Annotated in this window: 42 protein-coding genes and 1 pseudogene; 13 read left to right on the top strand and 30 right to left on the bottom strand. The window is 70.0% G+C overall.

Annotation, left to right across the window (positions count from 1 at the left end):
• The first annotated feature begins 176 nt into the window (after positions 1–176).
• A complete protein-coding gene (locus tag ABZS42_RS28060) occupies positions 177–698 on the top strand; it encodes a hypothetical protein (protein WP_355150276.1) in 522 nt (173 codons plus the stop codon).
• 245 nt (positions 699–943) lie between these two features.
• Here ABZS42_RS28060 and ABZS42_RS28065 read toward each other — a convergent pair whose 3' ends face one another.
• Entirely contained in the window at positions 944–1,921 is a 978-nt protein-coding gene (locus ABZS42_RS28065; RefSeq protein WP_355150277.1) for a hypothetical protein, read from the bottom strand.
• A gap of 205 nt (positions 1,922–2,126) precedes the next feature.
• On the bottom strand, positions 2,127–2,645 hold the full coding sequence (locus ABZS42_RS28070; RefSeq protein WP_355150278.1) for a hypothetical protein: 519 nt from the start codon (positions 2,643–2,645) through the stop codon (positions 2,127–2,129).
• Between the two features lie 162 nt (positions 2,646–2,807).
• Here ABZS42_RS28070 and ABZS42_RS28075 point away from each other — a divergent pair, with 162 nt between their 5' ends.
• Positions 2,808–3,203 carry a hypothetical protein gene (locus tag ABZS42_RS28075; protein ID WP_355150280.1) on the top strand — a complete coding sequence of 132 codons (396 nt, stop codon included), beginning with the start codon at positions 2,808–2,810 and terminating at the stop codon, positions 3,201–3,203.
• Between the two features lie 140 nt (positions 3,204–3,343).
• On the opposite strand, the gene ABZS42_RS28080 is transcribed toward ABZS42_RS28075, so the two are convergent.
• Positions 3,344–4,045 (bottom strand): helix-turn-helix domain-containing protein, encoded by a 702-nt coding sequence (locus ABZS42_RS28080; protein WP_355150282.1) that lies wholly within the window; start codon positions 4,043–4,045, stop codon positions 3,344–3,346.
• A gap of 130 nt (positions 4,046–4,175) precedes the next feature.
• On the opposite strand from ABZS42_RS28080, the gene ABZS42_RS28085 reads away from it, so the two are divergent.
• The 5 genes and pseudogenes from ABZS42_RS28085 to ABZS42_RS28105 all read left to right on the top strand — a co-directional run bounded on the left by ABZS42_RS28085 (position 4,176) and on the right by ABZS42_RS28105 (position 7,262).
• Entirely contained in the window at positions 4,176–4,934 is a 759-nt protein-coding gene (locus ABZS42_RS28085) for a DUF899 family protein (protein WP_355150284.1), read from the top strand.
• Between the two features lie 43 nt (positions 4,935–4,977).
• A pseudogene (locus tag ABZS42_RS28090) lies at positions 4,978–5,289 on the top strand (DUF5134 domain-containing protein); the annotation flags it as partial.
• Positions 5,290–5,351: 62 nt separating this feature from the next.
• Positions 5,352–5,576, top strand: coding sequence for a hypothetical protein (locus tag ABZS42_RS28095; protein WP_355150352.1), 225 nt, complete (start codon positions 5,352–5,354; stop codon positions 5,574–5,576).
• A 68-nt stretch (positions 5,577–5,644) separates the two neighbouring features.
• On the top strand, positions 5,645–6,148 hold the full coding sequence (locus ABZS42_RS28100) for a DinB family protein (RefSeq protein ID WP_355150286.1): 504 nt from the start codon (positions 5,645–5,647) through the stop codon (positions 6,146–6,148).
• A 550-nt stretch (positions 6,149–6,698) separates the two neighbouring features.
• Entirely contained in the window at positions 6,699–7,262 is a 564-nt protein-coding gene (locus tag ABZS42_RS28105; RefSeq protein ID WP_355150288.1) for a YcxB family protein, read from the top strand.
• Between the two features lie 2 nt (positions 7,263–7,264).
• Here the strand turns inward: ABZS42_RS28105 and ABZS42_RS28110 are convergent, their stop codons facing one another.
• The 3 genes from ABZS42_RS28110 to ABZS42_RS28120 all read right to left on the bottom strand — a co-directional run bounded on the left by ABZS42_RS28110 (position 7,265) and on the right by ABZS42_RS28120 (position 9,150).
• Positions 7,265–7,819, bottom strand: coding sequence for a hypothetical protein (locus ABZS42_RS28110; protein ID WP_355150290.1), 555 nt, complete (start codon positions 7,817–7,819; stop codon positions 7,265–7,267).
• A 451-nt stretch (positions 7,820–8,270) separates the two neighbouring features.
• Positions 8,271–8,627 (bottom strand): YrhB domain-containing protein, encoded by a 357-nt coding sequence (locus ABZS42_RS28115; RefSeq protein WP_355150292.1) that lies wholly within the window; start codon positions 8,625–8,627, stop codon positions 8,271–8,273.
• Entirely contained in the window at positions 8,563–9,150 is a 588-nt protein-coding gene (locus ABZS42_RS28120; RefSeq protein ID WP_355150294.1) for a DinB family protein, read from the bottom strand. The genes ABZS42_RS28115 and ABZS42_RS28120 overlap by 65 nt, the downstream gene beginning before the upstream one ends.
• 5 nt (positions 9,151–9,155) lie before the next feature.
• Between ABZS42_RS28120 and ABZS42_RS28125 the strand changes: the two genes are divergently transcribed.
• Positions 9,156–9,284 (top strand): hypothetical protein, encoded by a 129-nt coding sequence (locus tag ABZS42_RS28125; RefSeq protein WP_281066960.1) that lies wholly within the window; start codon positions 9,156–9,158, stop codon positions 9,282–9,284.
• A gap of 764 nt (positions 9,285–10,048) precedes the next feature.
• A complete protein-coding gene (locus ABZS42_RS28130) occupies positions 10,049–10,513 on the top strand; it encodes a hypothetical protein (RefSeq protein WP_355150296.1) in 465 nt (154 codons plus the stop codon).
• A gap of 140 nt (positions 10,514–10,653) precedes the next feature.
• On the opposite strand, the gene ABZS42_RS28135 is transcribed toward ABZS42_RS28130, so the two are convergent.
• Positions 10,654–11,229, bottom strand: coding sequence for a TetR/AcrR family transcriptional regulator (locus ABZS42_RS28135; RefSeq protein ID WP_355150298.1), 576 nt, complete (start codon positions 11,227–11,229; stop codon positions 10,654–10,656).
• 90 nt (positions 11,230–11,319) lie between these two features.
• Here ABZS42_RS28135 and ABZS42_RS28140 point away from each other — a divergent pair, with 90 nt between their 5' ends.
• The 4 genes from ABZS42_RS28140 (at position 11,320) to ABZS42_RS28155 (ending at position 15,540) form a co-directional block, all read left to right on the top strand.
• The gene (locus ABZS42_RS28140) at positions 11,320–11,952 is read left to right on the top strand and encodes an NAD(P)-binding oxidoreductase (protein ID WP_355150300.1); all 633 of its coding nucleotides are present in this window, start codon (positions 11,320–11,322) and stop codon (positions 11,950–11,952) included.
• Positions 11,953–11,954: 2 nt separating this feature from the next.
• A complete protein-coding gene (locus tag ABZS42_RS28145; protein WP_355150302.1) occupies positions 11,955–12,752 on the top strand; it encodes an SGNH/GDSL hydrolase family protein in 798 nt (265 codons plus the stop codon).
• Positions 12,753–13,543: 791 nt separating this feature from the next.
• The gene (locus ABZS42_RS28150) at positions 13,544–15,151 is read left to right on the top strand and encodes an alpha/beta hydrolase fold domain-containing protein (RefSeq protein WP_355150304.1); all 1,608 of its coding nucleotides are present in this window, start codon (positions 13,544–13,546) and stop codon (positions 15,149–15,151) included.
• 11 nt (positions 15,152–15,162) lie between these two features.
• A complete protein-coding gene (locus ABZS42_RS28155; RefSeq protein ID WP_355150348.1) occupies positions 15,163–15,540 on the top strand; it encodes a hypothetical protein in 378 nt (125 codons plus the stop codon).
• Positions 15,541–16,022: 482 nt separating this feature from the next.
• Here the strand turns inward: ABZS42_RS28155 and ABZS42_RS28160 are convergent, their stop codons facing one another.
• The 23 genes from ABZS42_RS28160 to ABZS42_RS28270 form a co-directional block, all read right to left on the bottom strand.
• On the bottom strand, positions 16,023–16,403 hold the full coding sequence (locus tag ABZS42_RS28160; RefSeq protein ID WP_355150305.1) for a hypothetical protein: 381 nt from the start codon (positions 16,401–16,403) through the stop codon (positions 16,023–16,025).
• A 578-nt stretch (positions 16,404–16,981) separates the two neighbouring features.
• A complete protein-coding gene (locus ABZS42_RS28165) occupies positions 16,982–17,512 on the bottom strand; it encodes a hypothetical protein (protein ID WP_355150307.1) in 531 nt (176 codons plus the stop codon).
• A gap of 343 nt (positions 17,513–17,855) precedes the next feature.
• Positions 17,856–18,845 carry a DUF4192 domain-containing protein gene (locus tag ABZS42_RS28170; protein WP_355150309.1) on the bottom strand — a complete coding sequence of 330 codons (990 nt, stop codon included), beginning with the start codon at positions 18,843–18,845 and terminating at the stop codon, positions 17,856–17,858.
• Positions 18,846–19,161: 316 nt separating this feature from the next.
• Positions 19,162–20,760 carry a VWA domain-containing protein gene (locus ABZS42_RS28175; RefSeq protein WP_355150311.1) on the bottom strand — a complete coding sequence of 533 codons (1,599 nt, stop codon included), beginning with the start codon at positions 20,758–20,760 and terminating at the stop codon, positions 19,162–19,164.
• Between the two features lie 27 nt (positions 20,761–20,787).
• Entirely contained in the window at positions 20,788–21,897 is a 1,110-nt protein-coding gene (locus ABZS42_RS28180; protein ID WP_355150312.1) for an AAA family ATPase, read from the bottom strand.
• Positions 21,898–22,039: 142 nt separating this feature from the next.
• The gene (locus ABZS42_RS28185; RefSeq protein ID WP_355150314.1) at positions 22,040–22,432 is read right to left on the bottom strand and encodes a hypothetical protein; all 393 of its coding nucleotides are present in this window, start codon (positions 22,430–22,432) and stop codon (positions 22,040–22,042) included.
• Positions 22,419–23,087, bottom strand: a complete 669-nt coding sequence (locus ABZS42_RS28190; protein WP_355150316.1) for a hypothetical protein — start codon at positions 23,085–23,087, stop codon at positions 22,419–22,421. The genes ABZS42_RS28185 and ABZS42_RS28190 overlap by 14 nt, the downstream gene beginning before the upstream one ends.
• The gene (locus tag ABZS42_RS28195; protein ID WP_355150318.1) at positions 23,087–23,455 is read right to left on the bottom strand and encodes an Lsr2 family protein; all 369 of its coding nucleotides are present in this window, start codon (positions 23,453–23,455) and stop codon (positions 23,087–23,089) included. The genes ABZS42_RS28190 and ABZS42_RS28195 overlap by 1 nt, the downstream gene beginning before the upstream one ends.
• A gap of 106 nt (positions 23,456–23,561) precedes the next feature.
• The gene (locus ABZS42_RS28200) at positions 23,562–24,731 is read right to left on the bottom strand and encodes a DUF4314 domain-containing protein (RefSeq protein ID WP_355150320.1); all 1,170 of its coding nucleotides are present in this window, start codon (positions 24,729–24,731) and stop codon (positions 23,562–23,564) included.
• Positions 24,728–25,855, bottom strand: coding sequence for a C40 family peptidase (locus ABZS42_RS28205; RefSeq protein ID WP_355150322.1), 1,128 nt, complete (start codon positions 25,853–25,855; stop codon positions 24,728–24,730). The genes ABZS42_RS28200 and ABZS42_RS28205 overlap by 4 nt, the downstream gene beginning before the upstream one ends.
• A complete protein-coding gene (locus tag ABZS42_RS28210) occupies positions 25,852–26,349 on the bottom strand; it encodes a hypothetical protein (protein ID WP_355150324.1) in 498 nt (165 codons plus the stop codon). Before ABZS42_RS28210 ends, ABZS42_RS28205 begins: the two co-directional genes overlap by 4 nt.
• Positions 26,350–26,390: 41 nt before the next feature.
• Entirely contained in the window at positions 26,391–27,224 is an 834-nt protein-coding gene (locus ABZS42_RS28215) for a hypothetical protein (RefSeq protein ID WP_355150326.1), read from the bottom strand.
• Positions 27,225–27,305: 81 nt separating this feature from the next.
• Positions 27,306–27,938, bottom strand: coding sequence for a GGDEF domain-containing protein (locus ABZS42_RS28220; protein WP_355150328.1), 633 nt, complete (start codon positions 27,936–27,938; stop codon positions 27,306–27,308).
• 96 nt (positions 27,939–28,034) lie between these two features.
• A complete protein-coding gene (locus tag ABZS42_RS28225) occupies positions 28,035–28,823 on the bottom strand; it encodes a MarR family winged helix-turn-helix transcriptional regulator (protein ID WP_355150330.1) in 789 nt (262 codons plus the stop codon).
• Between the two features lie 127 nt (positions 28,824–28,950).
• Positions 28,951–29,871 carry a hypothetical protein gene (locus tag ABZS42_RS28230; RefSeq protein WP_355150332.1) on the bottom strand — a complete coding sequence of 307 codons (921 nt, stop codon included), beginning with the start codon at positions 29,869–29,871 and terminating at the stop codon, positions 28,951–28,953.
• A 364-nt stretch (positions 29,872–30,235) separates the two neighbouring features.
• The gene (locus ABZS42_RS28235) at positions 30,236–31,042 is read right to left on the bottom strand and encodes a hypothetical protein (RefSeq protein WP_355150334.1); all 807 of its coding nucleotides are present in this window, start codon (positions 31,040–31,042) and stop codon (positions 30,236–30,238) included.
• Positions 31,043–31,609: 567 nt separating this feature from the next.
• Complete coding sequence (locus ABZS42_RS28240; protein WP_355150336.1) at positions 31,610–32,536, bottom strand: replication-relaxation family protein; 927 nt, start codon at positions 32,534–32,536, stop codon at positions 31,610–31,612.
• 240 nt (positions 32,537–32,776) lie between these two features.
• Positions 32,777–35,278: a DUF87 domain-containing protein gene (locus ABZS42_RS28245; RefSeq protein ID WP_355150350.1), complete on the bottom strand. Its 2,502-nt coding sequence runs from the start codon at positions 35,276–35,278 to the stop codon at positions 32,777–32,779.
• 32 nt (positions 35,279–35,310) lie between these two features.
• On the bottom strand, positions 35,311–37,098 hold the full coding sequence (locus ABZS42_RS28250) for a DUF87 domain-containing protein (protein WP_355150338.1): 1,788 nt from the start codon (positions 37,096–37,098) through the stop codon (positions 35,311–35,313).
• Positions 37,095–38,063: a PrgI family protein gene (locus ABZS42_RS28255; protein ID WP_355150340.1), complete on the bottom strand. Its 969-nt coding sequence runs from the start codon at positions 38,061–38,063 to the stop codon at positions 37,095–37,097. The genes ABZS42_RS28250 and ABZS42_RS28255 overlap by 4 nt, the downstream gene beginning before the upstream one ends.
• Positions 38,060–38,980 carry a hypothetical protein gene (locus ABZS42_RS28260; RefSeq protein WP_355150342.1) on the bottom strand — a complete coding sequence of 307 codons (921 nt, stop codon included), beginning with the start codon at positions 38,978–38,980 and terminating at the stop codon, positions 38,060–38,062. Before ABZS42_RS28260 ends, ABZS42_RS28255 begins: the two co-directional genes overlap by 4 nt.
• On the bottom strand, positions 38,980–39,366 hold the full coding sequence (locus tag ABZS42_RS28265) for a pilin (protein ID WP_355150344.1): 387 nt from the start codon (positions 39,364–39,366) through the stop codon (positions 38,980–38,982). Before ABZS42_RS28265 ends, ABZS42_RS28260 begins: the two co-directional genes overlap by 1 nt.
• 419 nt (positions 39,367–39,785) lie before the next feature.
• The gene (locus ABZS42_RS28270) at positions 39,786–40,784 is read right to left on the bottom strand and encodes an ATP-dependent DNA ligase (RefSeq protein WP_355150346.1); all 999 of its coding nucleotides are present in this window, start codon (positions 40,782–40,784) and stop codon (positions 39,786–39,788) included.
• Positions 40,785–41,087: the final 303 nt, after the last annotated feature.

Here is a 41,087-nt window from a genome sequence, read left to right on the forward strand (position 1 = left end):
TCGACAAAGATCGGCAAACCGAGCCGGTCCGAGCTAGCGCTCACCGGCATGTGCGTATGCCGGCCGAGTCGGCACTTCATGACGCCGCGTAGCGCGGGGATCGCGGCATGAGCGGACGGGCAGCGACTGGTCGCCCCAGTCGGTGATATGGAGCGCTTGCCAGGCATGCTGATGTGATGCCGATGCAGCGGTACCTCGTTCTTCACGACTACGGGATGGGCGGCCTGTGGTGGTGGATTCGCGCTAGGTCGGTCCGCGAGGTGCAGGAAACCTTCGCCGCGGTCGAGGTCGTCGACGACCCCGCCACCGTCGCGCGAGCCGAGGGCTGGCAGCTCGACGAGGTAAACATCGGTGCGGCGATTCTTCCCGCTGGTCTGGACGAGCTACGCGCCGAGCGCGACCGGCAGCGCGCGCTGCCTGGTTTCGGTGCGCTCGCCGACAGGCAGGTCCTGTTCCTGCGTCAGGTGTGGGACGGCGACGAGCCGGCGACGTACCTGATGGAGATCGGGCCTGACGGTCGCCGTATCCGGCAGGTGGAGATAGCCGAGGACCACACCGGGATCAAGACCGACGCGGAGGACTGGCTCTTCAATCCGCCGCAAGTAGATCTCTTCGACCCGCAGCTGCCGGACCAGGAGATCGATCGCAAGGAGTTCGAACGGGCGTGGGCGGCCGCACGGTGGGAAGACGATCGGTAGTCGCCATCGATGACGGCCCGCAGCAGCGACGTAGCCCGATCAGCGGCAGATCCGGATGCCGTCGCCCAGAGATCTCGGACGTCGTCCGACACGAGGTCGATGGCCGTCACTCAACAGGCAGAGCACCGGCGTTCGACGGAGGTTGAGGGTTCGAGACCCCCGGCCACCCGGCGCCTCAGGGCTGCCGGCCGACATGGCGGCAGCAGCGGGTGGCTGGCGCCGGCGATGGTGTGGCAACGGTCCGGCTACCCGGCTGCGGCCGGTGCCCGTGCGGCCGTGTTCTCGGCTGCCGCGGCTCTACGTTCGACCAGCAGGAATAGCGCCACGAGGCTGATTAGCCCCCCGGCTACGCAGGTGAGGAACGTGCCGGTTGCGTGGGCCGCGAAGGTTTGGCCGGTGGGCGCCCACTGATCGCCGGACAGGATGGTGGGCATGCTGAGGAAACCGGTGCCGACCATGCCGCCGGCACCGAGCCACGTCGCGATCAGGGGCAGCGTGAACCGCCGCTCCTTGCCCCATCTGTGGACGAGCACGAGTACGCCCAGGACAGCGCACAAGATCTGCATCGCCGCCACTACGTCGCCGAGTCGCAGCCAGACGTCCCGCGGCCCGGGGTGCAGCCCGACGGTAGCGCCGAACGCCCAGGACAGCCGCAGGCCGGCCAGGCCGGCGGCCAATACTGCGGCTGCCCACGCCAACGGAACCTGCGCCAGGTGCGTTGAACCCGCCGGCACCTGCCCCAGGGTGCCCAGCAGTGCAGTGCGGAACCGGGCCCACGCGTAGACCGGGAAGGCGACCGCGAGTCCGGCGCCCAGCACGATGAAGCTGCCGTAGACGATGACGAAGGTCCACGGCTCGAGTGTCGGTTCAGTGCCATCTGCAGCCGTGGCCGGGGGTGCCCACCAACCGGCAGCCACGAATACCGCAGCAGCCGGCATGAGGACGATGAACGGAGCGAGCAGCCCGGCGCCGACCCACATCGGCACAGCGATCAGCCAAAGTGGGATACGCATTCCCCAGGAACGTACGGTGGCCAGCGCCACGATCGCCCCCACGATGCCGAGGCCGGCGGTACTGATGTTGCCGGCCATCCAGTCAGCACGGGGGATCCCGTGCATCTCCCTGATGCCGACCGAACTTCCGGCGATCCAGGCAACCTTCAGCAACGTGTAGGTCAACGCCGCACCGAACGCCGCATTACCAGCGATTCGTCCCGCCTTCACCGCACCCCCCGGATGGTCGACGCTGCGGATCCGCAGACTTCAGTGATTGCGATAAGCATTGCTGGGCAACAGTGTGAGAGCGCTGAGTGAGACTGAGACCGATTACGGCCGAGGACAATCGCCGTCCCGGGCCGAAACTTGTCAAGGCCGGTGGGACCAGTGGGTGTTACGCCGCTGGCGGGACGCGACCGGTGGCGACGGGCGATCATCGGGCCAGCGTGCGCCGGCGCCAGTAGTTGGCCGCGACCGCGAGAACGAGCGGCCCCCACGCCAGCAGCGGGACGTAGAGTGACACGATCCCCGGCCCGGGCGGGGTCCGCTCGACATCGTGCTGCCCGACCAACACCGGTCCCCGATCGACAAAGTGAAAAGTCATGTTGAGCACGGCGTACAGGCACAGTCCGATGACCAACGAAGCCCCGACCAGTGCGGGGACCGCGGCCGCCCGGGCTGGAATGGTCCGACCACCGACGCCGGGCACCCAGCCGGGGATTCGCTCACCCCAGTGGTGGACGAGGCCGAGGGTGAGCAGCGCGAGCCCCATGGACAGGCCGGAGAGCAGGAGGAGGTACCAGCCCCCGTTCGCCATGCTGACCCTGCCGTCAATTGCGGCGGTAGCGCGCCAGATCGTCGATGGCAACACGCAGAGCGGCACGGCATAGGCCGCCCACACCGCCCAGCGCGGCGCGGCCGTCGAGTCCCGACTTGTCGTTGACTTCTGCATGGCTCTCCCTCGTTCTGGGCCTGAAGCCATGCTCGTAGACCGGACCTGACCCGGAATCCACCACGGGAGCTAACACCGTCCCCCGGCGGAGGGAGAACGAGCCGCGCTTCTGGGTCAGCCCCGCGCACTTCGCAGCGTGACCGGTCCTCAGCGAGTCGTGGTATGCGTCGACGATCCGGGCCACGCGTCGCGCGTGCATGCCGGCCGGGCGCGGGAGAGCTGGTCGCCTGCCGGTACGCCGACGTTACGTTCATCGACCAGGGCGCCAACTTCGAGGCAATCGGCTGCCCGGTCTGCACGGCTCCGCTGGATGCCGACTGGTGGCAGGAGCGCATGGACGATGCCTATGCCACTCGCTTTGCAACATTGGCCACGGTGACACCGTGCTGCAGCGCCACCGTCTCGCTCAACGACCTGGAGTACTACTGGCCAGCCGCCTTTGCGCGATCCGAACTTCAGGTTCGCGAGCCAGGCCGCGGCTGGTTGTCGCCCGACGAGGCAGCGCAAGTGTCAACCGTGCTCGGCATCACGGTTCGCCAGGTCTTCGGTCACTACTGACGGAGCACCGCAGGCAACGCCGCCCGCTCGGCGGCAGATCAGTGCACGTGACCTTGGTCGACGCCGGACCGGAGTGTCGACCAGAGCAGGGTGGACCCGACCTGACGCGGCATTAGGTCACCTCGGACAGTCTCTGGTAGCTATCCGCCCGCCCCACTCTTGACCGGGGCGCCGTCTGAGTGCTGATCTGTGGAGTCCGGCACGCGGACGCCCGCGACGAGACGGCGTACGACCTCGGGATCACCGGTGATGACGGCGCCGGCAGCTACGAGCCCGGCCAAATCGTCGCCGCCGAAGGCGGCGAGGAGGGCATCCGTCGTGGTGATCAGGACGGCGTGCGGCTCTTCGGGCGGCTCGTGGGTGACCTCGGCGCCGGCCGGCGTGAGGCGGACGCCGAACACTCCGGCAGGACCGTGGTCGCGTAGTTCGATCCGGAGCTTCGCCTCGGGCCGCTCCGTCGGCACGAAGTAGGTGCGGATGGTCAGCATGGCGCTGTCCGCACTCACGAACAGCTGTTCCGCGGTCGGCGGGGCGGCCAGCGCCCATGTGCCCAGCGCGACGACGATCGGTTCGAGGCCGCGACCCCACGCGGTCAGCTCGTAGACCCTCACATTGCCCGGCGGAGGCAGCTGCCGACGGCGTACGACGCCCGCGTCGGCCAGCTCGCGCAGCCGGTCGGACAGCGCGTTCGGGCTGGCGGTCGGGAGCGCCTGCTGGAGGTCGGTGAACCGTTTCGGCCCGAGCAGCAGCTCGCGCACCACGAGCAGCGACCACCGCTCTCCCACGATGTCGAGGCCGCGCGCGACACCGCATGCCTGCCGATAACCCCGCTGAGTCGGCACCGAAAACCTCCCTACGCCTTGTCCGGAACCGCGCCGCCCGTTCGTCACACTGGCGAGTTCCAGAATCTCATACTTGCTCGATCCTAGCAGTCACTATTAGCCTCATAGCTCACGACCTGAGGAGGAACCCGTGACCACACCACAAGCGCCCCCGCACACCGACCGCGAGACCTGGCAGAAGCAACTCGACGAGCTGCGGCTCCGCGAGAAGGCGCACACCCGTGAGGGCGACGCCATCGCCGCGGCCCGCCGGCGGCTGCCGATGGTCGAGGTCGACCCGACCACCCGTCTGGTCGGTGCCGACGGCTCGGTGCCCCTGCTCGACGTCTTCGAGGGGAGGACCCAGCTGTTCGCGTCGTACCACATGTGGCACACGGGCAGGCCGGCCGCCGACCAGTGCGAGGGCTGCACGTTCTTCACCGGCCAGGTGCTCGAGCTGTCCTACCTGCACTCGCGCGACGTCACGTTTGCGGTCTTCTGTCAGGGGCCGTTCGAGGAGAGCTCGCGCTACCGCGACTTCATGGGCTGGCAGGCGCCCTGGTACTCGGTGCCCGCGGAGTCGCTCGACTCCCTCGTCGCTGGGCGCGCGTTCGGGATGAAGGCGTGCTACCTGCGCCAGGGCGAACGGGTGTTCGAGACCTACTGGACCACCGGGCGGGGCGTCGAGGCGATGGCGCCGTCCTACGGCCTGGTCGACATGACCGTCTACGGTCGTCAGGAGGACTGGGAGGACTCGCCGGAAGGTTGGCCGCAGGGCTTCCGGACCGACGGCGACCAGTTCCGGCTCGACGGGCGGCCCACCTCGCAGTGGTCGCGCCTCGCCGCTGGCCGTGACGACGACCTGGGCGCCACCGGACCCGCCGGCAGCGCGCACCATTGCTGCCACTGAGGTTTGGCGCCTGCCGAGTGCTCCGCCACCGTTCGTGGGGCCAATGATCGACATTTCCTCCCTTCGATGGCTGTTGACGGTGGCGTTCGGAGGGGCAGCCGCCTTTCACCTGCTCCGGTGCCTTCGCCCACCCGCTGCGTGGCTCTGTCCGGTGGCGGAGCATCGACTCTCCGAGATGTTGCATCTGGTCATGGGCCTATCGATGATCGCGATGATCTGGCTGTGGGGCGCGGCGGTCCCGGCACTTGCCTGGATTGCCGTTTCCATGATGTCGACGGGGTGGTTCGTGGTGCGGGTGGTGCGGACGTCGCGACGTCGTGCGGTCCCGGTGTTCTTCGCCACCGCGACGGGAACCATGGTGTGGAGGGTGCCTCGGCACCGGGGGACGCCTCCGCCGTCGGTCACAGTGGTACGGACATGGCCGAGATGGCTCATGCGCCGGTCGGGTGTGCCGGATGGGCCAGTGCGTTGCTCGGCGGCTACCTGGTACTCGCCGCATTCTGGTGGGTTGGCCGCGGGATGCGCATCGGTGGACTGTCCACGGCGACGACGGACGCGGTGGCGTGTCCGCTGGACTGGTCGGCACTGTGCCACGGCGTGATGAGCGCGGGTATGGGCATCGCCCTGCTCGCGATGGCGTAACGATGGGCGCCAGGCGGGATGCTCGTCGCCGGGTGAACTTCGGTTGAGATCAACAGGAAGGTTTAGAAATGACGGTGGCAGTCGACGCCGAGATCACCGCGTTGATGCAGTGCCTCCAGAGGCAGCGAAACCACGTGCTGGGTGCCGTGGAAGGGCTGAGCGATGAGGCGCTGCGGCGCCCCGTGCTGCCCTCGGGGTGGAGCTGCCTGGGGATGGTGCAGCACCTCGCGCTGTCGGTGGAGCGTTTGTGGTTCCGCGCTGTTGTGGCCGGCGACCCGGAGGTCATCGACCTGGTCGGCAGCCAAGACAGCCCATGGCAGGTAGCTCCGGGACTACCCGCCGGCGATGTCCTTGACTGCTATCGCCATGAGGCTTCCTTGGCGGATGCCGTCATCGCCGCCTCATCTGCCGATGCCGACTTGGCCTGGTGGCCCTTTCCCGAGGGTGAATGGCGCCTGCACAATCTCCGGGATGTCCTGCTCCATGTGATCACTGAGACCGCCTGCCACGCCGGACACCTCGACGCGGTTCGCGAGCTCATCGACGGGCAACAGTGGCTGGTGAACACCTAACCAGTAGCCCTGGCTCCGTGCGTCGACTCCCGTGCGGCCACCCTGGTTGCGCCAATCCGATCCCCCATGTCAGACCTGGCGACCACTGTGACGGCCAACCGGATCTGCCGCGATCAGCGCGCGGAGGTGTCGCAGATCAGTTGGCGGACGAGTGTCGGGCATCAGTCGACGGAGGACACACCGGCTGTCGGCGATGCCGGGCTCCACTTGATCCGTTACACATCGACTTCACTTGAAGGGTGACAGTTGGCCGACTCTCTCCGGGCTCGACTGTCACGGTGCGTAACTGGCGTGTCGCCTATCGCTGAGGCATGCCGATCCTCGACGCCGGTCAAGACGCGCGATCAGCGGCAGATCCGGATACTGAGTCGCCGCAGCAGGGACAGATGATCCGTCTGGCGGGCGGAGGGCCTCATGGGCGCGATGCCGGATAGCTGTCTGACGTGGTGAACCATGGTCTTCACTCGGCAGGTTCCCGACGCTTCGGGCGGCTATCGCTGTCACTTGGGCGACGCGCGACTTGCGGCGATGCCGTGCCATACTGCGGCGCGTGCACGTGACCGGGGAAGTGCAGATGACGTACGGCCTGCTGCGGCGGATGAGCCAAGACGCACAGGGCCGCTGGCAACGCGTCATGCGGGCGCTCCTGCTCGCCCTCACGGCGCTGGCTGTGCTGCTGGCCACGCTGCTCGCGACACTGACCGGGTTCAACGGCCGGCTGCTCTATCTAGTGCTGCTGTTGTGCGCCGCGTTCGCCGTGACAGAACTCCTTCCGGCACTGGGTTGGTTGTTGCAGCGCCGCCTCTTCGTCGAGCCGTTCCGGTACGAGGTGAGCACGTCGGGCGTCGACATCCAGACCGCGAGCAGCCGGACCCAGATCGACTGGTCCGGCATCACCCGGATTCGGCGGCGACGCCACACCTGGCTGCTGAAGTACGGCATGAGCCAGATCCCGGTGCCGCGGGCGGCGTTCTCGCCTGAGGATCAACGGATCGTGGACGACTTCATCGTCAGGCGCCCCGAGTTCGCCGGTGACCGTCCCCGACGCGACCAGCCCGAGAAGCGCGGGCCGGGTGCCTCGGCCGGCTCTCAGCCGCAGGTGCTGGAACGGTAAGGTCACGGAGTCCAAGTGATTGGTTCGGGAGCCCCTGCCGGCGTATATTCCACCGCAGTCGGCTTTCCGTCCTTGGGTACCTTGAACTCAAGCCAACCACGAACGCAGGTCCCGACCTTGATTTCCTTCCGGTCGGGATACTCGGGCTTCATGCCGTTGCCGCCAGCGTGGCCAGTGCTCTTGAATGAAGCGTCCCCGAATTTCAATACCCAGTTTGAGGTGCCAATCGAGACAGCGGAGTATCCCTTGGGCAGTTTTTTGAGGCAGTATTTGAGGTCGATCGCGCCATAGACATAGGCACTGTCTGATGGTTTTCCGAATTGCGTGGCGTTGTGCTTGTAACCGTAGAACGTGATGGTCGAGGTGTTCTCGTCGAAGGGAATCGCTTCGCCAAGCTTGTTCCCTGCGGGTGCCGAGGGCGGCGGGGTCGATGGGACCGCGCTGGCGCTTTGGCTCGGAGCGCTCGCCGCACCGGACTCGGTGGCTTCTCCGCATCCCGCCACTGTCATGGCCACCGCGACCGCGATAGACGGGATCATGGTCTGCCTCAAGTGCACCCTCTTGCTCCTATGCTCAGCTTGACGATCTATGTACTGCCGATCGGCCGCGCCTCGACGCCCAGCCAAGGACGACCTTCGGGGACATCTACCGACGGCCGGGAGGGCCGGCGGATTGCGGCTAGCTAGGGAAGCTAACCCATCGACTATCTTCCCTAGGGGTCGAGGCAGGCCGTCAGGGTCTTGCGAGGCGGACCAGGAAGACCGTGGCGGCGATGAGGATTAACAGGGTCGGCCGCGTATGTCGCATGCACAACCTCGCCCATGCTGGTCAAAGGCGGAGGGCCCGGAAGTAAACAAGTTGTCCGCAATAGGTTGATTGTGTCACTGCCGGTATCGACGAAGCATCCGCTCATCGGCAAAGCAGGGCGTTCCCATCAGCGCGGGCCGGAGACAGGCGGTGACGCGTTGCCCACGGTCGGCGCGCACGACCGGCGGCATGTCAGTGCGTTCAGCCGAGGGTGGGTCGCCCCTCGGCGATCTGTTCTTCCACCGGCCGACCGGACCAGGCCAGCCATGGATCCGCGCCGAACTTGGGCACGACCACAGGTCCGTTGCCTACCAACGAATCGTGTATGTCGCCTGACTCGATGAAGGCGCGGGACTGGTAGCCCACGGACCATGCGGGCTCGTGCTCCCACGCACCGATGATCACCCATTCACCGGTGCGAACCTTGTCAATGCGGTCAGCAAGGAAGGCAAATGCGACCTCGCGAGCCTCTTCATCGGTCGTGCTCGTGTCCCTAATCAGCCTTGATTGGTGCGGCCGACCTGGCGGCCCGCTCGATCTTCGCGCAGTAGGCTGCACGGGCTTCCTCGTCGATCTGCTTCTCGTGTTCGGCGCGCAACCCGGTCCGGCCGTCGAGGCCCTCGCGCAGGATATCGGCGTGCCCGGCATGCCGGATGGACTCGCCGAGGACATGGACCATGATGGCGAACAGGTTCGTGTCGGCATAAGGCTCCGGCCACCACGGCACGTGGCCGGGGGCGTCGAGGGGAAGCTCGTTGATCGTTACGTCCGAGTGTTCCCACGTGCGCCGGTAGAACCCGATGATCTGATCGCGGGTCTCATCCTCAGTCGCCCACAGATCGCTGCCGTTGGAGTCCTGCCACCGGGGCAGCGGTTCCGGGGAAGGGCGGTCGAAGACCTCGCCGAAGTACCTGGCCTCGACGGTGGCCACGTGTTTGACCAGGCCGAGGAGATTGGTCCCGGTCGCTGTCAAAGGTCGGCGGGCGTCGTATTCGGACAAGCCGTCGAGTTTCCAGAGCAGCGCCTTGCGGTCCCGCCGCAGTCGCCCGTGCAGGTTGGCTTTCGCGAAATCATCGATCATGCGGCATGAGCCTGCCATGGGCTGCTCGTGGTCTCAAGATCCCGTATGTGGTCCGCAACGACCGGCAGAGCCGAGGCCTGGCCATGGCCGCCGCCCTGACCTGCTACAAGAAGCTCGCGAAACTTGCCACGTGAGACAACCTCTAACGCTGAGACGACATGCAGGACCGAGCCAACGCGCTGCCATCGGCACGTCCGGACGGCAACCAGGCCAGCTCGGCGTGACGCCCCGTAGCACTCGGATCGCGGCAGATCCGGATACCGGCCGCCTTCCCGGCGGTGAGTGAGATGCCGGCCGAAGGCGGTGGCTACGGTGATGACGTGGACGAAGGATGGGAAGCGCGGATGGCGGCCCGCGCTCGCGGTCGGGCAAACGAGCGGATCGCCCGGAGGGACCAGTCACTCGAGCGCGACCGTCCCGGGCATGCCGGCCACCACCTGCACCGGACGCCGCTTGGCACGGAGTGCTCATGCGGCAGCGATTTCCAAGAGGCGTGCTACGTCGGAAAGGGCGAAGACCAGGCGTGGTGGGCGCGCCAGCGATGCGCGGAGTGTGATCGGCAGGGCATCCTGCTTGAGGGTGCGGCGCCCTGACATCGGCTGAGTCAGGTGTTCGCCCGCGCGGCCCCTCGTGACGCAGGTGACGCTCGTTCGGCGGCATGAGCGCACATCCAGTAGCTCGATACCATGCGCATGTGTTGGGGTTGCGTCAGCCGCCGACGGGTTTGAGCAGACGGGCCCGCTCGTTCGTCAGCGTTCACGGAGTTTGGCTCGACGTACCGCCGGTGAGTCAGTTTCGAGGCGCGTGGCAGGAGGCGCGGATTCCTGACGAGGTCATCAACCGAGCCGAGGCGTATCGGGCCCAGTGGGGTGGCCTTGTCCTGCCGTCCGCGCCGGGCATGCCCGAGGACGCCGCGGGCCCGCGGATGCTCAGCGTGGACACGCCGGAGTGGGAAGACACGTTTGCTCCCCAGGGGTGGTTTTTCGAGGCCGGGCCGCAACGCACCGCTGTGCCGTATGCATTCCTGATCGGTCCGGACGGCACGTTCGGTATCGCCGGTGGCGACGATGGGCAGTGGGTACCGTTGCATCGCAGCATCGACGGCTGGGTTGAAGCCCTGGCTCTGGCGTATGCGGCGATGGACGTCGCGGACACGGTCACCAGGCTGACCGGTTCGGCTGTCGACCAGCTCGACCTGACCGCCATGCAACCGGTCGCAGAGGTTGGTGGCATCACGAACGGCTGGTGGTACCGGCCGGGCCTGCTCGCTGCCGTTTACTCGGGTGAGTCGGAGCTGTTCGCGCGGCCGGCCTACCGCACCGCCTACCTGTACGCCGGCGACATCGATGAGCAGTGGTTGTAACGCCGCTACCACGTCGGCACATGGGTGGGGATCGGGTGAGCACCATCAGCGGCAGATGCGGATACCACGTAGGCCTGTTGTGACGGTGATTTGCTACGAATGGCTGACGGCGGCAACGGTGGGTGCCTGCGGCGGCGGGGTTACACCAGTGGGCGGACAACGGCCCGGGCCAACGCCTCGGCGGCTGCGCGTGGGGCGGCGGCTGCGGCCGGTCCTTGGGAGTAGTAGCGCAGGAACGCCTCGTGGAAGCATGCGCCGATCAGTAAGGACGCGGTTGCGTCTGGGTCTGCGTCGGGGTTGATGCGTTCGATGGCCTGCTCGGCCCGAAGGTAATTGGCGAAGATGGCGACCGCCTTGTCAGGGCCACCGCCGTGCCGGTTCATCGCCACCCGGTGCGCTGCCATGCGCTGCGGGTCGGCGAGGAGCGCGCCCAGCATGGGAATCGATTGCTGGTAGAAGTCCAAGACTGCGTGCGCGAGTTCGGCGAGGTTGTCCTCGACGTCGCCCTCGCCTGGCCGGACCGAGATCCGGGACAGGCCGGGCAGTCTCTCCTGCAGGACGGCGAGTAGCAGTCGCTCCTTGTCGTCGAAGTACTTGTAGAGCGTGGGCTCCGAGACCTTCGACGCCTGCGCGATCTCCTTCGTCGTGGCCAGCGCAACTCCGCGTGTCCGCAGAATCTGCTCGGCCGCGTCGAGGATCCGTTCCCGCGTGCTCATGTCGCCCTCGTCCCATCGGTTGACAGGTTAGTGATTACTAGCCCAGTATGGGGGTTAGTAATCACTAACCCCTTGCTTTGGAGGGCATGCATGCGCCTCACCGTCTTCGGCGCCACCGGCGGCACCGGGCAACACGTCGTGCTTCAGGCGCTCACCGCCGGGCATCACGTCACCGCTGTTGTGCGCGACCCGGCCCGTCTGCCTCAGATTGACCACCCGCGACTCGAGCCGGTGATCGCCGACGCCATGAACCCCGACGCGATCCGGCCAGCCGTGACCGGCCAGGACGCGGTCGTGTCAGCGCTGGGCCCGCACACCAGGACGGACGCCTCGGTGTGCGCCGACGGCGCCTCAGCGATCATCACCGCGATGCGCGCCGAGGGCACCCGGCGCCTGATCGTCGTCACCGCGAGCGGACACATCGTCGACGCCGGCGACGGCCCGTTCACCCGCACCGTGGTCAAGCCAATGCTGCGGCGCTACCTCCGGGAGGGATTCGCCGACTTCGCCCGCACCGAGCAGGCCGTCCGCGACAGCGACCTGGACTGGACGATCATGCGACCGCCGCGGCTCACCGACGGCAAGCACCGCCCCTATCGCACCGCCATCGACCGCAACGTCCGCGGCGGCATCACCATCGCCCGCGTCGATCTCGCCCACGCCATCCTCGCCGCACTGGACACCCCGACCACGGCCGGCCACACCATCTCGCTGGGCTACTGACCATGAAGAAGCGAATCATCATCGCCGCGTGCCTGCTGCTCGTCGCCGTACTCGGCGCCGCAGGCACCGTCGGATACCTCACCTTCGTCCGGCCGCCCGCCAACCCACCAGCCGAAGCCTGCGCCGACGGCCGCAAGCCAGAGGCTCGTCCCACCGTCGTCGCGGCCGGCTCCAGCTCAACCCAGGGCACGCTCGGCGCCGACTGGGTGGGCGCACTTCGCGAACGGCCCGAATACCGCGAGTACGAGTTCGTCAACGCCGGCAGAAACGGCAACACCAGCGCCGACCTACGCCAGCGGGTCGATACCGACATCATCGCGTGCCGCCCCATCGCGGTCATGATCCTGATCGGCGGCAACGACGTACGCGATGGCGTGCCGCTGGATCAGTACCGGGACAACCTCGGCGCGATCGTCGACCGTGTCAAGTCCCGCACCACCGCCCGGATCGCGCTGCTGTCCCTGCCGCCGCTCGGCGAGGATTTAGACGCCGACCTCAACCAGAAACTCACCGCATACAACACCGTGATCAAAGAGACCGCGACCCGCTACCAGGTCGATTACCTGCCCGTACACGAGCAGCTAACCGACCTCCTCCGGCAGCGCGGCGGCGACCCCGCACCATACGACTTCAGCTTCCTGCTGTCCTTCGGCGCAGCGACCCAGCACTACCTGTTCGGCCAAAGCTGGGACGAGGTCGCCCGCAACGGCGGACGCGAACTGCACGTCGACCACATCCACCTCAACGACCGAGGCGGCGCAATCATCACCGAACTCACTGCTCAATGGCTGACCAACTAAGAACCGAAGAGGATCCATGTACGGTGCATGCCGAGGTAGACGTCCCATCCTCGCGAGCCCATCACCGTCGGCCAGGCGTCAACACCCGCACACCGAGCCAGCCAACAATCTCAAGATCACGTGCACGCTCATCGGCAGATCCGGATACTCGATCACCCGCCCGCTGAGGCCTACGAGCCCAACCCATCCAGCGCCACTCCTGCCCGACCGGGGTCAGCCCGGTCCGGTTTCTGAGCCGCGAATGCCTGCTCAAGCGTCCCCCACTCGAACTTCTGGATCACCTCAGCTTCACCCGTGGTGATCGGAACCAACCACGTGAAGACCACCGGCTCGGGTTCGGTGTGGCAGACGGCAAGGACTCCGGCAAGTATCTCGGGCCGATCGCCACGATGGCTGTGGTCTGGCCGCCCGGGAAGAGAGACCCGCGCGGACCAATCAGCTGCCATGCGACAGGCCGGCCCCGCGGCGCACCGTCTCACCGGCCACCTGAAACAACAGCGCGGCCGCCCAGGCCGGATAGTCATCGGTTGGAACGTGCATCACCAACTCTTGGTGCAAGCTCCCCCTTGGAGGGCGCATGCGCCGCATGATCACGCAGGCTCTGCTGACGGGAAGGCAGGCGTGAGTGTACGCGGCCGACCCATGTTCACTGCGGGTGGAGCTGGGTGCCAACGCCTGGCCGGGACGTGCGCTGACCAGCGTCGAGCCGCCCGTTCGGGTTCTTGGCGACATGCCAAGTTATGCCGCGAAGGCGGTGCCGGTTGCGGTAAGTGTGGAGGAGGAGGTGTCCGATGACGCTGCCGTACGCGACCTTGCCGGGCGACCTCGACCACCTGATCGCCGACGAGCACGTGGTGGCGAACCGCCTCTTCGAGCACCTCGAGGCCGGACGCGGTGACCGGCGCATGCTGGTCGACCAGGTGAGTTACGGCCGCGCCCTGCACGCCCACGCCGAGGAGGAGGTGTTGTATCCGGCGCTGGCCGAGATCGGCGCCGCCGCGGACGCCGAGGAGGGGCTGGACGAGCACCAGGCCCTCAAGAGGCTGCTCGTCCTGCTTGACCATGCGGATCCCGGCAGCCACAAATTCGAGCGGGCGCTGAACAAGCTGATTGGCGGTATCCGGCACCATATCGAGAAGGAGGAACGGGAGTTCCTGCCGGCGCTGCGCCAGGCGGTGGGCGCGGAGGAGATGGGTCGGCTCGGCGAGCGGTACCTCGCCGCCAAGCGGTCGGCTCCGGCCCGCTCGCATCCCACCGTCCCGCCCACCGGACGCCGTCGCAGGCTCATGCACGTGGCCGCCGGGTTCATGGACAAGGTCCGCGACCGGGTATCCGGCCGCAGCAACGTCCTGTCGACCGACGCCTCCTGGCTGCTCGACACCCAGGCGCAGCGGATCCTCGACACCTGGTCCCGACTGGTACTGGCCCCGTACGAGCTCCTCACCCTCGAGCAGGCCCGCCAGCAGCCGAGCCTCGCCGACGCGGCGATGGAGATCCTGCAGCAGGACGGGCGGCCGACAGACCCCGAGGAGGTCGGATCGGCAGCGGACTTCACCGTGCCCGGCCCGGGTGGTGATCTGGTCGTACGCGTCTACAAGCCGCTCGGCCAGACCTCCGATCCGGTGCCCGTCGTGATGTGGGTGCACGGTGGCGGTTGGATCCTGTTCACGAACGACGACTATGACGCGTCCTGCCGCGCCCTGGTCAACCGGACGGGCGCGATCGTGGTGTCGCCGGAGTATCGCAAGGCTCCCGAGCACGTGTTCCCGGCCGCCCACGAGGACGTGCTGACCACCTACCGGTGGCTCCGGACCAACGCCGCCGGGCTCGGCGGCGATCCGTCACGCATCGCTATCGGTGGCGAGGGCGTCGGGGCGAACATGGCGGCTGCGACCTGCAGCCAGCTCAAGCAGGCAGGTGAGCCACTGCCCGTGGCGCAGGTGCTCGTCTGCCCGCTGACCACCACCGCCCAGTACGGCGCGTCCATGCGGGACGCCGCAGACGCCAGGCCGCTGAATCGTCCACTGCTGTCCTGGATGATGATGCACGCCTTCCGTGGCGTGACCGACAGCCTGAAAGACCCCAGGGTCGATCTGCTCCCGCTCTCCGCGCAGGGCCTCGCCGGTCTGCCGCCGACACTGATCGTCACCACCGACCGCGACGTGCTGCAGAGCCAGGGCGACGAGTGGTGCGCCCGCTTGGAGGCCGCCAGCGTGCGGACCACGTCGGTCCGTTACGGGGGAGTGATGCACGACTTCTTCGGCCTTGCCGCGGTGCTGGACAAGGCCGCGCACGCCCAAGAGGAGGTCGCCCTGCACCTGCGCCAGGCGTTCGGGGAGGCCCCGGCCGCACATCCGCTGGATGGTGCGCCAATGCGAAGGCCCAAGGTCATCGGGTGACGCTGGCTGCCATGTCGCGGATCGTCCAGCTGCTGGCCTCGCCCGTACATCGGTATGTGGCCCGGCCCTCGGACGAACCGGCGCCGGCGACGTCGGGCGAACTGGCCGAGGGAGGTCCGGATCCGGCGGGCCTGGGCATCGTCGGCGACCGGTACTTCGGCAAGCAGGCGCATCGCGACGCGAGCGTGATCGCGCAGGAGTCCTTGCCGCTCGGCGTCGATCTGGTGAGGAGGCAGAATTCGTTGCCTTCCGGGCCAGGTCCCGGGTGGCGGTCCAGCCGGACCTCGCGTGGCCGGCCATCGACGATTTTCGGCGGTTCGTCGGGACCCCGCCCGTCGAGCGCGAGCCTTAAACCGCCTTTGGCCGGCGCGCGGGTCCGGCGGCGGTAGCGCGCGGCGGATGGCCAGGACGATCGCGGCCAAGGCGGCGGCGGTGGCTGAGCCGGCCAGCACGCCGCTCTTGGCGTCGCGTCATCGAGTGCGGTGTTCTCGGCAGAAGCGGATGCACTACACGATTGACGACGGATCGTCGTAACGGAACGTCACGACGCCCCCCCCAAACCGGTCTTGCGGGTTTCGCTGAGTCCGCTGGTCGACTCGCGGACGGTTGAAACGTCGGACGTGCCTCGCTCGTCTCATCGCCCGTCTGCACAACGCTGTGCACGTTGACCCGTACACCGACACGTGCCCTTAACGTGGAAGAGGGGCCGAGGTAGGACGGTGGGCTGGACAGCGATCTGTCCAGCCCACCGTCATCACCGACGCAGCGCGTGCCTGGCGGGGCCCGCAGGTTGTGCCCTACCTCCGCTGCGCGCAGGGCGTCAGGGAGGGCCGGTGACCGCCTGGTGGCGCATCGGTTCCTCGGTGCCCTCTCACTGGTCAGCCTTGCGCCGGCTGTCGTGCTGCGCGGACGGCTGCGGTGGGTCGACCTCGACGAATCCCCAAAGCCGCTCGATGAGTTGCAGGGCTCGCGTGCGGTAACGGTCGGCGAAACCGCGACAGATCGCGGGTTTCACCTGCGGGTACAAATAGTGCGGCAGGGTGTCGTGGCAAACGATGTAGGAGCCTTGCTCGCGGGCCTGCGTGACGAGGGCACGCAGTCGTCCCGGACCGAGGTTCATCCGGTTGCCGGGAGCGAAGATGCAGGTGTCGCACTGCCGCGACATCAGCCGTGACTTCCCGAGGACCGGATCTCCGACGTTGAGTTCCTCCTGCCGGCCGACGTCATCGGTGGAGTGGGGCGCGGGTTCCATGATGTCTTCCTCCTGAAATAGCTCAGGGCGCCGCCGTTGGGCGACGCCCTGTTCGTGGGCATGGCTGGTGACGCTCGCGGCGTCACGCTGCGTGGGGATGGGTGCGGGCGGGCTGGAACCAGCCGGTGACCTGGTAGGCGGGCGTACTCAGCCGCGCGCGGCCTCGCGGTCGCGGTTGGGGGCGGGTGGCGGCCTGGTGAGCGCGGTGGGCGTCGCGTGCGGGTGGGCATGGGTATGCCTGACCGGCGCAGCGCAGGTTGCCGCAGCGGTCGGGCCTGTGAAGCTGGGGTTGGTGGGCGGCGGCGACGTCGCTGGCGAGCAGCCACAACAAGACGTCGGTGACGGTGCGCGGTATCGCGCGCCGGTGCGGCGAGACCATGACTGGTGTCCTTCCGGTACGAGTTCGGCCGATCCCAATCGCTGTCCCCGCGGGCAGCGGCATGGGCTGACGAGGCCGGGCTCGCCGTAGGGAGGGCGAGCCGAGATGCAGTGACGCTCGACTCTGCGGATTGATCAAGTCGTCGACGCGCGGTGCGGGGCGCGGGCGGCATGGCCGGGCCGCCACGGCGGCGGCGAAGCTAGCTGGCGGAGACGCCGTGGCCCGGCTCCGGGACTGCGATGGCGGAACGAAGATCCGCAGGCGTGTCGGTGGTGGTGTCGACGGCACCGGCGGTGGCGTCATCCCGGGTGGCATGGTGCCAGTCGAGGTACGTGTCGTGACCGGTGCTGGTGAGAGCGGCGTCGATGGCTTCTTCAGCGGCCTCGAGGGCCTCATCGCGGCTCGTGGCGGTGACCTCGATCGTCACGGGCAGCGTGAGACGGACCTGCCATCGGCGTGCCAGAGTGGGCAAATCGAGGGTCTGCAGGATGTGGTCGGCGACGTCCGGGTCGACACCGTCGGCGGCGGCGTCGCGCAGCGTCTGCCACACCCGCCGCCGAAGCGCGGCGAATTGCCCGTCGACGGTGGGAAACGCCGCGGCCGCAGGCCGGACGAGCTGATGAGTGTGGAAATGGTCGTGGAGACGGGCGACGGTGTGGGTGAGCCAGCCCAACGGTGCTGGGTGGCCGGGGTGAAAGGCGTCCCACGCATCGCGCAGGACGGCCTCCATGCTCGCCGAACCCGGCAGGTGATTTTCCGGTGTGGACATGAAATCTCCGAATCGGTGAGCCGCCGCCGGCCCCACCTCCCAGGGACGGGGCGAGGCCGGCGGGCGGGGTGGTCAGTCGTGACAGCGGGTGCGCGCTCCCCGCGCTCGTAGGTGTCGGCGCTGGCGGTCATGTGCGGCCACCGGTAGCCGGCCATGTGGGCGGCGCGCAGCGTGTCGATCAGCGGTGCGGGCCGCTCGGTGAGATGCAGGTGCTCGAAGACTTTCGGTGTGGCTGATCGACAACCAGCCCGCCGGGCGGTTGGTGGCCGGATGTCCGGGGCGGGCTTGTGTGGGGTGCGGGCGGTTATCGGCCGGAGTTGCCGTAGGTGGGCCCCTCGAGGGCGGTGGGTGGGACGCCGTGGCGCATGGCGATGTCGATGAGCCGGGCGAGGCGGTAGTGCGGGTCGGCCGCGAGGGCCCGGTCGAGGGCGACGGCGGCGAGGGCGCCTTGCCCGAGCCGCCAAGCCGTGAGGGCGAGCAGGGTGGCGGGGGCAGCGGCGTAGGCGGGGTCGACGCGGCGGGTGATGTCGGTCCACATGGCGAGCCGCCACGGCTCGGTCCCGGCGGCTTCCCCGGCCTGGTCGCGGACGGCGACGTCGGCAAGCAGAACCGCAAGCCAGGCCACCTCATCGTCGGTGAGGACCGCGTCGCCGGCGTAGCGGGCGAACGCATCGTCCGTGGCTTTCCTACCGGCGCGGATGAGCGCCGCCCGCCCGCCGGACATCTGGGCGGCAAGCGCGCGTTCCTGCGCCTTGCGGCTGGCTGCGGCCATGCCGGCGGCGCCGGTGGGGGCGAGGCTGGCCACGAGCGCGGCCCGGTCCGGCAGGGCGGTCTGCCCGGCCACGATGGCGTGCACCGCGGTGGGACTGTGGTGCGCGTCGAACGGCACCCCGTCAGGTGGGCAGCATCGCGGGTCCTGGCATTGGTAGGAGTGGTAGCGGCCGTCGGTGACGCGCAGCGTGTCGAAGATGGTGATGCCGGCCGCGTCCAGGTGTGGGGTGATCGCGTCAACGACCGGGGTGACAGCGGTGGCGGGTCCATAGCCGATGAGGATCGCGGTGGTGGCGTCGACGTTGCGCAGCAGGGCGAGGTGCTGCCGCACCGCCCCGGGCACCCAGTCGGGAATGGTGGCGGGCTCGGGGAGGTCGGCGCGGGTGGCCACGGCGATGCGGTGGCCGGTGATGCCGATGGTGACGAGGCTGTCGGCGGGGTGGAAGCCGAGCAGGTAAGGCACGGCGGCGAGCAGGTCGCTGATCGAGGTCACCGGCAGTCGGGCCGGATGGTCCTGCATCATGGGGGATAACTCCTTTGGCATGAAGGGCTCCGCAGCCGCTGGGCGGAACGTGCGGGCCTCGCGGTGGGACCGGCGGCAGATCACGCGTCTGCCACTCCGGCGGATCGGTCAGGCGGAAGGGGTTGCTCAGGTCGAGTGATGGCCGAGGCCGAGGCGGGCGCCGATGACGGAGGCCCCGGTGGACGGCGGCGACCGCGCCATGCAGGCGGGGTGTAGGCAGCGCGAACCTGCCGGAGCGGCGATGGATCGCCATGGCTCCTGGCGTCGCTGTTGTTCAGTAGCTGGCCTCGGCGCCCTCGCTCGTGAGCAGGGGTCGTCAGGCGTGTTCGAGCGCGGTGACGGCGGCGTCGGCGATGGCGTCGACGGCCTGGATGGGGTCGGCCACCTCGAGGGTGGTGGTGTGGGTGAAGGTGTGCCCGGGCAGGTCGGCGGGGCGTATCCACAGCACTGCGCAGCCCGTCTGGTGCAAGGTGGTGATCAGCCGCTGAGCAGGCGCGGTGTCGGGTAGGTCGCCGTCGGAGACGACGGCGAGCATCCGCAGCTTGCCGGATTGGCGCAGGCGCAGGAGCTGGTCGGCGAGTTTCACCGCGTCGATGAACGCGGTGGTGCCGCCGAAGGCCCGCATCTCCAGCACAGATGTCGGCTGTTGGTGGGGTGGCACGAGGAGGGTGGCCCGGTCGCCGAATCCGATCATGGTGGTGGTGGCCTGGTTGGTGCGGGCGGCGTGGGCGAGGATCCACCCGGCTGAGGACATCGGCGCCGCGTAGGGATGCATAGAGAAGGACGTGTCCACGAGTACGGCCAGGTGCAAGTGCGGTTTCGGCGGCGGCAGAGTGGTGCGCCGTTGCCAGGGTGTGGCGGTGGGCATGCTGCCGGCGGAGATCTGCGCCTGGGCGGTGATGGCGTGTCGGGTGCGTAGCCGCCCGGGCGGGACGGGGCTGGGGCGGGTGTCGGGTTCGGGCTGGCGGGTGCGGGCGCGGCGCAACCGGGCGGCGAGCTGTCGGGCGGCGACGCGTTCGGCGTCGGTGGGGTCGCGGCGCGTCCATGACGGGGGAGCGCTGTGCCGGGCGCGGATTTGTTGGGCGGTGTATTCGGCGGGGGTCAGGCCGGCGGTGTGCGCGAGGTAGTCGCCCAGTGCTTGGGCGAGCTGGCCGGCGAACGCGCCGGAGTCGGGCTGCGGCGGTTCGGGCCGCCGGTGGGGGTCGATGCCGAGGATGCGGCACCACCGCCATGCCAGGTCGATCATCGTTGCGGCGTCGGTGTCGTCGACGGTGTGGGCCTGGCGCCACACGTCGCGCAGCTGGCGGAGCTTCTTGCGGCCGAGGACGGTGGTGACGGCGGCCCGGACGCCTTTGATGTCTTTGGCGGTGATGATGCGGGCGTCTACGCGGGCCAGGAGCAGCCCGGCGAGGTGAGCGGCGTGCCAGGCGTCGTCTACGGGCGCGTCGTTGGGGTCGAGCAGGGTGGTGACGGTGTGGCGCAGCCACCGGCGGTCGCCGCGTCGTCTGCCGCGTTGCCGGTTCTCGGCGCGGGATTCCTCGAGCAGGTCGGCGACGGCGGCGACGACCGGCGGGGTGCCCGGTGGTCTCGTCCACAGGCTGTGGGTGGCGTGGGCGGCTTCGTGCACGAGCAGCCCGTAGGCGGTCGGGACCAGGCGTTTGTGTCCGGCCTTGTGAGGGTTGGTGATGTCGGGGGCGCCGATGTGGGTGGCGTCGACCTCGATGCGGCGGGCGTCGGGGTAGAAGCAGGCCGGTGCGCCGCCGCCCGCGCCGGGGGAGACGGTGACGGTCAGGTCGTGGCGGCCGGTCAGGACCGGGATGTGTCGGGTCCAGGCGTCACTCCACGGATGCCAGTCCGGGGCGCTGGCGGCCGGGATGCCGGAGCCGGCGGCCCGGTGGGTGGAGGGGTGAGGCATGACAGGTTCTCCTTCCGCGGGTGGGGGTTAGCGCTGTTTGCCGAGGTTCAGCGGGGTGATGTCCGCGCCGAATCTCTGCCTGAGGGCGGCGAGGACCTGTTCGCGGTCCTCTTGCGGGGCGCGGCCGACGAGGTTCGCCACCGCCGCCGCGGGGCCGAGGGTTTTGCTGACGCGGGTGAAGCCGAGCAGTTCGCGTAGCTGCGGCGCCCAGCTGACGCGTCCAGCGGCGAGGTCGGCGTTGAGCGCGATGGCGGCCTCGACGGTGGGTCGGGGGACGCCGAGGTGGCGGGCGAGGTCCCAGTCGGTGGTGACCTCGATGTGCACGTCGAACCGCGACGCGAGGGCCTCGGTCAAGATGGCGCCGTGGACGCCGGGGTTGTGGCCGGCGATGACGTAGAACCCGTCGACGGCTTCGACGAGTTCGTTGCGGTAGCCGGGGATGGTGATGACACGGCGGCCGTCCATCGCCGGGTACAGCACCGCGAGGACTTTCGGGGGGATGAGCGTGGCGTCGTCGACCAGCAGCGCTCGCCCGTCGCGCATGGCGGTGACGAGGGGGCCGTAGACGAACTCGAACCCGCCGTCGGGGAGGGGGATGAAGTTGCCGAGGAAGTCCTCCACCACCGTGTCGCCGGTGCCGGCGACGGTCAGCAGGTCGGGGAACGCGGCTTCGACGAGGGCGGTTTTGCCGGTGCCGGGTGGCCCGTAGAGCAGCACGGGGATGCGCTTGTCACGTAGCCGGCGCAGCACGTCCACGTCGGTGGCGCCGGCGAGTTTGCGCGGGAAGTACAGTTCGCCGTTCGGGCGGGTGACCGGCTGCCGCCGCCCGCTGCTGGGGCCGCTGCGGGGTGTGCGTGGTGCGGGCGGCGGCATGGTTCCGGCGGCGTCGATACCAGCCTGGGTGATCTGGAAGCGGTGCGGGCCGGTCAGGTGGGTGGCGTATCCGGCGGCGGTCATCTTCTTCAACGCCTCGAAGACAGCCCCGGTGGAGGGGGCGGAGATGGCGTTCGTGACCTCGCCGACGGTGAGCATCTGGTCCGGGTTGGCGGCGAGGTGCGAGGCGACCTTGTGGTATAGGTAGCCGGGGCGCCGGCCACCGGCCGTCGCAGGCGCGGCGGTGGGGGGTGTGGGATTCATGCGGGTCCTCCAGAGGTTCGGGATGGGCCCGCGCACCCGTCTCCGGGTGCGCGGGCGAAAGAACATCCGCGCAGCGGAGACGGAACAGGTGGAGCAACGTCAGCAGCCACAGGGAGCGGCAGCTGTTGCTATCGGAGAGCGGTTATGAGCGGCCGAAGACCCGGTCGCAGCGTCGAAGGTCGACGGGCTGCCAGGGCAGGCCCCAGCCGATCCGGTAGCGGCCGTTGTCGGGCGTGACGCGGTGGACACCGCCGCCGAGGGACAGGGGTCGGGCGACAGTCAGGAATCGTCCGTCGAAGTCGACGGTGCGCCAGTCACCCCCGACGTAGTCGGCCATCGCGTGGAACGTCTCGGCGAGGGCGGCAACGGCTTCGGTGTCGACGGTGATCTCGTAGGCGCCGTTCCAGAGGCCGGCTACCGTGCCGACGTAGCCGTGGTGGTAGCGGTGGACGCCGGGGACGGGCTGGTAGCGCAACCAAGGGCCGGAGAACACGGCGGCCTGGCCTTGTGACGGCTGGTGTTCAGGAGTGGGCATCGACCACCGCCACGGACCAGTCCGCCGGATGGAACCCGCCGTTCAGCGGTCGCTGCTGCCGGGGAGCGGACCGTCCGGGCGGAAGCCAGCCAGCCGGGGTGGTCCCGCGTCGGGGCACCGGTCGCGTCGGATCGGGGTTGCGGCGACCTGCCAGCAGGTCGCGGAAAACCGCCAACAGGCGCGGCGGAACATCGCCGCTGTCAGTGCCGGTGAGCACCGCCCGTTCGGTGCCCAGCCACACGACGCCGGCCAGGTCGACCCAGGCGATCGGCGTGCGGCGCGGCGGGAAACGCCACCCGGGATGCAGCAGCCGCGGCAGCGCGACGATGTCGCCGGGATACCGCGCCCAGTCGGTGTAGCTCCAGGGCAGCACCGTGCCGGGCCTGCGGCCGGCCTGTTCGGCGTCGGCGCACACCGCGCACACGGCTCCGTCGACGGTGCTGCTGCCGGCGCAGGCCGGGCAGGTGCGCCAGTTGTTCGGGTCGGCGGCCGGCTCGTAGGCCGGTGCCCACGCTCCGGTCACCTGCCCGCCGAGCCGGTAGCCGTCGATGACACCGGCGCGCAGCAAGGGACGCATCGGATGGGCCAGGTGCGCGTCGATGGTCGTGACGGTGGCGGTGGCACGCACGAGCACCGCGAACAGGCGGTGTCCCATCAGCGCTCCTCCCGCCCGGTCGAGCCGGCGGCGCGGTAGGCGTCTCGGACCGCGGAGGGGATCGGGCCGTGGCTTCGATACGGCGGCAGGTTCGACTGCCGCTCGTGGCTGGCCCAATAGGCGCGAACCGCGGCATCGTCCGCGCGGCCGTTGCGGGTGCCGGCACCGGGCTGGCGGGCGGCGCGTCGCTTCGGGATCCGGCGTGCCGCCGCAACGTACGGGGCGAGGGCTTCCCGCAACCGCGCCGCGTTCTGCCCGGACAGGTCGATCTCGTATTCCACTCCGTCGAGCGCGAAGCGGTGAGTGTCGACGTTGTCGGTGCTGTGGTCGAGGTCGTCCGTGATCAGGACAACCGTCTGGGTTGCCATCAGAGGCGTTCCTTCCGTTAGGGGACAGAGAGACAGGAGCCCTCGGCGCGCCGGTGGCGTCGAGGGCAGATGTGCTCGGGGTAGGGGTCAGTCGCCGGTTCCCGCGTCAGATCGGCTCCGGTCCGGGGTGATGACGGTGAGATGAGCCGCTCGAGGTATGGGTCGTCGCCGGGTCGGGGATGGTGCCGGCGATGCGATCACAGTCGTAGGGATGCACCGCGATCCACGTCCAGCACCAACCCATCACGACGTACTGGCCATCAAAGGTCGGCGGAATGTGGTCGATCGCGTCCGGGTCGTTCTGCACGCGCGTGTCGTCGACGACGATGACGTCCCCGTCGAACCACATCCGCCCGAGGGACTCGTCCACCCGACGGTCCAGATCCGCTTCCGGGATGCCCTCGGCCGTGAGGTGCCGGCGGAAGCGGTCCCGGTGGTTGTGCTGGTCGGCGACGATCGCCTCGGCGACGTCCCGAGCGCAGCAGAACACGGCCCACCCGTTCCAGGTGTCGATCAGGGTGCCGACAAACCCGACTGGGATCCGCATGTCCCCGGCGTCGTTCGGTGCCCACGCCCAGTCGCCCGCGAACACGCCCGGCCCGCCCAGTCGTACCCGGTCCGGGTAGACGTGGCGCAGGTCCCGGTCGTCACCGTCGGGGTGAAGGATCATCCGGCAGCGGCGGGCCGCTTCGGCGTACACGGCGGCGTCGTAGCCGTCGCACCACGCCCACCGCGTCTGGTCACACTGCCGCGCGGTGAGCGTCTCCCAGGCCGGCGCGTCCGGCGGTGCGTGTTCGGCGTACCGGTCGGAGTCGTCGGCCAGGAAGTACCGGTCGGCGGTCGGCAATCCGTCGAGGATCGGCGGATCGAGGTCGTCGAAGCCGGTGAGGACCTGTCGGGCTGCCACGGCCACATCGCCGTCTGCCCGGCCGCCAAGGACATGCTGCGCCCACCACTCGGCCGCGTCGCGCCCGGCGGTCTCGCCGGCGGATCGCAGCGCGTCGAGTACCCGCTCCCAATCCCGATCGGGTCCGGTACCGGCAATGCGGCGGACTCGGTCGCCCTCACCGAGGAGCAGCGACAACCGGGAGCCGTTGTCCCAGTCGACGTCGAGCACCCGCGTCTGCGGGTCGTAGCGGCGCACGGCGCCCTCGTCCCCAGGTCGTAGCAGAGCGTGCGGGTCGGCCGTGTGCTCCAGGGCGACGCGGTCGCCCGGTTGGTATGTCATCGATGGGGCGCCGTCACCCGGTATCGCGTCCCGTTTACGTGTGGTCATGCGCTGTTCCTTCCTCTGGTTTCGACGATGCGGCGGACGGCGGCGAGCTGGTCGGCCCAGGCGGACAGACGGCTGATCTTGACGACGTCGCCGCTGTGTGGGGCTTGCACGAGGAGCCCGTTGCCGAGGTACATGCCGACGTGGCCGGGACGGCTGGTGCTGCCGCGGCTGCCGGGGATGAACAGCAGGTCCCCGGGCCGCAGGTCCTGCTGGTTGGTGACCGGGCTGCCGGCGTGAACCTGGTCGCGAGTGACGCGGGGCAGGTCGACACCTGCCGCTCGGTAGGCCTGCTGCATCAGCGATGAGCAGTCGCACTGGCGGGCGGGGATACCGGAGTGCGGTGCGGTGCAGTCCCCGCCGAAGGTGTACGGCGTGCCGAGCTGGCCGAGGGCCCAGCCGATCGCCGTCTGGACTTGCGGCGGGGTCCCCAGAGGCAGAGCGAACCCGTCCGGTAGAGGCACCTGCTCGGCGCCGGGTTGGCCGTCGCCCCCGTCGAACAGGCACAACGGGTTACTCATCGCCTGCTCCAGGTCATCGGCCACCGGGCCGGTGGGCGTGCCGCCGATCAGGACGCGGACCAGGGCGATCGCGTCGTCTTCCCATCCGGCGTAGGCGCCGGGATAGGCGGAGCGCTGCACGGCCTGAGCGGCGTCGGTCAACGCCATGGCCTGCCACCCGTCGACGGCCAGCAACGCCTGGTAGAACTTCCCGGCCGCGTAGCGGGGATCCCGCAGTTGAACGGGAGTGCCCCAGCCCTGCGAGGGGCGTTGCTGGAACAGCCCGATCGAGTCGCGATCCCCGGCGGGCAGGTTGCGCAGGCGCGATTCCTGCAGGGCGGTGGCCAAGGCGATGACCCACCCACGGGGCGGCACCTGCAGTTGCGTGCCGACGGCGACGATGGTCGCGGCGTTGGCTACCTGTTCGCTGTTCCACCCGCCGGCCCCGACAGCAGGTGGGGACAGGGCAAGGGTGGGCAGCAACGGTTGTCCGTCCGGACCGACCGCGCTGTAGCAGCCGGCTGAGGCGCTGCCACCGCCGGTGAACAAGGCTCCGACGCCGCCGGCGCACAGCACCAGCACGGCGACCACGGCGGCGGTGATCGCGGCGAGAGCGCGGGCACTCACCTGCGTACTCCCGCCGCTGGCCGCAGTCGGCCCTGCCGCTCGCCGAGTTCGATGTCGCCCGGGTACAGGCAGTTATCCAGGTGATACGTGGCGACACGGGTGCCGTCGCTGGTGTGCACGCCGATGCTGGCGGTGCCCGCGTCGATGAGGTAAATCCATCCGGCGTCGAAATGCTTGGCGTGGCACAGCGGGAACACCGTGACCGGCTCCGGCGGGTCCACCTCGGACGCCAGGGTCATGCCCACGCCCGGCAGCGCACGCTGCCCGGGAAACGGCGAGCGGATCGTCGCGGTGATGTCCGCGTCGAGATACTCCCAGTCATGGGCGAGGATCGCGGTGATCAGCGCGGTGGCGTTGTGGTGGTTGTGGTTGGCCCAGATCGAGGCCAACGTGGGTAGCACGACGGCCGGGTGACCGTCGAACAGCACGAACCGGGCGTGCACCAGATGCGGATTGTCGGGGCGGATGGTGCCGACGTAGCAGTGAGTGCTCACGAAACTCGACTCCTTCAGCGAATGGGGGCGGGAGCAGCGCGTCACGGCTGGTCGTGCGGGGGCAGGGGAGGCCACGTGGCGGGTTTGGCGCGCCAGCCGAAGATCGGGTCGGTGGTTTCGGCCGACCCGCAGCGGCTGCAGCGGACGGAGGTGTCCTCGCCGTAGCCGGCCATGGACGGCAACTCGGTGACCGTGACCTCGTCGACCGCCCCGCAGATCCGGCAGCGCAGCGACGCGCCGTCAGGGCCGCACACCCCGAAGATCGGCTCGTCCAGGTCCGATCGTGGCCTGCGCCCCGTGCTGCTCATGCGGAGCCCCACGCGGGGACGGGTCTGGGTGAAGCGGACGCCGGCGGCCAGTAGCGCGACCAGGCCGCGATAAGTGGGAGGGGCGTCATTCGCGGGAGTGTCGTCGACGAGCACCACGGGGTGGTCGTCGCCGTGCAAACGGGTGAGCTGGTAGAAGCGGCCATCGATGTCGACGGCGTCAACCCGGCGGGCTTGCCGCAGCCGCCGGTCGACAGGTTGAAGATCGCGGTAGCAGGCGGCCCAGGCCAGCAACCGGGCGTTGGGCGTGGCCACCCGGATCAGGCCAACGATGGCGGCGAGGGTGGCCTGGTAAGGCGTCGCAGGCCCGTCGAGTTCGTCCGCGATGTGGTGCAGCAGCGCGGCCGGCCCAGCCGCATCGGCGAGTGCGTCGTGGGGGTGGAGTGGGAACTCCAGGCTGCGGATCTCGCGCTGCGCCTCGTCGGTGGCCGGGGCCCCGTCGTGGAGGAGCAGCAGCGTTATCGGCTGGCCCCAGCCACGCGTGTCGGCGTCAGCGTCGGCGGCCGCGAGGCACGAGGTGAGGGCGTGGACATCGGGGAAGGACAACACAGGGTCTCCCTGTCGTAGGCAGAGACGAAGGGACCCCACAGCCGGACAGCTGCGGGGTCCTGGCGGGGGATAGGGGAGGGGTCAGCCGTGGCGGTCACGGCTGCGCACCGTCGCTGTGCGATGCGGCAGGTACTCCTGCACTCCGACGCTGCCGCGTTTCGCCTCGTACATCGCCGAGTCGGCCTGGGTGAGCAGCTGCCGAGGGCTGGCGTCGGCACGGTTCACGTGGGTGTAGCCGACCGACGCCGTCACACGAAGGTCGCCGTTGACAACGCGGATGAAGCCGTCGGCGATCGCCTGCCACGCGGCGTGGGCCGCGGCGGCGGTGTCGTCGCGGTCTCCGATCACGAGCAGCGCGAACTCGTCGCCGGAGAGCCGGGCCGCGACCTCCACGGGAGCGGGGAGCCCGGCCAGGCGTCGGCCGACCTGGTCGAGCAGGTCGTTGCCGACCTCGTGGCCGAGGCTGTCGTTGACGGCCTTGAACCGGTTGAGGTCCAGCAGCACCACCCCCACCGGCGTGTTGTCGTGGAGGGCCGCACGGAGGCGGGTGAGGAACAACCGCCGGTTGGGCAGGCTGGTGACGTCGTCGTGGGTGGCCTCATAACGGGCCGTCCGCAGGGCGTGCTGCTGTCGCCACAGCACCGCCACGGCGAGGGCAAGGCCTGCGAGGATCCCGCCAGCGGCGGTGAGCAGCGCGTGCACGGTCTGAGACACTGAGATCGCTCCTTGGTTCAGAAGGAGCACCGGGGGCGGGCGGCAAGCGTCCAACTTCACGCCCGCCCCTGGGCTACCTGGCGTGGATTCCGCCGACTACGCGCGGGCGGGGGCGAGTTGAAAGGTGGCGGGCTTCTCGACGGTCCGTACGGCCTTGCCGTCGCCGACCAGCTTGTCCGCCGCGTTGACGACCGCGCCGGCACTGGCTTTCCTCGCGTCGGCGCCGGCGTTCGCGGCGTCGATGAGCCTGCACAGCTCGCTGGTCTTGTATGCCCGCTCGGGGTGGGCTTCGAGGATGTCCAGCACCGCCCCTCTCAGGGAGCCCTTGGTCCGGCGACTGCCCGCAGCCGAGGTGCCGGCCTCACCCGCCGGAGCGGCCGTGTCCGAGTCGGCATCCTCCGACGCCGCAACAGGGTGCGCGCTGCCCGCGTCGGCCGCGGCCACGGATCCGTCCCCTGCGCCGTCCGGCGCGGCTGGGGTAAGGGCGGAGGCCGAAGGCGCGGTGGGGGTGCGATCCTCCGGCTGCGGAGGAGTCCGCTCGTTGTAGGTGGCGTCGCCGTCCTCGGCGGGGTGGTCGGCGGTGGCCGGTGCCGGTGCCGGTGCCTCGGGCGGCACATAGGTGTCGTGGACCGGTAGTGGGCTGTGGTCGGTGCCGACGGTGGTGCGGCCCGCGTCGGTCAGCTGCCACACCGCGCGCTTGTCCTCGGTACGGATGGATTCGGCCTGCCCGGCGTGTTGCAAGGCGCGGAGCTTCGCCGTGGCGGTGGAGTAGGCGAGCCCAGCCTTGTCAGCCACGTCGGCGGCGGTGGCTTCACCGAGCTCCGCGAGCGCGGCGAGGACGTTGAACATGGCATGTGCGGGTACGGGTTCGGGTGCGTCGGTCATGGGCATCTCCCTGTGGTGTGAGGTCAGCACTGATCCACGCTTCGTTTGCGCCGCTGATCAAGTGCGATGACCGGATCTCGGGACATCCCGCGGGATCCGGTTCGGCGAAGGGCTGTGATGTCGCGGGTCAGCCCGAGGGACGGTCGTCAGCGGCGGGCATCTGCGAGCGTGGGCGACGGATGTCGGCGCGCTCGCGGATGCGGCCGGATAGGGCCGCCAGGCGCAGCCGGAGCCCCGTGCGGGTGGGCATCGAGCCGGTGGGTGAGGTGTGCCAGAGCCACCGGTATGCGCCGATGCTGTAGTAGCCGTCCCGGTCGGGGTAGCAGCGGTCATCGACATCGAGACGGGCTCCGTCCGCGGAGTCGGTCTCCTCGAGCAGCACCACGGTGCGGCCGTCGAAGCGCAGCAGCGGGTACTCCCCGGGCATCGTGCCGGCCCGCCATGGCCCGCCGAGCTCCGCGGCTATCTGTCGCACCGTGTGCGGATCGAATCGGCAGATGAGCCAGCCGTCGTCGCCGGCGTCGTATCCGTCGGCGACCAGCGCGGGATAATCACGACCGCCGGTTTGCGGCGAGGTGACCATGGCCGGCCGCCAGCGCGTTCCCAGCGGAACGATCTCCGCGCGATGGTCGAACAGCTCCACGCATCCGGCGTCGAGCGTGCATCCAGGTGCGGTGTCGGTGTCGATCGCAAGCCAGGTGCGGTCGAGGGCTCGGCCGGCGCGCAGCACGTCAATCAGCTGCCGCCCGTCGGGGTCGGGGTGCCGCAGCGGCAGGTACAGGTGCTGTTCCAGCTCCGACACCGCGCCGCCGACAGGGTGCCAGGCGCCGCCGTAGGCGACCTGCTCGTCGCCGTGCGGGGTGTGCCAGACCGGCACACCGTTGGAGCGAAGGTGGCCGTCAGAGCCGGCGCGTCGCAGGGTCAGCGCCGGGGTGTTGTGCTCGCCTGCCGCGAGTTGCGCGCGGGTGAGGCGGTGGGTGGGACAGGCGAGGGCGTGTTCTGCCAGGGGCAGCACATCCTCGACGCGGAACCACAGTCGGCTGGGCATGGTGAAGCGGACCTCCGTGCAACAAGAGGGGGCAGGAAGAGGAACAGAGCGGCCTGCCGCAGGCCAGCGGGGTGCGGGCGTCCCCTTACCCGGGGCGCCCGGCGTGCGTGGCTGAGGTATCACCCACCTGCCGGGTTGCGGCGATCACCAACCAGCAAGCGCGGGAGCGCACGAACGTGGCGGGTGTTGTGTCGACAGCGCGGTGGGCAATCGCCTGACGACTGGCGCGCACCGTTGGGTGCGGTGGCCGCTGCTCGCGTCGCTGCGCGGGCGGCTTCCGGTGCCGTCCGGAGCAGCGGTGGTCGGCTTGGTGCGGCGGTGAGCAGACACCAGCGTGTGCGTGGTGTCAGCGGCCGAGGGGTGGTTAGAGGGCGATGGCGAGCAGCCGCTGCTCTGGTCCGACGGTGTCGAGGTGGGCCAGGGCCTGCTCGAGGTAGGTGATGCGGTGGGCGAGCGCATCGCTGGCCGGGGCGAGGTGGCGGCCGTCGGCGGTGAGCATCGCGTCACCGGCGACGGCGCTGGCGGCGCGGTAGTGCTGGTAGGCGACCTGCCCGGCCTGGTACATCTCCAGCTCCCCGACACTCAGATGACCGGCGCCGGGGGTGGTGGCGGCGTGCAGGCGCATGGCGTGCACCCGGGGCTGGGCGTGGAAGTCCTCGCTCGCCCTGTCGAGGGGGTAGCGGTCGGGGTCGGTGAGGTGGCGAGACTCGAACACCGGCCACGGGGTAGCCGGCCCGGTGCCGTGGACGATCTGCTGCCACACCTGGTGACGAATACCGGCGCCGACGGCGGCGGCGTGCCGCATGCCAGGCAGGTCGAGCAGCCGTACGCGTCCGCCCGCACACAGGGTCGGTTGACCTTTGCGGGCACCGATCAGCTGGTGCCGTTGCCACGGCCGTAGCCGCGGGGTTGCCCAGTACAGGGTGGTGAGGGTGCCGGTGACCCCGAAGTGGGTGCCGAGTTGGTGGCTGGTCATCGCCTGCGCCGGTAGGTCGTCGGGCAGACAAATGACCATGATCTTGATCGTGGGTGCCGGGGTGACTGGCGGCCGGACAGCGGTGGCCTGGGCGCGGGCTGGCGGGGCAGCCGGCGTCGGTGGGGTGGGTCGTGCGGGGATGAGGGGCACGCGGCTGCCATGGCGGGTCAGCGGGGTGCCGTTGACAGTGGACATAGGTGAAGGTCCTCCTTCGGATGGGTGGGGTGTGTGGGGGCGCGCAGAAATGACCGGCTCGCCGGTTTCGCGGATCGGGTCAGTTCGGCAGGAGAGCGCGTGCGTGTGGACGCGCGGAGGCGACCGAGCCCATTGGGTGCGTGGGTCAGGTCGGTGACGTGCGGGCGCGTGGTGCGCTGCCGGGGGTGGTGGGTGCGACCGTCAGGGTCGCCGCGAGGTGCGCGTGCCGACCGGCCGAGGCGGGTGGGCGTGGCGCACCGGGTTGGTGCGGCGAGGATCCCTGGGGTGGGACCGAACCGGGGTGAAGCGATAGGTGAGTGTGGTGGTGCCGTGAAAGGTAGCCCTGAGCACTCACAGCGGTGCGGGGCTGCCGCAACGGCCGTGCAGGCAGGTTGACCTGCGATGTGAGAGGCAATCGGCGCCGCACTGCGGTGCCGGCGTAAGCGGCCGTGGGTCCCTGTGAGTGGCGGGTCCGCTCACAGCCGCTCGCCTGGAGCACAGGATCCTTCCGAGCCGATGGTGAGGCGGCGGACTGGGCGGTGAGCGGCGGTAAGCGAGCCGGGGCTGTCAGGTGTCGTCGGGGTCGGTGTAGCGGTGGGGGTTGGTGGCGGTGTTGTCGGGGCCGTGGTCGCTGGGCAGTTCATGCAGCCAACGGCGGGCGCCGGGATCGGAGGCGAGCATCCAGGCGGGTCCGGCGGGGTGTTCGTGGTGCAGACCGGTGGCTACGGGCATGGCGGTGGGGACGCCAGCGAGGGCGTCAAGCAGGTGGGCCTCGCGCCGGTGGCCGGGCACACGCAGCAGGACCGGATAGCGGGGGCCGAACTCGGCGAGGCGTTCGTAGGCGCGCAGCTTACGCAGCACGGTGCGCAGGTTCTCGGTGCCGTTGTCATGTTCGAGGAAGAACCCGACGGCGCGGCCGGAGGCGTGCCAGATGCCGTGGCCGTCGGGACGGATGTCGGCGAGGGCGAAGGCGGCGGTGGCATGCTGTTCGGACCACCAGCGCACCAGTTCGGCGCCGGGGTCGCTGCGGGTGTGAGCGTGCAGGTCGACGAAGAGTTGGTTGACGCCGAGCAGGTGCCGAAGGCGGCGGCTGCCGATGATGCGTTCGGCGCGTTCGAGGCTGGTGCGCGGCGGACGGGCGTCGGGTCGCGCGGGGTCGCTGTAGGCGCTGGGGTGCACGACCGCGCCGAGCGGGCCGAGGGTGTACAGGTAGCCGCCGGTGCCGGTGGTGACATCGCCGAAGCGGTGTACCGCCTCCAGATGGTGCAGCGTGGCCAGGCGCAGCCGGGCGGAGCGTTCCGACGGGAACAGCGCGGTGGCGATCTGGGCGGTGGACAGCAGGTAGTGCTCGGCGAGCCAGGCCAGGAGTTGGTGGTCGCGCAGGGTGAGCCGGCGCAGGTTGGACAGGAGCTGGGCTCTGCTCGGCCGGCGGGCGGAGGCGGACGGGCGGGGTGGGGACGGGCGCGGTTTGGGGGCCGGTGAGTCGGAGGACATGAGGATCTCCTCAGGGAGTAGAAACGAAGGGACTCCCTCCTGTGGGAGGGAGTCCGGAACTGTCACCGCCGGTGACCAGGCTGGTCACCGGCGGTGTGCTGCGCTGACAGGCGTATCCGCCTCCCAGGTGGTGCCCGCGCGCAGACAGGTGCGGAAGGCGCGGTGAAGCCGCCACGGAAGACGCGACGGACCCCCTCGACCTCCCGCCAGGGGCGGCGCAGAGGCCCTTGTCCCCGGGGCTCAGGTGGTGCGGGACCCGCGGCGAGCCCGATCGGTGTCGCGCGGGACACCCGCGCGGCGGCTGTCGGGCTTCTTCGGCTGAGCGAGCCGCTCGACGAGGGCGTCGATGGCGCTCGCCTGCTGCGGCTCGACCCTTCTCGCGGCGGCTTGTCGGATGACGGTGGCCGCGCCGACCACAGGCTTCGGGGGCCGGGTGCGCATGGTGAACGCCGGCGTCTGCCGTCCGTCGGCGACCAGGCGGGTCGCGGCGGTGTAGGCGTCGAGGTGAGTGAGGTCGTGCTCGTCGAGTTCCGGCAGGGTGTGCCGGGCCAGGACACGGGCGTCCTCGGGGGCGCAGGAGAAGTAGACCTTGTTGCGGGCGTTCGCCGACGCGGCGGCGAGGAGATCCTTGGGGAACTGGGCGAGGTCCTGATGGGACAGGACGAGGGACAGCCGGTACTTGCGGGCCTCGGCGAGCATCGTGTCCAGGCTGTTGGCGAGGGTGAGGAAATTCTGCGCCTCGTCGATGATCAGCGTGGCGTCGCGTCGCCGGTCGGGGGAGACGCGGGCGCGGGCGGTGGCGGCCTGCCACACCTGCGCCAGGATCAGCGACCCCAGCAGCTTGCTGGTGTCCTCCCCAAGTTGCCCTTTAGGGATGCGCACGAGCAGCGCCCCGCCGTCGAGGACCTTGCCCATGTCGAAGCTCGACTGCGGGTAGCGCATGGTCCGTTTGACGAAGTCGCGCAGCAGGAACGCGCGTAGGCGGGCGAGGACGGGCCCGATGACCTGGGACCGTAGGGCAGGGTTGAGCTCGTCGTACCACTGCCAGAAGCCCCGCAGCCCGGCCGGGTCGTCCAGGTCGACGGTCATTTCGGCGCGGACCTGCTTGTTGTTGAGCAGGGGCGGGATGTGCTGCAAGGTGACGTTGGCGTGCCGCAGCAGGGTGAGGCACGCGACGCGCATGACGTCGTCCATGCGGGGTCCCCACGCCTTGGCGAAGATGTTCCCGAAGATCGACACGAGGTTGTCGACCACGAGGTCCGGGTCGTCGCCGGCGAGGGGATTGATCGTGGGCGGGTTGGGCTGGTCCGGATCGAACAACACCACCCGCTCCGCGACCGAGGCGGGAAGCCGGTCGAGTATGTCCAGAACCAGGTCGCCGTGCGGGTCGATGACGACCGTGCCGCGGCCGGCCCGGATGTCGTCGACGGCCATGTTGACCAACAGTGTCGTCTTGCCGCTGCCGGTCGACCCGATGACGTGCAGGTGATACCTCGAGTCCGGCACGGACAGGGCCACGCTGTGCCCGCCGACCTGCGCGTCACCGAGGACCTTCTCCCCGCGCCCGCCGGCCGACACCGCGACCGGCGCCGGCATGGACTTGGCGCGGGCCCGGTCCAAGCCCGGCACGGCCAGGTCGCGGGGCAGCGCGGCGAGCGCCGCCAACTCCGGGGTGCAGGTGAGGAACCCGGCGCCGAGGCGCCGCTGCACGAGCACCCCAACCGGGTGGGGCATGCGGGCCCGGCGGGTGAGCCGGTTGCGTCCGGAGTACACCGCGAACGCGAAGGCGATGGTGTCGGCGATGCCCCGCAACCGGTGACGCTGATCGGTGTGGCTGCGCCGGGGGTCTTTCGCGACGGCGTAGCGCACGGCGGTTTCCCACAGCGGGTGAGACGTCTTGTCGAGGATGGCCCGCACATCGCGCTCCACACCGGGGTCACGGCGGCCTGTCTGCCCGTGCCGCGCCCCGGTGTGAGCGGAGGGGCCGGGAAGGAACGCCTCGATGAGCCATAGCAGCGGCGCGGCTGGGTTGATCGCCGGGAGGGCGGTTTTGCCGTCGCGCAGCCGCGCTGCGGCGCGGCGAGCACGCTGCGCGCGCCGGACGGCGGCGGGGCGGGCGAGAACCTGCACACACGCGTGCTCGTCGGCGCGCAGGCTCGAACCGGCGGCCATCAGAGCGCGCAGCGGATCATTGCCGTGATCTGTCGTCAGCGGGAGCCATTCGGCGGCGTAGGGCAGCAGGTGCCCACCCACCGCCGTCGCGTCGAGAGGCATCGGCGGGCCGGGGCTGTAGTCGATAGTGCAGGCGGCGCCGGGCCAGGCGCCGCGCACGGCGGCCTCAACGGCACCGCGCGGAACGCTGCCGGGCACCCACACGCTGATCAGCAGCCGCCGGCCGGTCCACGTGTACTGCCACACGACGTGCGGGGTGCCGTAGAGCAGCCTGCGTCGGCGTGATGGGGTGAGCGTGCCGTGCAGGTTGGCCCACAACGCCGCGGCGCTGCGCGGGTCGACCTCGGGTGGCGGGGCAATCGTGACCAGGCGCGCCCTGTCGGCGTGGTGGTGGTGTCGCCACCGGGCGAGGAGGTTACGGCCGGCGACGTAGGCGAGTAGCACGGCCGCGGCGACGGCGAGCAGCCAGGGCCGCTGCACCGTCCATGCGGCGATGTCGAGTACCCACCGCGCTGCTCCAGTCGGCGGTGCGACGCCCACACCCGGTCCGCCCGGCGCAGGTGTGGGCATGGGGACGAACGCGAGGTGGGCGGCGGTGGGGATCACAGGTCCTCCTCGTCGTCGAGGCGTGCCAGGTCGCTCGGGCGGGTCGTGCACAGCTGGTGTTCGGCGGCGGAGGCGACGGCCTCGAAGCTGGTCCGGCTGGTGCCCGAGATGAGCAGACCGGTGCCGACCCGGGCGGCCAGCAGCAGTCGGCGTTCGCCGGCGGTGAGACCGAACGCATCGCCGATGGCGTCGATGGCCTGCGGTGCCTGTTTGAGCAGCACCTGGGTGGCGGCGTTGGCGACGACGGCCTGCCCGAGGTCGCTGCCGAGCACGTCGGCGACGTCCTGGGTGATCACGGCCAGTCCGGCGTGGCGTTTGCGGGCGGCCTTGGACATGCGGAACAGGAACCGGGCTCCCTCGCCGTCGCGCATCAGCAGCCACGCCTCGTCCACCACCACGAGCCGCCGCACGTCTGATCGGCCGGGGGTGTCGACCTGCCGCCAGATCGCGTCCAACGCGAGGAGGGTGCCGACGCCGCGAAGTTCGTCGGGCAGGTGCCGCAGCGACCACACGACCATGTGCCCGTCGGGGCGGGTGGTGGTCGGCGCGTCGAACAGGTGCGAAAACGAGCCGTGCACCCACGGGGCGAGCCGGGCGGCGAGCTGCCGGGCGGCCGGGTCGTCGTCACCATGTAGGCACGCTTCGAGGTCGCGCAGCAGCGGGGCGGGCCGGTGGTGGGTGGCCGGGTCGGCGGTGATGCCAGCCTGCCGGTAGGCGGCAAGGATCGCCCGGTCCAGCGCGGCGCGCTGGACCGGTGGCGGCTGCTCGCCGAGCAGCACCGCGATGAGAGTGTGCGCGAACAACCCTCGTCGGGTGAGGACATCGGGTCGACTGTCCCCGCTAGGCAGATCGAAAGGGTTGACCTTCACCCCAGCCATGCCGAGGCGCACGACGGTGCCGCCGACCGCATCGGCCAGCCGCAGGTACTCGTCTTCGGGGTCGATGACGGCGACCTGCACCCGCTGGTAGAGGTTGCGCAGGATCTCCAGTTTCACCAAGTACGACTTGCCGGCGCCGGAGCGTCCGAGGACGACGCTGTTGTGGTTCTCCTGTGCCCAACGGTCCCACCACACGACGCCCTGCGAGTCGGGGTTGATCCCGTACAGGACCCCACCCTCGGCGGGCGGGTCGCCGGGCAGCGGCGCCGGCAGGTCCGCGCTGGCGAGAGGGAACGCCGCGGCGAGGGCCGCAGTGTCCATCGTGCGGCGCAGCTGCAGGGAATCGGTGGCCAGCGGCAGGGTGGTGCTCCAGCCCGCGAGGTGCCGCCAGGTGGCCGGCTGCACCTCGATCAGCGTCGACGCGGCGGCGGCCTTCACCTGCGCGCACGCCTCCATCAACTCATCTTCGCTGCGCGCGTGCACGGTCAGATACAGGCCGACGCGGAACAGCTTCGCCGCGCCCCGGGCGAGCCGGTCAGCGAGGTCCGCGGCGTCCTCAGCCGCCGCCTCCACCATCGGATCGGCGAGCTTGCCCCGCCCCGCGTCGACCCGCCGCGACGATTCGAAGCGGGCACGCTGGTCACGCAGCCGCGCCGCAGCGACCGGCGCGGCCAGCGGATCGATGTGCAGGGCGAGCTCGAGGCGGCCCGGCCAGGACAGCAGGGGTTCGAGCCAGGCCGGGCCCACCTCGGCGGGGTAGCCGGTCACCACGAGGGTGGCGGCGTAGCCGTCACCGACGCGTAGGAAGCGGGGGGCGACCTCCACCGAAGCGGGCGCGACGGCGGCCGCCAGCCTCTGCGACTGGCGGTTCCGCGCGCTCGTGTGGGATCGGTTTCGCAGTTTCACGGCTGGTCGCTCCTTCGGGCCCGGTGACGCTGGTGGGGCGTGGAAGTGATGACGGCATCCGGGGCGGCGAGTCCGCCGGGTCGGGGTGGCCGGTAGGGATCGGCGCAAGCGGCGATCGCGGCGGTCACCGCCTTCCCGTCCAGGGTTCGGGTGGTGACGCCGAGCCCGGACAGGACGCGGACCGTCTGGTCGGCGCGCCGCCGCGCGGCATGCTCACCGCGCTCGCCAAGGCTGGTGCGGGTGACGATGAGGACCTGCCGGCGCAGCGGATCCCGCCGCGTCGCGAGGTCCTCGAGGAACCGGGCGTGGTCGGCCGCCGCGTCCGCCAAGGCCGGGTGTGAAAGGCCTTCCATAACCTGGGAGAGGGCGCGAGCGGCGGAGTGCAGGTCCACCGGCCGCGCCGACACCACGATCTGCGTCGGGGTGGACAGGCTGTTGAGCCAGCGACCGAACGTGTCGATCAGGGCGGCCTGCTCGTCTGCGGTACGCAGCGCGAGGTTGACGCTCGACGCGGCGACCATCGCCGCCCGCGCGCCACCCAGTCGGATTTCCCCGCCGTCGTCGATCGCGTCGGCGGGGAGCGTCAACGGCGCCGGCACCATCATCCTGCTCTTCGGGGCCTGCACCCAGTTCGGCGTCCTCGACGTCGTGTCCGTCGTCGACAACGCGCGAGATGCCCCCGCGTGTCGGACCGCGGCCAGCAGCCACACATCCAGCGGCAGCCCATCGCGGCGGCCCACCGCGACCGCGAAGACCATGGCCCCGAGCACCACGGCGGCGCCGACCAGCACCGGCACCGGCACCAGTTGATGCAGGAAACGCCAGGCGCCGTAGAAGGCCAGTGCGGCGACGGCGAGGATCGCCAACTGCCGAAACGTCAGTCCGTAGGCGACCTTGTCCGGGGCGTCAACGTCAGCGGGCATTCGCACCCGACCCGCGTCCGACCGGTCCGCGTGGGCGCTCATCGGCCCACCGCCTTCAACCCGCGGCCGAGACCGGGGACCGAGCGAGTGACCTGTTGCACGACGAGCACCCGCGCGGCCGCGCCGATCATGTTCACCCCGCGGCCGCTGCCGCCGGCGGCTACGTAGCGGCGCATCAGCGCGGGTACCCGGACCGTGGTCCAGAGCATGACCATGACGATGAACAGGTTGATCACCCCACCGGGCTCGACCGGCAGACCGAGCACGGGCAGCAGGTGCTGCGGGTCGGTAAGCATCCAATACCCGGCGTAGAGGGTGAAGCCCTGCACCACCGGCACCGCCAGCACTCCGGCGTACGAGCGCCACCACAGGCGGGCGACCGGATCGGTCTGCGGCAACGCGTGACAGGCCAACGCGAGCGGCGCAGCGGCGGTCAGAACGAGCACGACCGCGAAGCGGACGATCATGCTGAACGCCGTGGCCGCGAGCAGCACCGCGATGATCGCCACGCACACCACGAACAGCAGCGCCGCCACCGTGTCCCGCCCGCCGCCGATGTGACTCCTGATCGCTCGCAAGGACCCATCGGCGTCCCCGCCGGGGGTGCTGAGCGCGCCGGTCATCGCGTTGGCCAGGTCGATGAGCGTGGCGCACCACAGTTGGGAGAAGTGGGCGGCGACGAATCCGACGATCAGGCGAGGAAGCAAATCCTTGATCGTGTAGCGGGAGTTCTCGCCACCACCGACGTTCATGGTGAGCACGCCGGCGGCCACGAACGCGAGGACGAAGACGGTGTCCACGACGAGCACGGAACGGCCGGTCAACGCCTGCACCTGCGGCAGGCCGGTGACGTCCGGAGTCACCAGCAGGGCACCGCTGATCACCCCGAAAAGCGCGTCCAGGGTCGCGAGGATCGCCGCCGCCAGCCAGTCCAGGATCTGATCGAACACGAAACCCATCACGGGGCTCCGACAATGCCCTGAACGATCTGCAGCAGGACAGGCGCGAGGACCGCGAGGCCGTAGCCGACCAGCGCGTTGCGCAGCGCGCCCTTGGCCCGCTCGACCTGCGCCGGGTCACCCCCGGCGGTGGCCCAATACACGCCGGCGAGGACGAGGAACAGGGTCGCGACCGCGGCGAGGATGCCGATCAACCACAGCCGCAGATTGTTGATGACGACCGGCAAGGAGTTCGCCGCCAGCACCAGCGTGCCGCTGTCGGCGTACGCGGCGTCGGGCACGGACAGGAAAAGCAGCAAGCCGCCAGCGACGGCGGCGATGCGCCCGGTTCGGTGGGCCGCACGGGAGCGGGTGAGGGCACGAAGACGTGCCGGGATGCGGAACATGAGCGGGTTCACCTCCGGCCCCGGACGAGCTGCCGGGGCGGTTGTCGACGGTCAGGACGGGTGGACCGCCGTCAGAGGGCGCGGGCACGGACAGCAGCACGAACACGACCGTCGCCGGGAGGAGCACGTCCTCCCTTGTCGGGTAGCGGTGTTCGATGAGGTGTCAGCGCACCAAACTGCGCGGCACCCGGAGACGTCCGGTTGCGTGAGGCGGCCCGAGAAATGCCCGGCCCCCTGGCGGCGGGCGAAACCCTGCTGCCCGCCGCATCGCGGGCAACTGGTCTCGCACTCTTAAACCGCCGTTTGTGTGCTCTGGCGAACGCCTGCCGTTCTCACAACCGCCCACACCTACACGCAGACTTGCCGGCTGACGGCGACGTGGTGGTTCGGCGCACAGGAGCGGCAGCATCGGCCGGCCATCACGGCTCGCCGAAGTAGCCCTCTTCCTCACCGAGAAGCAGCGGCACGTCGTACGTCGACACGTCAGGCCTGGCTCGGATGTACCTCACTCGGTGGCGCCACCGCTGGTGCTCGAACGCGACGTCAGCCTCGATCTCCACCACCACAGTCGGCTCCACCCGCACATACGGCAGCGACTCCGGCCGGTCGAGCTGTCCCGACCACGACGCCGGTAGCGGCTCCGGCCACGGGTGCACCACGGTGCCACCTCGGCGCTGCAAGGGACGCAGCGGCGACAGCATCCCGCCCAGCTCGGCCCGCTGCTCAGCACCCAAAGAGTGGGTGCGGCCCGTGTACCGGAGTCGACCCCACCGGTCGTACCTACCGAGCAGCAGCGTGTCGGGGCCGCGGAGGTTGCCTGTCACCCCGCCGACGATGGCCTCCGTGGTGATATGCGTCCGGTACTTCCACCAGCCTCGCCGGCCCGGCTCGTAGCGTCCGCCCAACCGCTTGCTGACCACACCCTCGATCCCCGTGGCAACGGTCCAGTGAAGCAACCAGTCCGACACCTGCCGCATGTCGGTGGTCTGCGGGGTGAGGGCGAGCTGGGGCGGCCCGTCGGCGAGCAGCCGCTCCAGCCGGGCCCGCCGCCGCGACAGCGGCAAGTCCAGGATCACCTCCCCGCCGTCGGCCAGCAGGTCGAACAGCACGTAGTGGGCGGGACACTCGCGGGCCACACGCAGCAGGCCACGGCCGGCGGTGACGCGGCGCTGCAACTGAGCGAAGTTCAGCCGCCCCCGATCCCACACGATCAACTCACCGTCGAGCACCACGCCAGCAGGCAAAGAACGGATCGCCCGAGTCACGTCCGGGAAGTACGTGGTGAGGTTGCGGCCAGCACGCGACTGGAGGTACACCCCGTCGTCCTCGCGGAAGGCAATGGCTCGCCAACCGTCCCACTTCGGCTCATGCGTGACGTCGGGCCCCTCAGGCACCTCGTCGACGGGCGCGGCGAGCATCGGCGTGAGCGGTCGCCCCAGTGCGCTGCTCCGGCCTGGCCCGGCACGGCGCCCAGCCGGGCTCACCGCCAGTCCAAGCCGTGGACGACCCTCATCTTTCACACCCCAGGCCATCGTGAAGGAGGGGACCCCGCTCAGGGGCAAAGATCTATCACATGGAATGCACGCAGGGCCCCGCCTGCGCCGCTCGGGCCAGCGCGCCACGACTACCGAATGAAGGATCGCGAAGTGTTCGTCGACGCCGTCCGCGGGCGGCGTCGGGGTCACCTGCCATTGACCTGGCGCGGCGCCCGCACCGGCAAG

It is taken from the genome of Micromonospora sp. NPDC005367 (assembly GCF_040606825.1).
Taxonomy (GTDB): domain Bacteria; phylum Actinomycetota; class Actinomycetes; order Mycobacteriales; family Micromonosporaceae; genus Micromonospora.

Excerpts from the sequence above, each read along its gene's own strand:
- ABZS42_RS28060 (WP_355150276.1), top strand. The coding sequence starts at position 177 with ATGCCGATGCAGCGGTACCTCGTTCTTCACGACTACGGGATGGGCGGC.
- ABZS42_RS28070 (WP_355150278.1), bottom strand. The coding sequence starts at position 2,645 with ATGCAGAAGTCAACGACAAGTCGGGACTCGACGGCCGCGCCGCGCTGG.
- ABZS42_RS28075 (WP_355150280.1), top strand. The coding sequence starts at position 2,808 with ATGCGTCGACGATCCGGGCCACGCGTCGCGCGTGCATGCCGGCCGGGC.
- ABZS42_RS28095 (WP_355150352.1), top strand. The coding sequence starts at position 5,352 with ATGGCCGAGATGGCTCATGCGCCGGTCGGGTGTGCCGGATGGGCCAGT.
- ABZS42_RS28100 (WP_355150286.1), top strand. The coding sequence starts at position 5,645 with ATGACGGTGGCAGTCGACGCCGAGATCACCGCGTTGATGCAGTGCCTC.
- ABZS42_RS28120 (WP_355150294.1), bottom strand. The coding sequence starts at position 9,150 with ATGATCGATGATTTCGCGAAAGCCAACCTGCACGGGCGACTGCGGCGG.
- ABZS42_RS28125 (WP_281066960.1), top strand. The coding sequence starts at position 9,156 with ATGAGCCTGCCATGGGCTGCTCGTGGTCTCAAGATCCCGTATGTGGTC.
- ABZS42_RS28130 (WP_355150296.1), top strand. The coding sequence starts at position 10,049 with ATGCCCGAGGACGCCGCGGGCCCGCGGATGCTCAGCGTGGACACGCCG.
- ABZS42_RS28135 (WP_355150298.1), bottom strand. The coding sequence starts at position 11,229 with ATGAGCACGCGGGAACGGATCCTCGACGCGGCCGAGCAGATTCTGCGG.
- ABZS42_RS28140 (WP_355150300.1), top strand. The coding sequence starts at position 11,320 with ATGCGCCTCACCGTCTTCGGCGCCACCGGCGGCACCGGGCAACACGTC.
- ABZS42_RS28145 (WP_355150302.1), top strand. The coding sequence starts at position 11,955 with ATGAAGAAGCGAATCATCATCGCCGCGTGCCTGCTGCTCGTCGCCGTA.
- ABZS42_RS28150 (WP_355150304.1), top strand. The coding sequence starts at position 13,544 with ATGACGCTGCCGTACGCGACCTTGCCGGGCGACCTCGACCACCTGATC.
- ABZS42_RS28155 (WP_355150348.1), top strand. The coding sequence starts at position 15,163 with ATGTCGCGGATCGTCCAGCTGCTGGCCTCGCCCGTACATCGGTATGTG.
- ABZS42_RS28160 (WP_355150305.1), bottom strand. The coding sequence starts at position 16,403 with ATGGAACCCGCGCCCCACTCCACCGATGACGTCGGCCGGCAGGAGGAA.
- ABZS42_RS28165 (WP_355150307.1), bottom strand. The coding sequence starts at position 17,512 with ATGGAGGCCGTCCTGCGCGATGCGTGGGACGCCTTTCACCCCGGCCAC.
- ABZS42_RS28170 (WP_355150309.1), bottom strand. The coding sequence starts at position 18,845 with ATGATGCAGGACCATCCGGCCCGACTGCCGGTGACCTCGATCAGCGAC.
- ABZS42_RS28175 (WP_355150311.1), bottom strand. The coding sequence starts at position 20,760 with ATGCCTCACCCCTCCACCCACCGGGCCGCCGGCTCCGGCATCCCGGCC.
- ABZS42_RS28180 (WP_355150312.1), bottom strand. The coding sequence starts at position 21,897 with ATGAATCCCACACCCCCCACCGCCGCGCCTGCGACGGCCGGTGGCCGG.
- ABZS42_RS28185 (WP_355150314.1), bottom strand. The coding sequence starts at position 22,432 with ATGCCCACTCCTGAACACCAGCCGTCACAAGGCCAGGCCGCCGTGTTC.
- ABZS42_RS28190 (WP_355150316.1), bottom strand. The coding sequence starts at position 23,087 with ATGGGACACCGCCTGTTCGCGGTGCTCGTGCGTGCCACCGCCACCGTC.
- ABZS42_RS28195 (WP_355150318.1), bottom strand. The coding sequence starts at position 23,455 with ATGGCAACCCAGACGGTTGTCCTGATCACGGACGACCTCGACCACAGC.
- ABZS42_RS28200 (WP_355150320.1), bottom strand. The coding sequence starts at position 24,731 with ATGACCACACGTAAACGGGACGCGATACCGGGTGACGGCGCCCCATCG.
- ABZS42_RS28225 (WP_355150330.1), bottom strand. The coding sequence starts at position 28,823 with ATGACCGACGCACCCGAACCCGTACCCGCACATGCCATGTTCAACGTC.
- ABZS42_RS28230 (WP_355150332.1), bottom strand. The coding sequence starts at position 29,871 with ATGCCCAGCCGACTGTGGTTCCGCGTCGAGGATGTGCTGCCCCTGGCA.
- ABZS42_RS28235 (WP_355150334.1), bottom strand. The coding sequence starts at position 31,042 with ATGTCCACTGTCAACGGCACCCCGCTGACCCGCCATGGCAGCCGCGTG.
- ABZS42_RS28240 (WP_355150336.1), bottom strand. The coding sequence starts at position 32,536 with ATGTCCTCCGACTCACCGGCCCCCAAACCGCGCCCGTCCCCACCCCGC.
- ABZS42_RS28245 (WP_355150350.1), bottom strand. The coding sequence starts at position 35,278 with ATGCCCACACCTGCGCCGGGCGGACCGGGTGTGGGCGTCGCACCGCCG.
- ABZS42_RS28255 (WP_355150340.1), bottom strand. The coding sequence starts at position 38,063 with ATGAGCGCCCACGCGGACCGGTCGGACGCGGGTCGGGTGCGAATGCCC.
- ABZS42_RS28260 (WP_355150342.1), bottom strand. The coding sequence starts at position 38,980 with ATGGGTTTCGTGTTCGATCAGATCCTGGACTGGCTGGCGGCGGCGATC.
- ABZS42_RS28265 (WP_355150344.1), bottom strand. The coding sequence starts at position 39,366 with ATGTTCCGCATCCCGGCACGTCTTCGTGCCCTCACCCGCTCCCGTGCG.
- ABZS42_RS28270 (WP_355150346.1), bottom strand. The coding sequence starts at position 40,784 with ATGCTCGCCGCGCCCGTCGACGAGGTGCCTGAGGGGCCCGACGTCACG.